This is a genomic window from Chitinophaga sp. Cy-1792 (assembly GCF_011752935.1).
Taxonomy (GTDB): domain Bacteria; phylum Bacteroidota; class Bacteroidia; order Chitinophagales; family Chitinophagaceae; genus Chitinophaga.
This window is the reverse complement of the sequence record NZ_VWWO01000002.1, coordinates 1,268,770-1,326,440: the sequence shown is the minus strand read 5'-3', so window position 1 is coordinate 1,326,440 and position 57,671 is coordinate 1,268,770. Positions and strand designations below refer to the sequence as shown.

48 protein-coding genes are annotated in these 57,671 nt (G+C 44.7%); 20 read left to right on the top strand and 28 right to left on the bottom strand.

Annotated features, from left to right (window positions below):
- Positions 1–387: 387 nt before the first annotated feature.
- From F3J22_RS19510 to F3J22_RS19500, 3 genes are all read left to right on the top strand, one after another.
- On the top strand, positions 388–2,694 hold the full coding sequence (locus F3J22_RS19510) for an ATP-binding protein (protein WP_167019618.1): 2,307 nt from the start codon (positions 388–390) through the stop codon (positions 2,692–2,694).
- Between the two features lie 602 nt (positions 2,695–3,296).
- A complete protein-coding gene (locus F3J22_RS19505; RefSeq protein WP_167019617.1) occupies positions 3,297–3,854 on the top strand; it encodes a LemA family protein in 558 nt (185 codons plus the stop codon).
- A 140-nt stretch (positions 3,855–3,994) separates the two neighbouring features.
- Positions 3,995–4,852: a hypothetical protein gene (locus tag F3J22_RS19500; RefSeq protein WP_167019616.1), complete on the top strand. Its 858-nt coding sequence runs from the start codon at positions 3,995–3,997 to the stop codon at positions 4,850–4,852.
- Between the two features lie 495 nt (positions 4,853–5,347).
- On the opposite strand, the gene F3J22_RS19495 is transcribed toward F3J22_RS19500, so the two are convergent.
- Positions 5,348–6,001, bottom strand: coding sequence for a DUF4279 domain-containing protein (locus F3J22_RS19495; protein ID WP_167019615.1), 654 nt, complete (start codon positions 5,999–6,001; stop codon positions 5,348–5,350).
- Positions 6,002–6,289: 288 nt separating this feature from the next.
- Between F3J22_RS19495 and F3J22_RS19490 the strand changes: the two genes are divergently transcribed.
- Entirely contained in the window at positions 6,290–12,601 is a 6,312-nt protein-coding gene (locus tag F3J22_RS19490) for an MBG domain-containing protein (RefSeq protein WP_167019614.1), read from the top strand.
- Between the two features lie 152 nt (positions 12,602–12,753).
- Here F3J22_RS19490 and F3J22_RS19485 read toward each other — a convergent pair whose 3' ends face one another.
- Genes F3J22_RS19485 through F3J22_RS19470 form a run of 4 tightly spaced genes read right to left on the bottom strand, consistent with a single transcriptional unit; the run spans position 12,754 to position 15,569 of the window.
- Complete coding sequence (locus tag F3J22_RS19485; protein ID WP_167019613.1) at positions 12,754–13,536, bottom strand: hypothetical protein; 783 nt, start codon at positions 13,534–13,536, stop codon at positions 12,754–12,756.
- A complete protein-coding gene (locus tag F3J22_RS19480) occupies positions 13,536–13,916 on the bottom strand; it encodes a GntR family transcriptional regulator (protein WP_167019612.1) in 381 nt (126 codons plus the stop codon). The genes F3J22_RS19485 and F3J22_RS19480 overlap by 1 nt, the downstream gene beginning before the upstream one ends.
- Before the next feature lie 9 nt (positions 13,917–13,925).
- Entirely contained in the window at positions 13,926–14,720 is a 795-nt protein-coding gene (locus F3J22_RS19475) for a hypothetical protein (protein WP_167019611.1), read from the bottom strand.
- Between the two features lie 12 nt (positions 14,721–14,732).
- Positions 14,733–15,569: an ATP-binding cassette domain-containing protein gene (locus F3J22_RS19470; RefSeq protein ID WP_167019610.1), complete on the bottom strand. Its 837-nt coding sequence runs from the start codon at positions 15,567–15,569 to the stop codon at positions 14,733–14,735.
- A 115-nt stretch (positions 15,570–15,684) separates the two neighbouring features.
- On the opposite strand from F3J22_RS19470, the gene F3J22_RS19465 reads away from it, so the two are divergent.
- Both F3J22_RS19465 and F3J22_RS19460 read left to right on the top strand, forming a co-directional pair.
- Positions 15,685–16,557: a helix-turn-helix domain-containing protein gene (locus F3J22_RS19465; protein ID WP_167019609.1), complete on the top strand. Its 873-nt coding sequence runs from the start codon at positions 15,685–15,687 to the stop codon at positions 16,555–16,557.
- 60 nt (positions 16,558–16,617) lie between these two features.
- Positions 16,618–18,054: a nitrilase-related carbon-nitrogen hydrolase gene (locus F3J22_RS19460; protein WP_167019608.1), complete on the top strand. Its 1,437-nt coding sequence runs from the start codon at positions 16,618–16,620 to the stop codon at positions 18,052–18,054.
- A 268-nt stretch (positions 18,055–18,322) separates the two neighbouring features.
- On the opposite strand, the gene F3J22_RS19455 is transcribed toward F3J22_RS19460, so the two are convergent.
- From F3J22_RS19455 to F3J22_RS19430, 6 genes are all read right to left on the bottom strand, one after another.
- Positions 18,323–19,207 carry a helix-turn-helix transcriptional regulator gene (locus F3J22_RS19455; protein WP_167019607.1) on the bottom strand — a complete coding sequence of 295 codons (885 nt, stop codon included), beginning with the start codon at positions 19,205–19,207 and terminating at the stop codon, positions 18,323–18,325.
- A gap of 450 nt (positions 19,208–19,657) precedes the next feature.
- Positions 19,658–20,995 carry a hypothetical protein gene (locus tag F3J22_RS19450; protein ID WP_167019606.1) on the bottom strand — a complete coding sequence of 446 codons (1,338 nt, stop codon included), beginning with the start codon at positions 20,993–20,995 and terminating at the stop codon, positions 19,658–19,660.
- Between the two features lie 19 nt (positions 20,996–21,014).
- Complete coding sequence (locus F3J22_RS19445) at positions 21,015–21,845, bottom strand: hypothetical protein (protein WP_167019605.1); 831 nt, start codon at positions 21,843–21,845, stop codon at positions 21,015–21,017.
- 77 nt (positions 21,846–21,922) lie between these two features.
- Complete coding sequence (locus F3J22_RS19440) at positions 21,923–22,453, bottom strand: hypothetical protein (protein WP_167019604.1); 531 nt, start codon at positions 22,451–22,453, stop codon at positions 21,923–21,925.
- A gap of 150 nt (positions 22,454–22,603) precedes the next feature.
- The gene (locus tag F3J22_RS19435) at positions 22,604–25,522 is read right to left on the bottom strand and encodes a hypothetical protein (RefSeq protein WP_167019603.1); all 2,919 of its coding nucleotides are present in this window, start codon (positions 25,520–25,522) and stop codon (positions 22,604–22,606) included.
- 221 nt (positions 25,523–25,743) lie between these two features.
- A complete protein-coding gene (locus F3J22_RS19430; protein WP_167019602.1) occupies positions 25,744–26,589 on the bottom strand; it encodes a helix-turn-helix domain-containing protein in 846 nt (281 codons plus the stop codon).
- A gap of 615 nt (positions 26,590–27,204) precedes the next feature.
- Here F3J22_RS19430 and F3J22_RS19425 point away from each other — a divergent pair.
- Together F3J22_RS19425 and F3J22_RS19420 are read left to right on the top strand one after the other, a co-directional pair.
- Entirely contained in the window at positions 27,205–27,423 is a 219-nt protein-coding gene (locus tag F3J22_RS19425; protein WP_205195427.1) for a hypothetical protein, read from the top strand.
- Positions 27,424–27,494: 71 nt separating this feature from the next.
- A complete protein-coding gene (locus F3J22_RS19420; RefSeq protein ID WP_167019601.1) occupies positions 27,495–27,992 on the top strand; it encodes an ester cyclase in 498 nt (165 codons plus the stop codon).
- Positions 27,993–28,083: 91 nt separating this feature from the next.
- Here F3J22_RS19420 and F3J22_RS19415 read toward each other — a convergent pair whose 3' ends face one another.
- From F3J22_RS19415 to F3J22_RS19375, 9 genes are all read right to left on the bottom strand, one after another.
- Complete coding sequence (locus tag F3J22_RS19415) at positions 28,084–29,103, bottom strand: phosphotransferase (protein WP_167019600.1); 1,020 nt, start codon at positions 29,101–29,103, stop codon at positions 28,084–28,086.
- An 87-nt stretch (positions 29,104–29,190) separates the two neighbouring features.
- Positions 29,191–29,742 carry a hypothetical protein gene (locus F3J22_RS19410; RefSeq protein ID WP_167019599.1) on the bottom strand — a complete coding sequence of 184 codons (552 nt, stop codon included), beginning with the start codon at positions 29,740–29,742 and terminating at the stop codon, positions 29,191–29,193.
- 89 nt (positions 29,743–29,831) lie between these two features.
- On the bottom strand, positions 29,832–31,361 hold the full coding sequence (locus F3J22_RS19405) for a sulfatase (protein ID WP_167019598.1): 1,530 nt from the start codon (positions 31,359–31,361) through the stop codon (positions 29,832–29,834).
- A 27-nt stretch (positions 31,362–31,388) separates the two neighbouring features.
- Entirely contained in the window at positions 31,389–31,772 is a 384-nt protein-coding gene (locus tag F3J22_RS19400) for a BACON domain-containing protein (RefSeq protein WP_167019597.1), read from the bottom strand.
- A 24-nt stretch (positions 31,773–31,796) separates the two neighbouring features.
- A complete protein-coding gene (locus tag F3J22_RS19395) occupies positions 31,797–33,638 on the bottom strand; it encodes a RagB/SusD family nutrient uptake outer membrane protein (protein ID WP_167019596.1) in 1,842 nt (613 codons plus the stop codon).
- 17 nt (positions 33,639–33,655) lie between these two features.
- Positions 33,656–37,192 carry a TonB-dependent receptor gene (locus F3J22_RS19390; protein WP_167019595.1) on the bottom strand — a complete coding sequence of 1,179 codons (3,537 nt, stop codon included), beginning with the start codon at positions 37,190–37,192 and terminating at the stop codon, positions 33,656–33,658.
- A gap of 109 nt (positions 37,193–37,301) precedes the next feature.
- Complete coding sequence (locus F3J22_RS19385) at positions 37,302–38,480, bottom strand: FecR family protein (RefSeq protein WP_167019594.1); 1,179 nt, start codon at positions 38,478–38,480, stop codon at positions 37,302–37,304.
- A 62-nt stretch (positions 38,481–38,542) separates the two neighbouring features.
- Positions 38,543–39,142 carry an RNA polymerase sigma factor gene (locus F3J22_RS19380; protein ID WP_167019593.1) on the bottom strand — a complete coding sequence of 200 codons (600 nt, stop codon included), beginning with the start codon at positions 39,140–39,142 and terminating at the stop codon, positions 38,543–38,545.
- A 95-nt stretch (positions 39,143–39,237) separates the two neighbouring features.
- The gene (locus F3J22_RS19375) at positions 39,238–39,780 is read right to left on the bottom strand and encodes a hypothetical protein (RefSeq protein ID WP_167019592.1); all 543 of its coding nucleotides are present in this window, start codon (positions 39,778–39,780) and stop codon (positions 39,238–39,240) included.
- Positions 39,781–39,942: 162 nt separating this feature from the next.
- Here F3J22_RS19375 and F3J22_RS19370 point away from each other — a divergent pair, with 162 nt between their 5' ends.
- The 3 genes from F3J22_RS19370 to F3J22_RS19360 all read left to right on the top strand — a co-directional run bounded on the left by F3J22_RS19370 (position 39,943) and on the right by F3J22_RS19360 (position 42,856).
- On the top strand, positions 39,943–40,377 hold the full coding sequence (locus F3J22_RS19370; protein WP_167019591.1) for a hypothetical protein: 435 nt from the start codon (positions 39,943–39,945) through the stop codon (positions 40,375–40,377).
- A gap of 248 nt (positions 40,378–40,625) precedes the next feature.
- Entirely contained in the window at positions 40,626–41,075 is a 450-nt protein-coding gene (locus F3J22_RS19365) for a KTSC domain-containing protein (RefSeq protein WP_167019590.1), read from the top strand.
- Positions 41,076–41,203: 128 nt separating this feature from the next.
- Entirely contained in the window at positions 41,204–42,856 is a 1,653-nt protein-coding gene (locus F3J22_RS19360; RefSeq protein ID WP_167019589.1) for a DNA mismatch repair protein MutS, read from the top strand.
- A 68-nt stretch (positions 42,857–42,924) separates the two neighbouring features.
- On the opposite strand, the gene F3J22_RS19355 is transcribed toward F3J22_RS19360, so the two are convergent.
- Positions 42,925–43,629: a membrane or secreted protein gene (locus tag F3J22_RS19355; RefSeq protein WP_167019588.1), complete on the bottom strand. Its 705-nt coding sequence runs from the start codon at positions 43,627–43,629 to the stop codon at positions 42,925–42,927.
- 172 nt (positions 43,630–43,801) lie between these two features.
- Between F3J22_RS19355 and F3J22_RS19350 the strand changes: the two genes are divergently transcribed.
- The 3 genes from F3J22_RS19350 to F3J22_RS19340 are packed head-to-tail and all read left to right on the top strand — an operon-like array spanning position 43,802 to position 45,106.
- Entirely contained in the window at positions 43,802–44,200 is a 399-nt protein-coding gene (locus F3J22_RS19350) for a hypothetical protein (RefSeq protein WP_167019587.1), read from the top strand.
- Positions 44,201–44,231: 31 nt separating this feature from the next.
- Positions 44,232–44,648, top strand: a complete 417-nt coding sequence (locus F3J22_RS19345; protein WP_167019586.1) for a hypothetical protein — start codon at positions 44,232–44,234, stop codon at positions 44,646–44,648.
- A gap of 29 nt (positions 44,649–44,677) precedes the next feature.
- Positions 44,678–45,106: a hypothetical protein gene (locus tag F3J22_RS19340; protein ID WP_167019585.1), complete on the top strand. Its 429-nt coding sequence runs from the start codon at positions 44,678–44,680 to the stop codon at positions 45,104–45,106.
- 9 nt (positions 45,107–45,115) lie between these two features.
- Here the strand turns inward: F3J22_RS19340 and F3J22_RS19335 are convergent, their stop codons facing one another.
- Both F3J22_RS19335 and F3J22_RS19330 read right to left on the bottom strand, forming a co-directional pair.
- Entirely contained in the window at positions 45,116–45,487 is a 372-nt protein-coding gene (locus F3J22_RS19335; RefSeq protein WP_167019584.1) for a helix-turn-helix domain-containing protein, read from the bottom strand.
- A gap of 122 nt (positions 45,488–45,609) precedes the next feature.
- The gene (locus F3J22_RS19330; RefSeq protein ID WP_167019583.1) at positions 45,610–46,002 is read right to left on the bottom strand and encodes a DoxX family protein; all 393 of its coding nucleotides are present in this window, start codon (positions 46,000–46,002) and stop codon (positions 45,610–45,612) included.
- 87 nt (positions 46,003–46,089) lie between these two features.
- Between F3J22_RS19330 and F3J22_RS19325 the strand changes: the two genes are divergently transcribed.
- From F3J22_RS19325 to F3J22_RS19315, 3 genes are all read left to right on the top strand, one after another.
- Entirely contained in the window at positions 46,090–46,941 is an 852-nt protein-coding gene (locus F3J22_RS19325) for an AraC family transcriptional regulator (protein WP_167019582.1), read from the top strand.
- Between the two features lie 52 nt (positions 46,942–46,993).
- Positions 46,994–47,791: a helix-turn-helix domain-containing protein gene (locus F3J22_RS19320; RefSeq protein ID WP_205195425.1), complete on the top strand. Its 798-nt coding sequence runs from the start codon at positions 46,994–46,996 to the stop codon at positions 47,789–47,791.
- A 90-nt stretch (positions 47,792–47,881) separates the two neighbouring features.
- Entirely contained in the window at positions 47,882–49,414 is a 1,533-nt protein-coding gene (locus F3J22_RS19315) for an FAD-dependent monooxygenase (RefSeq protein ID WP_167019581.1), read from the top strand.
- A 48-nt stretch (positions 49,415–49,462) separates the two neighbouring features.
- Here the strand turns inward: F3J22_RS19315 and F3J22_RS19310 are convergent, their stop codons facing one another.
- From F3J22_RS19310 to F3J22_RS19300, 3 genes are all read right to left on the bottom strand, one after another.
- Positions 49,463–50,356 (bottom strand): arginase family protein, encoded by an 894-nt coding sequence (locus F3J22_RS19310; RefSeq protein WP_167019580.1) that lies wholly within the window; start codon positions 50,354–50,356, stop codon positions 49,463–49,465.
- Between the two features lie 147 nt (positions 50,357–50,503).
- Positions 50,504–51,241 carry an SDR family oxidoreductase gene (locus tag F3J22_RS19305; protein ID WP_167019579.1) on the bottom strand — a complete coding sequence of 246 codons (738 nt, stop codon included), beginning with the start codon at positions 51,239–51,241 and terminating at the stop codon, positions 50,504–50,506.
- 66 nt (positions 51,242–51,307) lie between these two features.
- On the bottom strand, positions 51,308–52,195 hold the full coding sequence (locus F3J22_RS19300; protein WP_167019578.1) for a helix-turn-helix domain-containing protein: 888 nt from the start codon (positions 52,193–52,195) through the stop codon (positions 51,308–51,310).
- A gap of 263 nt (positions 52,196–52,458) precedes the next feature.
- On the opposite strand from F3J22_RS19300, the gene F3J22_RS19295 reads away from it, so the two are divergent.
- Entirely contained in the window at positions 52,459–52,731 is a 273-nt protein-coding gene (locus F3J22_RS19295; protein WP_167019577.1) for a hypothetical protein, read from the top strand.
- 94 nt (positions 52,732–52,825) lie between these two features.
- Here F3J22_RS19295 and F3J22_RS19290 read toward each other — a convergent pair whose 3' ends face one another.
- Entirely contained in the window at positions 52,826–53,401 is a 576-nt protein-coding gene (locus F3J22_RS19290) for a hypothetical protein (protein ID WP_167019576.1), read from the bottom strand.
- Between the two features lie 171 nt (positions 53,402–53,572).
- Between F3J22_RS19290 and F3J22_RS19285 the strand changes: the two genes are divergently transcribed.
- Both F3J22_RS19285 and ppsA read left to right on the top strand, forming a co-directional pair.
- A complete protein-coding gene (locus tag F3J22_RS19285; RefSeq protein ID WP_167019575.1) occupies positions 53,573–54,028 on the top strand; it encodes a MarR family winged helix-turn-helix transcriptional regulator in 456 nt (151 codons plus the stop codon).
- An 18-nt stretch (positions 54,029–54,046) separates the two neighbouring features.
- Positions 54,047–56,656, top strand: a complete 2,610-nt coding sequence (ppsA, locus tag F3J22_RS19280) for a phosphoenolpyruvate synthase (RefSeq protein WP_167019574.1) — start codon at positions 54,047–54,049, stop codon at positions 56,654–56,656.
- Positions 56,657–56,699: 43 nt separating this feature from the next.
- Here the strand turns inward: ppsA and F3J22_RS19275 are convergent, their stop codons facing one another.
- A complete protein-coding gene (locus F3J22_RS19275) occupies positions 56,700–57,665 on the bottom strand; it encodes a D-2-hydroxyacid dehydrogenase family protein (RefSeq protein ID WP_167019573.1) in 966 nt (321 codons plus the stop codon).
- Positions 57,666–57,671 lie beyond the last annotated feature (6 nt).

Genomic DNA, 57,671 nt, shown 5'->3' with positions numbered 1-57,671 from the left:
TGATATAGTCCCAGCGGGATCACTGGAAACCTGTCTCTACTCTGTAGAGACAGGTTTTTTGTTTTTACGCTATTACTTCCTCTATCATGTTTGCGTTTAGGCGCAAAGTTTACGTTCCTTTAATTCGGAACCCACGACCGCACTATCTTTTTTTCACTTTTGATCTTCCACTTAATGGCCCGCACTTCTACAGGTACACAAACAGTACGCCACCGCAGGTTACTGGAGTATTAAAGGCACTGAGCAGCGATTAATATATGCCTATTGGTATAAACAGGTGCTACATCATTACACTTATTGGGGTGTCTCAAAAAAAGTTTTGACCAGGTATCGTTTTTATGGCGCCGATGTGTATCTTGCGCCACCTTTTTAATCCCAAAACTGAACATGAAATTGCGCCACTATTCCCTATTATTCTGTCTGATTATTTTTCAAACCGGATTTGCCCAACAACAACAAGTCAAACAAACAATTGACAGCCTTTTATTGGCAGATAGCCAGTCCGGAACGGAGGACAAAAACCAATTGGAACGCTACGTCAGGCTCTATAAGAGCTATGGCAAGCTGGGTGAAACGGAAAAAGTAGAAGCCTATGTTGCCAAAGCCATGAAACTGGCTGAAAAACTGAAGCTGCAATCCGCTATTGTTAGTGCCTATTATTCTCTGGGCTTCTATTATCAAAGACATGGAAGCTATATTCAGGCAGAGGAAATCTATAATAAAGGAATCAAGAAGGCCCTGGAAGTTGGAGAGAAACAATTGTATGCAGATATTTATTACAACCTCGGCGCCATGTATGCCAGTTGGTCCGACTATGATAAGGCGCTAAGCGCTAATATGAAAGCGGTTGCCGGTTATAATGAGCTGGGAAACAAGCTGGATGCGGCAGGTTGCTATGTTAACATCGCTGCTGCATATAATAGCCTGGAACAGTATAAGATGGCTATTAGTTATGTAGAACTGGCCATGAAGGTATTTGAACAATCTGAAGGGAATGAATATGGTTTAGCCCTTTGTAATGCCTATCTGGGTAACAATTATTTCCTGGCTGATGAAAAGGATTTAGGGATAGGTAAGACCGAAAAGTTAAAGATGGCCCTTAAATTCATGGATGTCGCATTAAGTTTGGCTAATCCATTGGATGATTATTCGCTTTTGGGGACCATTTACCATACTCGTGCTCAGATTCTGAGTGTAAATGGAACCACAGAGCAAGCAATGGAAGCCTTCCATAAGGCTATGGAATACAATGGGCATCTATATAATAAAAATGAGTATGCGCAGGATATTCTGGCCCTGGCCGACTTCTATATCGAACGGGCACAATATCGGGAGGTGCCCCCTTTGCTCACGGAGGCCCTGAAAATTGGGCAGGAGAACCATTTTCCGGCCCTGCAAAGAGATGCCTATCTCGCATTAAGCAAGTCAGCAGAAAAACAACAACAATTCACAAAAGCACTGGAGTATTTTAAAACCTATATTCAATTTCGGGATCAGATTTTTAATGAAGAAAAGGAACGGGAAATTACCCGTAAACGCCTGAAATTGGATTTTTTGGTCAAAGAAAATGATTATAAGAACCAGCAGCATGAAATGAGTCTGGCCCTTCAAAAAAGGACCCTGGAGGCAAGAGAAAGAAAGCAACAGCTGGAATTGAAGGAAAAGGAAATACGAATCGAAAAGCTGGCCTTCCTGCAAAAACAGTCGCTTCTGGAAAAGGAAAAATTGCAGAAGGAGAATGAACTGGAACGGCAACGCCTAAACGCTAATCTAGACAGAAAGTATCGGGATGAGAAGATTCTAAAGGAAGAAACCAAGACACGGCTCAATCGGAACCTCGCTATTTTTTTGGGATTATTGGTATTAGCCATATCGGGTGCGGCCCTGATGGTTTACCGCGCACATCGGAAAACACGGCAATTGAATCGCCTGGTATCATCGCAAAAAGTGGAGCTGGAAGAGCTGGGGAAAGTCAAGGATCGCATTTTAGGGATGGTAAGTCATGACATGCGTGCCCCGGTAAATTCTCTAATATCTTTTACCAAACTATTGGAACTTGGAAATCTCGGAGAAGAAAAACTCAAAGCTTACACATTCAGTTTGGGCCAGACCCTGGGCCATACCTCATCCATGATGGAAAACCTTTTAAATTGGGCGTATAGCCAAATGCAAGGGTTTAAACCAGAAATAAAAGTACTGGATATCAGCAGCCTGGTACAGGAGTTATTGGGTGCTGCTGAAGGAGATACATCTCATAAAAACCTCCGCCTCTCTTTCTCTCAGGACCGCCATGCTCAGGTTATCGGTGATTTGAATATGCTTACTTTAATTATTAGAAATCTGTTGAATAATGCCATAAAATTTACCCCCGAAGGAGGGAGTATCAATATCAAAATTGAACACCACTTGCATCAGGTCCGGCTGTATATAGCAGATACAGGTGTTGGTCTGGATAAGGTACAGCTGCAACGGTTCAACAGCCCCAGCATCATTGAGCTGGGCCGTAGTACGGCAGGTACAAACAGGGAGAAAGGCACAGGCCTTGGACTTACATTGTGCAAAACATTTTCAGCAATGATGAATGCTCAGCTGACAGCTACGCCCAATGATAATAATGGGACCATTTTTATCCTTTCAATGCCATGTAATGTTTCTTCCACTAAGGAATTGAAGGAGTTTGCCTGCAATGTCTGAATACCTGATTTTTTAGCAATTCTTTGGAGCGTTCTGTTATTGATTAACTGGAGTAATTCGTCCCGGTAAGAGGGACTGAGTGGGATGTCTATGCCGCTTCCCATTATGATACAGCATTTTTACAGATCGCTTCAACTTCAAAGTATCGATTTTGTGGAGATACATATCCGGCAGATCCCTTTCCATGATATTATCCTCTATAACCTGGCTATTATACTTCATCTTAATTATCATTAAATATGTAGACTAAAGCCAATTTGTAGCTTAGGAATTAAGTACACAATTGTTTATGGGGAGACAGAATACCCTCCTGCCTGCAGTAAGGCTATCCGATCAGCAGTCATCGATAATTTCCTCTACTGATAGCCATATTTGATAGATTATTCGCCAGACCTTATATACTGACAGTATTTCGAATAATTTTTTTGCCCACATTTGAGGCCGTAAAACAATTGTAATGTCATTGGACCTCAGAAAGTGTATTCGGGAACAAAGTTGTCAATGTCAATATTGATAGAAAATTCATTCTTTGTCTATCCTGTAAAACCTATGCTGTTTCCTATACCTAACTAAGAAATTACCTAATAAGAAGGAGTTGAAATATGGATATTCCATTGATTGCAGTTGGTCTCGTAGCAATGCCTGCAATATATTTCTGTAATAAGCTTGTTCGAAGAAAAAACGAAGTGGACAATGCAACAGGAAGCATGAATGCTGCTTTACAAGACCGTTACGATTTAATCCCAGAGATCGTAGATACCCTAAAAACGCATATGTATTATGAGTGCGATGTACTGATCAAATTAACAAGAATACATGCGAGAGCACTTTCCTTTAATACGTCGTATGTGAAAAAACTGGAACTCAACAGTGAAATTACCAACGTATTGAAGCAAGTCATGGGAGAGGTGGATAATTACCCCCAACTAAGGTCCGGCAATAGTTTCCTGCAATTGCAAAGGAAGTGGATGGTGGTAGAGGCAACGCTGGCCAGTTGCGGAAATCTTTATAACCATGCAGTGTTGGAGTACAATAATGCCATTAACGGTTTCCCGGAAAATATGTTTGCCGACTTGCTTGGATATAAGACAAAGACCATCTTTGAAGTTCCGCAACAAGGGTTCATCACCCTAAAGCCGCAACAACTTTTCTATAATTAACAACGAATCTTAAGGGATGATTTACCTGTGAAAAACCATGCGGTTCTTTATGCAAGAGCGAATTGTTCCATACCTATAAACCTAATACCCTCCATTCCCTGACCTTGGAATGGCTCATTTATAATAATTACTAAATACTTATGAAAAAAAGAATGATGCTAAAAATGGCTGCGGGAGCAGCGATCCTTGCGGTTGTAATAACCAGCTGTGGCAAGAATAATGATAATACCCCCTTTGTTCAGCAATATCTGCCACAGACGGTAATAGATAACGACAATGGAAGAGTGCAGGATAGCTTTGTATTTAAGAACAACATAATTCAGAGTGTATATACAAACCAGGCAGCGGATGGCTCCTATGGTTATCGGTACAGCTTTGTTTATGGTACTGATGGTAAGTGCAAGAAAGTAGAGTATGTGAATATTAAAAACAATCAGGTGGAATACATTGATAGTGTAGCATACGGTACTGATAAAATTACCATGATTTCAAAATCAGCGGATAATCCCAATTCAAATACGAACGTTTATGCCATGAAGAATAACCAGGCCATGTTCGAGGGGAGCAAAGACTCAGTTACCAATGGCAATACTAAATATGTAGAATATACGGAATTTACATTCTCTGGCGGAAACCTGACTACCAGAAATTCGGTGTATGGCTATCGTAATCTGGATGGTAGTAATAAGAATTCGTACATAAATACCTATAATTATTTCTACGACAATAAGCCGAATGGATTCCAGTATGCATTTGAGAAGAATCCGTTCCTGTATTTTTATATGGTAACTTATGATGGGTTCCTGGACGTTCCACTGGGCGTGGGTAATTACACTAAATATACCTATAACGATTTTTCAAATGGTAACACCAGCAGCAATACCTATCAGGCGACCAATACCTATAGTACTGAAACAGGCTTCCTGCTAACACAGAAACTCACCGATGGAGATGGAGATCAGTGGAATTTGAAATTTAACTTCAGAAAAGCAGACTAATAAAGCTTGCCATAAATGCCCGATTGTTATATAATTCGATAGGGCTTTTGATTCACTACTGACAACAAGAAGCCGTCTCAAAACAAGAGACGGCTTCTTTTTTGTCATCATCATCGGGGATATCCTCATTGCAGCAGACTTCTATATTATATTCATTGTTTTTAAGGAAGTACTTTTTCATCAGCCACGATTGAAGTAGCCGCAGCACAGCAGGTGATCTCCACCGGCCCCTATGCCAGCGTAAGGCATCCTACGGATAGCGAGGCACTGTTATGTTGTACGGCACGCCAATAGGACTTGGTTCCTCTTGGGGACTACTGGCCTTCACTCCTATCGCCATAGTGATAATATGGCGGCTGCTTGCTGAAGAGAAGTTCCTGGCTATAAACCTACCTGGGTATACTGCAAACTGCACCAAGGTACATTACAGGCTACTGCCCGGAGTTTTCTAATTGCCCAGGACTATAAAATATACACATTGGGGCATTTTGACTATTACTTATAAAATTTACCCTCTGCATATAAATCGAAATTAATTTCGAGATTTAAATCACTGATGCGCGTTATATTCTTTCTATCAATCATTGGCCCACCAAGCATTGTATTGCCATTATGAAAAATTATTATCGTCTGTATATATCCATTTGCATGATGTGCTAAGTCGATAATACCTTTTTTATCCTGTTCCAAAAAATCCAAGAGTTGTTCCAGCTTATTCTTAAACTCATCAGGAGTCCCGTTAATAAGAAATTCGATGCAACTGAACTTATAGGTAAGTTCCCCAAACTTTCTTTTATCCCCTTTATTCCACCCATTAGTCGGTGTTAAAGTTGTCATGGCACAAAGTTCGTTGTAATCAAGGACCTCTGAAGTCGCTCTGAAATAAATGGAATATCTGGGCTCAATTTCTATCCAACTTACTGCAATTGCTGGTTTTGTATCGAGATATATGGCCAGGTAAAATTTTTGGCCTACAATAGAAAAGTATACTATTGCACGACCCTTTTCCTCATCAATTTTTACGTTTTCAACTTTGGGCTTATTATCTTTATAGACCACTTCATGTATTTCCAGGAACTGTTTTGTGACACCCCAATGCTGGTTTTCGATTTCTTCTATCGCTGTTTGAATAAGGTCATTTACTACCATAGTCTTTATTAGGCTGATTTTTGATGCTTAATATAAGCATTAATGAGATAGAAGTACAGATAAGCTTTTTCTTTTGTCAGTCGTGGCATTCGTGAAAAACCATCTCTCAACGATAAAAAATTATGATTATCAACATATTACATTAAATATGTTTTTCTGTCATCAATCATCATACTATCAGATATAACGCTAAAATGCCTGATTTCCGGCCATCTTCTTTCATATAGTAAATTGGGATATTTTTATAACTTTGCTGCATTATTCCCTTTACACTAGCCGACAGTATTCATGAATTCAGTTATATCCCTACTATCAGTAAGAACTATTTATCATTTATCTGGCCACCTCAAGTCACGATTCACTACATTTCCTTTACTCAGTATTTTCTGTTGGTGGATTTTAAGCACCACTAACCTTTACGCACAAACGCCGGATGCCAATGGGGTATTGTATGTAAAAAAAGGCGGTGCAGGCAACGCTTCCGGCAACAGCTGGGGCAATGCCATTGCCGAGCTGGACACGGCGTTGACACATGCTAAAAGGCTGAATAACAGTAGCGCCGGCACTGTAAAGCAGATCTGGGTAGCCGCCGGTACTTATTACCCTTCTCAACAGGTAGATGGAGGCACAGCAAATAGCCGGAGAATAACATTTTCTTTATTGCCAGATGTACAGATCTATGGTCATTTTGGTGGAACGGAAACGAGTCTCACCGGCAGAAGCAGTGATGCATCATCCAACATTACCACCCTAAGCGGTGACATAGGCACGCCAGGCACAAAAACCGATAACGCCTTTCACGTAGTAACAGGATATGGCAACTTAGGCTCGGCGCTGATAGATGGCCTCACCATTACGGATGGTTATGCGAATGACTATAGCGATCAAACCCAGGCCAATAATTTTACTATTTATGCGCAATATGGCGGGGGCCTCTATCTTACAAATCAGGCTGGCATTCCCGTAACCAATGTCACATTTATCAATAACTATGCTAGCGGATATGGCGGGGCTGTTTTCATGTACATAAACAGCAATCCCACTTTTACTAACGTTACCTTCAGCAATAACAGTGCAAATGCCGGAGGTGCACTATGCGCTTTCAATGGCAGCGCCTGTTCCTATTCAAATACAAGTTTTACGGGCAACTCGGCATCAATTTATGGTGGTGCCATCTATTCAGTCAGTAATTCCACACAAACATTCAACAATGTTTCAATAACCGGTAACACTTCTGCCGGGTATGGTGGCGCCATCTATGTTGCAGCAGGCAGCAATATCATCGCTAACTACCTGGCCGTACGAGGTAACACTGCAACAGCCGGTGGCGGCGCCATTTATCAGAGCCAATCTTCCGGCTTTTATACCAACACCTTGTTTTCAGGAAATTACTCCAATAGCGGAGGAGGTGCTTTGTTTTGTTTCACCACAAGTTTTAAACTGGTGAATACGACTATTGCCGGCAACACTGCCACGAACGGTAGTGGCGGCGCTATTTTCAATTCACAATCCACGGGTGTCATTTACAATACGGTTATCGGCGATAACAGTGGCGGTATTTATAACGACAACGGAGGTTCCTATACGGCGCAGTACAGCTTCCTGCAGGGTGTGGCAACAGATATCAGCTTACATAATCCGGATGGTACGGTCTCCCCGGGCTTTACCAATTCACTCGCTACCGGTACTGCTTTTACGGGCGGTGCTTATACAGTACAAGCCAGTAGCCCGTTGGTAAATGCGGGAAGTAATGCACTGTTTACAGGACTCAACGCTTCGACTGTTGATCTGAGCGGCGCTCCACGTGTATCCAATTTCAGCACAGGCGGCATTATTGATATAGGCGCCTATGAAAAAGCCCTGACAGCGCAAACAATTGCGGTAAGCAATATTTCCAAAACCTATGGTGACGCTGATGTTGAATTAACTTTTACCGCAAGCTCAGGTCTGCCGGTAAGCTATACTTCCGCCGACGCCAGTATAGTGAATGTATACCAGGACGCGTCGGACAACAACAAATGGAAAGCCCATATTAAAAAAGCCGGCAATGTTATTATTATTGCAAACCAGCTGGGTAATGCTACCTACGACCCCGTGACTACACCATTTAATATCAGTATTGCGAAAGCATCATTAGTAATAACCGCCAGAGACAGTACCAAGTATTTTGACGGTATTCCTTTCAGCGGTGGCAACGGCGTTAGCTATGCAGGTTTTGTAAATGGTGATGACTCCACTACTGCCTTAACCGGTACACTTTCTTATAGCGGAACGGCACAATCGGCCACCGGCGTAGGCATTTATAACCTGGTACCTAATGGCCTCATTGCAGATAATTATAGTATTACCTATGTAGCCGGCAAGCTGAATATCCAAATGATTACACTTACCAACGGTATCCTGTATGTTAAAAAAGGTAGTACCGGTAATGGTAGCAGCTGGGCCAATGCGACGGGAGAACTGGCAGACGCCTTGCGAACTGCCGCTATTTTAAACGGTACCACCAACGGTACTGTGCAACAAATATGGGTAGCTAAAGGCACTTATTTACCTAAGTATCCAGCCAGCCAGGCAACGACTGCACCGGCAGGCAACGACAGGAGTAATGCCTTTTTGCTGGTAAAAGATGTGAAAGTATTTGGCGGATTTGCCGGTACAGAATCAGATACTACCGGCAGGGATTTTACCACCAATACTACGGTGTTAAGTGGTAATTTAGGAGATCCCGCTACCAACAGCGATAATGCTTACCATGTAGTGATCGCCGCCGGCGACATGGGAGCAGCGGTCTTGAGCGGATTTACCATTGCTGACGGATACAGTAATTACAGCGGCAATGTATCGATCAATAATGTAAATGTGCCGCTGAACACAGGCGGTGGCCTGATAGCCAGAAGCGCCTCCCTGCTGGTTGAAGATGTGATCCTTTCTAATAATTATAATAGTTTTGGCGGAGCAGCAGCTTTTTATAGTAGTGCGACAGATCCTTCGGGAACGGTGGTACTCAGGCGTGTGAGTTGTTTGAACAATACCGCCGCTTCTGGTGGGGCTTTTTATGCTAGCTATGCGGATTTGACATTGGAAAATGTTATTTGCCGGAATAATAGTACGGCTAACACAGCCGGCGCATTCCTGATTGGTCAAAATGCTACTGTTTCCGCCCGCCACTCCTCCTTTAACGATAATAAAACATCAGGTATTGGTAGTGCTATACTGGTAAATGCAAACGGTGTGGCATCTTTCTATAACTGTGAATTTTTAAGAGATACTACACTTACCAATGGTGGGGCAATTTCTGCCAATACCAACGCTCAGGTAGTATGTGAGAAGGCAGTAGTAAAAGGATGTGTTGCTGTTCAATATGGAGCAGCTGCAACCCTTTATGCTGCTAACAGCGCTGCAATAACCTTCCTTAACTCACAATTGACCGGTAATTCTTCCGGTTCCGGAGGGACTATTAACGTAAACGGCGGTAGCTTCAACCTGGTTAATAGCACTCTAAGTGGCAATAACATGGCTGGCATTTACTGTAGCAACGGTAATACTGCTGTTTACAATAGTATCATTTACGGTAATAATACCGGCATCGCAGGTGCCTACACCAGCAAATACAGTACTATACAGGGAGCCTCTCCAAATGCTGGCAATTATATCACCAATACAGACCCGCTGTTTGTAAACAGTCCGGCATTCAATACGGCACCTTTCACAAATGGTGATTATAGCTTACAACCTGCCAGTCCTGCTGTGAATGCAGGCAGCGACAGTATTTACAATGTATATGATACAGCTACTTTAGATCTTGCCGGCAATTCCCGTAAGGCCAGTACGATTGACCAGGGTGCCTATGAGCTGCAACTACCGTTTAGCCAGACGATCACCAGCCTGACCGATACTGCCGTTAGTTATGGTACCGTGTTCACAAGAGCACTTGCTGCCAGTTCAGGATTACCGGTATCTTTAAGTTCTGCCGATAACAATATTGCGGAAGTATACCAGGATGCCGCAGATGGCAATCAGTGGAAAATCAGGGCTAAGAAAGCCGGGACGGTGAATATTACGATAAGCCAGGCCGGTAACGCCATTTATGCACCGGCTGCCGATATAGTGTTTGCGTTAACTGTTAACAAAGTTAACCTGGTAGTAAGCGCGAATAGTGCCACTAAAACCTATGATGGCCTGGCTTTTGCCGGTGGCAATGGTGTCACTTACCAGGGTTTCATAAACGGTGATGACTCCACCGCTGCCCTGACGGGTACACTGACTTACAGCGGCACCGCTCAGGGAGCAAAAGATGTAAATACGTATGTGATTACACCAGGTGGTCTTGCTGCAGTCAACTATACCATTGTGTATGGCGACGGCGCCTTAACTATCAATAAAGCTGGATTAACCATCACCGCGAAAGACAGTACCATGATCTATAATGGCTTGTCATTCAACGGTGGCAACGGGCTTTTGTACAGCGGCTTAGTAAATAATGAAGATTCAGCTAAAGCCTTAACCGGCACTGTTACCTATACCGGTAATTCTCAGGGAGCCAAAAACGTTAATAGTTATTTTATTATTCCCGGAGGCTTGTCTGCTGCGAACTATACGATTACTTATACCAGCGGCACTTTAACCATCAACAAGGCTGCCTTAACTGTCACCGCGAAAGACAGTACCAAAATTTATGATGGTGTAGCATACAGCGGCGGCAACGGCGTTACCTATTCAGGTTTTGTAAACAACGAAACCGTTACTACCCTTGCCGGCATCTTAACCTATAGTGGCACCTCACAGGGAGCCATCAATGCAAACAGCTATGTGATCACGCCAGGTGGATTATCAGCTGGCAACTATGCCATCACTTACGCAAATGGTAACTTAACCATCAGCAAAGCTGCTTTGACTGTTACAGCCAACAACGCTGCTAAGGTATATGATGGCGTAGCATACAGCGGTGGCAACGGTGTTACCTGGTTCGGATTTGTAAACAATGAAACTGCCGCTGCACTTGGTGGTACGGTCACCTACAGTGGTACTTCCCAGGGGGCCATCAATGCAAACAGTTATGTGATTACGCCGGGCGGATTATCATCTGGCAACTATGCCATCACTTACGCAAATGGCAACTTAACCATCAGCAAGGCTGCCTTGACTGTTACAGCCAACAACGCGTCTAAAGTATATGATGGTGTAGCATACAGCGGTGGCAACGGTGTTACCTGGTCCGGATTTGTAAACAATGAAACTGCCGCTGCTCTTGGTGGTACGGTTACCTACAGTGGCACTTCCCAGGGAGCCACCAATGTAAATAGTTATGTAATCACGCCCGGCGGACTATCATCAGGGAATTACAACATCAGTTACGCAAATGGCAACTTAACCATCAGCAAAGCGACATTGACTGTTACTGCCAACAACGCATCTAAAGTATATGATGGTATAGCATACAGCGGTGGCAACGGTGTTAGCTGGTCCGGATTTGTAAACAATGAAACTGCCGCTGCTCTTGGTGGTACTGTTACCTACAGTGGTACTTCCCAGGGAGCTACCAATGTAAATAGTTATGTCATCACGCCCGGCGGACTATCATCAGGGAATTACAACATCAGTTATGCAAATGGCAGCTTAACCATCAGTAAAGCTATCCTGACAGTCATCGCCGATGCGAAAACGAAAGTCTATGGTACAGGAGATCCTGCATATACCTATACTGTAACCGGCTATGGAAGCGGAGATAACCAGCAGATTTTCAGTGGTAGTCTGGGCAGAGTTACGGGTGAGGATGCCGGCGTGTACCCTATCAATCAAGGTACGTTGAATGCAGGAAACAACTATACCGTTTCATTTACAGGTAATAATCTCACCATTACCAAAGCGCCTCAAACCATTTCCTGGACACAGGATCTTACAATGGGTTGTAATGGAACGCCCGCTACAGTTACGTTAACCGCAGCTGCCACTAGTGGATTACCGGTAAGTTATTCCGTTGCCGATGCCAGTATTGCAACTGTGAACGGCACCACGCTTACCCCTGTAAGTCCGGGCAGCAGCGTTGTTACCGCAACGCAGGCAGGTGATGGGAATCACTTTGCCGCAACAGCTGTCACTAATACATTCAATAACCTGGTAGCGTCAATGGTTCGGCAGCATTGGGCCGACGTGCTGGTCTTTGATAATACAGGCAACAATTACAATAAATGGCAATGGTATAAAGACGGTACACCTATCAATGGCGCTACGAATGCTTATTATAGTGAATCAACCGCTTTGAAAGGCACCTACTATGTAATGGCTACCAGCAATAATGGCAATATCGTACAAAGTTGCCCACTTACCTTAACCGGTACCGGTGCGGTTTCAGATGGCATAAAAGCATATCCTAATCCTGCCGCAAAAGGAAGCACCGTTAAAGTAACCTGTAATTATACCAATGCCCAGTTACAAGGCGCCAGATTGCTGATTACTACTGTTACAGGTAATACCCTACAGCAAATTACATCGGTGCAATCAACCAACCAGGTCACAATGCCTTCACAAAGTGGTGTTTATGTAATCATCCTGATGATGAGCACTGGCCAGAAAGCCACCGTAAACGTGATCGTGCAGTAAGATTAAATAGTAACAACCCGGTAAAAGGCTCCGGGTTTCATAGAATAAAAATAGAAGCCCGTCTCTACACCATAGAGACGGGCTTCTATTTTTATTTAAATATCAGTTACACGCTTATTTATTTCCTTACTGACTGTCCCCCTCCTACACTACTACTTCCCCTGCAAACGCTGCTGTATCGCTCCGCCGGACAACACAATCGCCGATGAATCAGCAACCTGAAAATCAACCGAATCAATCTGTGCATGGCCTACATCAACAAAAGAATGGCCTGATACAATGGCAGACAGCTTCCTGATATGAAAGGCATCCCAACCCTTTTTATCAGCAGCTATTTCCATCTCACCCTGCCGTAATACGGTGCTACCCGATTTCTTCAAATCCGGGGACATTTCAAACACAATTCCCGTAGTGTCTGTCGCTTTTATGGAAATATCATCAAAATCAGCAATCATACTCTCCACTTCAAAATTCGAGTTTCCGCCAATCGATACTGCCAGCGTCTTTTGCTTCAGCTTCAATAGCTGCAGGTTCGTGTTGGTGGCATCTACTGATTTCAACTCAGGTGAAAAAATGCGAACGATACTTGTATTTTTTAGCTGCATCTTCTCATTTAAATCTGCATACCCGGCAGGAAAATCCAGGAAAAGTGTGTCATTACGCACTATCGTGGCAATCCGTTTATCATGATAACCGTTCCAGCGCTTAAACACTCTTACGGAGGATTTAGCACCAGGTTCGTATACAATATTCGAAACGTTTCCACCTGTTATCACAAGGTGACTAAAAGGTTGATCTGCTATCGTGCCATATAAAAAATACAATTCTCCCTTATCATTTTTTTCATATTCAGATTTAAACAGGGAGGCAGAAAGCAGGATACCACAGCATAACAGCAGCAGCAAACCAATAAGTATTTTTGACGTAAGTTTCATCACTCTTTGTTTAAAAAGTTATTTTTTACGAACTCCTCATACAGCGCATTTACTTGTTTCATGTCAATTTTAAGCAGGTAGAGATTGCGTAGCATTTCCGGTAACTCATTCTCCATAAATTGTTCCCGGCGAAACAGCAGGATATGTTCTTCTGCATCAGGTGCCACAAAAAAACCTATGCCACGTTTATTAATGATGATGTTACGCTGCTGCAGAAAATCATAGGCGCGCTGCACCGTATTGGGACTGATCTCAATTAAATCGCCCAGGTCACGGATACTAAGCACCTTTTCTTCCGGCTTCCACTTTTTCAGGAGAATCTGCTCACACATATACAGTGCGATCTGAAGATATAAAGCCGTCCTATCATTAAAAACCATCAAAATATTTTAAAATTCTTTTTCTTTTAATTTAAGCAGTGAAAGTCCCCAAAGTATGATGGGTAGTACATAACAGAAAATAATCCTGATACGGAATTCGCTTTCCGGTGGAAGATTCAGTGCGGCGCGGTCCTTACCTACCCATATCCATACTACAGAGAACGGAAACGCAATCTGCACATTTTTAATCAGCAGATTAATGACCAGCAAATTCAGCAAAAAGGCAGCAATAACCAAACTGCAAATTAGCAAGGCCGTTTTCACGAATGCTGCTTTATTAAAGAAGAGTGAGCCCAGCATCATCATACCGGAAAAATTGAAGAACATCATATAATTTCCGCGCGCAGTACTGCCCGTGTAGGAAAGCAGCTGTATGCTTTCATACTGCTCTTTATAGTAGGCCGAATGGGGATTCAGTGTATGATGGAATTGTGCTACAAAGGCCAGGTCCAGTAAACGGAAAAAAAACAGGAACAGGAAAAAATATAGGACACCTACTATCAACACCCCCGATAACCACTTTTCAAAAACAGAAGCAGGTAAGGTTAAGAAAGATGTACCCACTGCATTATTATTAAAGTTGCCAAAGACCACAGAAGCCACCAGCGTGCCCCCCAGTGAAAGCCCGGTCGTAAATGCCCCATTCTGTGCCACCGCAAGACCTTGCAGCAGCCGGGTCACAACGTAGAATATTAATGTAATAGTGAAACATAATAATACAGTACCGAAGACAGGTGCTGTTTTGTCGAGGAACATCTTGCGCATCAGCCATCCAAAACGGCGTGCGCTAAATACATCGTTCATACTATTATGAGGTTAATTTTTAAAAATTGCTTTTGCCATCACCGGATTTCCGGTGACCGCGTTAAACAGCTGCTCCAGGTCAATACGGCTTTCTCCCCCTCCGGTGTTGGCCATCACCACGGCACGGCCATACATATTCTCCTCTTCATATAAAACCTGCTCCTCCGCGTAAGACGCTTCCACTATTTTAAATGACAGCCTTTGCCCGATCTGGTCAACAGGTGCATTTAACAATAGTTCGCCATTATCTACAATGATCACCTGGTCTATCAGGTTCTCCAGGTCACGGGTCTGGTGGGTAGAGATAAAAATAAGGCGGTCCTCCTGCATCGTGGAAGAGATCAGCTTTCGGAAACGTTTCTTGGAAGGAATATCAAGCCCGTTAGTAGGTTCATCCATGATTAAGACGCTGGTGTTGCAGGCAAGCGCAAAGGCAATGATGAATTTCTTTTGCTGACCAAATGAAAGTTTGTTTAGTTTTTCCGCTGTTACTACGTCTAGTTTGTCCAGGTAGCTATCCAGCAGCTGCCGGTCAAAAGCGGGGTAAAAAGGGGCAAAAAGAGCAACATAGGCATTGATTGTCAGTGCCGGCACATGTACTTCTTCAGGTATGAAATAGATCGTTCGTAAAAAAGAAGGCTTCCGCCCGGATGGGTTAAAACCATTTACAGACACATTACCCGATGATGGATAAAGCAGCCCGGTCAGGTTTTTCAGCAGGGTCGATTTACCCGCCCCGTTTTTCCCAAGCAAGCCATAGATCTTGCCCGACTCTAAAGAAAGCTCCAGGTTCCGATACAGCAATGCACCTGGCTTATAGCCAAAACAGAAGTTTTCAAAGCGTATCATAGTGTATTAGATATGTTGTACACTAAAATTAAGATTTTTTATTATTCCAACAAATTTTACTTTTAAAAATAGATAGGCAGATGCTCCGCTGCCATCGCAGTAAATTGCAGGATTTTTGTACCTTGATATAGCCTCCCCGGAGAAATGCATTTTTATCGGTTATATGCTTCATTACCAGCAATATTATCCCTCCGCCCGACTGGCTGACTTAATTGAATGCTATTGGGTTTTACATGCACCAGACCGGTTCATGGATACACCAGATCGCCTGATACCCGGCGGCCGGGTGGAACTGATCTTTAATTTTGAGGATCCTGCTGATTGGTTAATAACACCCGATAACCCGAAGGGCACCCGGTTAAGCGGCCCGGTGATAATGGGACAACGTAACCAGGTTTTTTATGTAAAAAGCACTGGCAAAACAAACATGCTGGGACTGCGTTTCAAGCCCGGCGGACTGGCAGCATTTACCAACCTCCCGGTATCTGATTTATTGAATGTCCTTTTACCGGCTGAACTTATTTTAGGAACATCGGTAAAGGCCCTGGAGATGCAGTTAGCGGACTTCCCGAATGATAACCTTCGAATACAGGCATTAGACACCCTTTTAAGCGCCGCCTTAAGAAATACACCAACCGATCAGGTAGTACTGAATATGGCCATTAATATGCTCCGTAAAAGCCAGGACGATACATCTATCGATCATATCTGTCAGCAAACTGGCTGGTATTATAAAAAGCTGGAGCGGATCTTTCTGAAAAATATAGGCTATACACCGAAGTATTACCATAAAATCCTTCGGTTCAATAAAGCGGTCAGGTTTATGCAAACCAACAATACCCTGACTGCTGTCAGTCATGTATGCAATTACTTCGACCAGGCGCATTTTATCCGCGATTTCCGGCTGTTTACCGGCACCACTCCCACCCAGTTCAAAAAAGAAGATAATAAAATAGCGGATATCCTCATCAAACATCAGTCTGTCTAAAATATACAATGCTGCGCCGGAAAATCAGCATAACTTTGAATATAATATTAAACATATATCATGTCGGGCTTAAAACCGGTTCCCAAAGGATTATTAGCCGCAGGAGTGCTTTTTGCCGGCATTTGCTGGTATTTATCTTTTAGTTTATCAGCACATACCTGGTGGCCAATATGGTTGGCGCCCATCCCCATACTTTACTTTTCATTACGTCTTTCAGGAAGCTGGACATTCTTACTGGCTTTTGCAGGATACCTGATAGGAAGACTTAGCTGGGTGCCTTATTTACACAGTGTTTTACCTTTGCCGCTGGTATTCGTATTCACCCTTAGTTATCCTCTCATTTTCGCGTTACAGGTGATAGCCGTAAGAAAACTAATGCTTAAGTATTCCCATTGGGCCACCGTATTTGCATTTCCTGTTCTGGTGACAGCAGTCGAGTACCTCTCCTTCCTGACTTCTCCGGATGGCACATTCGGCAGTATCGCCTATACGCAAATTGATTTCTTACCTGTGGTGCAGGTAGCCGCACTCACGGGCATGCTGGGCATCTCTTTCCTGGTTACTTTCATCCCTGCCGCAATAGCCTTAATCATCTACCGGTATCAGCTAAAACAACCTATCCGCGGACTCTCCATTGTAACGATCGGCGTACTAATAACAACAATGGCCTGGGGTCTTATGCGCTTAAATCAAACAACAAATACCAATCCATTACACGTAGGGATGGTCGCAATAGATAAACAGGCTTATTACAAAGAAGCCGAAGACAAGGATTCGGCGCTGGCAAATCTTTACCTCCGGCATGTCGGAGAATTGGCAAATCAGGGAGCAGCAATGATAGTATTTCCTGAAAAGATGTTTACGGTAAACAATAACCGTCGCCAGTATTTTCTTCAACAGTTTAAGGATACTGCGATTGCTCATCATGTCAGCATGGTGGCATGCATAGCACAGCAAAATGGAAATTATTACGAAAACCGCGCCTGGGTAATAGGTCCGGATGGAACACTATTGGAAGATTATCAGAAAGTACATCTGTTTGCGGGAGAAGTACTGGATAGTATAAAACCAGGAAAAGAACCAGGGATTTTTATCAGGGATAACAAAACGGAAGGTGTAGCCATTTGTAAAGACCTGGACTTTCAGCAGTTTATCGGCAGGTATGGTAAAGCAGGTTGTAATGTGATATACGTACCTGCCTGGGACTTTGTGCGGGATGGATGGCTGCATAGCCGCATGGCAGTCATGAGAAGCGTGGAAGGTGGTTTCAGTATGATAAGAAATGCAAGGCTTGGCAGGCTGACAATCAATGATTATTGCGGCAGGGTGTTACAGGAAGCCAATTGCGATAACGGAGCTCCCACCATACTTACTGGAAATATTGACATACAACATCATCCTACGCTATATAACAAATGGGGCGACTGGTTCAGTATCTTATGCACCATCGCATCACTGGTGAGTATTGCACTTTTAGTAAAACCAAAGAGAAGATAACCCACTCCTTTCAAAAACGTGTGGAGTTGAAAACACAAAAGTAGACACTGCCTAAATGCAAAATCGGTTTCCATTAAGGAAACCGATTTTTGACTTGCGGAAAACAAACAAATACTACACTCTATCTAAAAAAACTGTGGGCTCTGTTTTTCAATAGCTAAAAGATGTAGATAAAAAAAGCGTTACAATGATGCAAAGTTGCATTGTTGTCAGCATATTTTGTTATGGAAAAACGAAATACTCTTGTATAATTACGAAACGTATAGCTTTAATGCTTTTCCGGAATTTTCAAACGCTTTCTGAATTCAACAGGAGTAACACCTGTTTCGTTTTTAAAGAACTTAACAAAGTTGGATACTTCTTTAAAGCCTAGCAGATCTGCCAGACTTTTAATTGGAATATCTCCTTCATAACAAAGGCGCCGCTTGATCTCCAGTATCAGTCTTTCCATCAGCCATTTCTTGGGCGTAGTATGTTCCCCTTTAACAAACGCATTTTCCAATGTGCGCTGGGTAACATTTAATTCCTGCGCGTAATATTTTATTGGCCATTGTTCCAGCAAATGTTCATTGACAAGATTTTTGAACCTGGTAACAAGATCATTATTACCGGGAGCTAAAATTGTACTGCCACGTCGGCCATGCTTTATTTCCGAAATCAGCAATACATTGGTAAGATAATTATGGAGCAACAGTTCCTGTATTTCTCCTTCATGTCTTTTTTGTTCCGCTATCATATAGTCGAACTGGCAGCATAATTCATTAAACCGGTCTCCGGTGTCGATATATGAAGGAGCCAACGGATCATTGTACAATGTGCTCTTATCAAGAAACTGACGATAAAAGTCTGTGCGTCCAAAAAAATCTTCTGTAAACATAAGCGCATAACCGTCATAATCTGCATGATGATCAAAGCTGTGCACTTGTCCTTTTGAAATAAAAACCATGCGTCCGGGTTTCACTTCAACATTCTTAAAATCTACCTGGTGAGTACCACTACCTTTTGTATAAAGGTGCATTACGTAAAAATTTACGCGGTGAGGGCGGTACAGCTTTTCTGGCACATGTCCCAGCAATTCTTTGATTGTCCTGATACTAAGCTGATGTTTTTTTTGCGGGGTACAGGTGTGCTGGAATATTTTTATACTTTTCATATACCTGTTTCTGGGGGAAATTAAATTCGTACATATCGTATGTTCTATGTTAAAACATTTACAACAATAAACATGTACTGTTAAACAAAACATAAATACCATCACATAACAAATCCGTTCAATACAGGAGCTATTCTGGCGGGGAATCTGACTCACAACCTGCTATAGTAGGGAGCAATACCAAAACAATGCCAGCAATAGTCCCGCACGGGACATATTTTACCTCCTTTTCATTTTTAACATTTAGGGAAATCTGAGATGACAAACACCATGGGCGGGGATTTTTCCAAATCACTGTATATTTTGGCGTGCATATACGGGTGGGGCTAATATACTACCCGTTGACTTTTCTTTTTAATCTCCTTGTCTGTAAAAACGCTAATGCATTATTTAAAATTTTCAATTTTAATTCGGCATCCTTACAACCACAATAAAACACTTATCCTGACATCAATAAGGGACTGCACTATAGATAAGCGTTACCGAATATTGTTCTTTTGGTTTGCTGATAAGTAGCCGGGTCTTGTCTGCCAGGATACTATATTTAAGACTTATATAAGTTGTTCCGTTAGGATTATACCGCTGAATAAGCAACTGATCACTTGTTGATACCTGTACAGTCCGTATAACACTCGAAGTCAGGTAAGGACCTACCGTGAGGTACCCCACCGGAAAACTACCCGATAGCGAAGTGAAGTTAGCATTAAGCGAACGTACCGTAAGATTGGCCGTGATATTACCTGTAAGTATAAGGTGACGGTACATCTCCGCGTATACCCCATTTTTGTAGTCATCCATCGTTTGGATGGACAGGTTCACGATCTTTCCGGCATCAAAAGCCATTACTTCATCAACCACTATCTCCAATTGTGCGGCGATCGTTTTCGTAATGGCAGGAGCAGCAGGTTCATCGGCTACCTGGATATTCAGGTTTGTTCGATAGGTCCCTGGTTCACTGAAGTATTTTTGAAGATCTTCTGCAGATATCGTAAAACGCTGCGCGAGGTCTGTCTGGTTGCCAACTGGTACCTCTTTATGGGCATACACTTGTTGCCCGGAGGTAGAGAGTGCAACAGGCCCAGTTGCTCCGGCCCCGTCTACCCGATAGTGGAGGCCACTAACAGCAGCCCTGGTATTTCCTTTTCCATTATTTCCTGTATAGCTGAAAAATGGCGCATCGGTACTCACCTTAACATTCAGGGGAACGGTATGCGTGATTCCCAACTGATCGAAGCCAGGAGAAACATATCCATTTATGTACTGCTGCGCCTCATTTATATGCAGCCTGATGACCGTAGGTTGCCGCTGTATAGCTATCACAGGGTCCACATTTACCTGTAGTGCAGTTGTAATTACCTTTGATGCAACTTTACCTTCACCATTGCTAATTCCACAATTAAGTTCTGCCCTGTATTTACCTGCCTTCCAGGCGTATCCGCTGAGATTTGCGATGTCAAAACGCACAAATACAGGATCATATTTCGCACCTGACGGATCAATGGAAGTCAGGCGAATCTCCTGCTGACGCTGGCTCAGGAATACGGTCCCCTGTTCGGTATTGTTATGAACCGGTGTGACGCGTACCTGGCTAAGCGGTATCTCTCCCGAAGCCCCTGTCAGCGTTGGCCCTTCTGAGCGCAGGATCAGTCTCGGAGCTGCACCCACTGCACCTATATCCGGGACTGTTACGCCTGCGTGTCCTGCGCTTAATTCGGTTGTACCAATGGAAATAGTAGCCTGCTGCCCCAGTACGGAAACGGGCAGAAAAACCGCTGTATTTAGCGCCATCAACAATATGTGTCTTATACTACCGGACATCAAAATTCTTTTCTGCGATTTTTAAACGGTATCCCGCACCTGCATCCAACATGCCGATGGCCAGATATTGTCCTTTAGGAAGGTTTTCAGGTAATGGAACCTGGATATACTGGTAGCCCAGTGGCATTATCGCTACCGGAGCTGCTTTTAACTTTATTTCTTCACCTGTATTCTTATTGGTCAGTTCTACCCTTAATTGCCCAGTCTTATTGATTTGTCCGGTATTATGATAGCCGATGACAAGCATGGAAACCTGCTGCCCTTCTGCCTTTTCAGAATAGTTCATACTGTCAAATTCGAGCTCTCCTTTTCTGGCTGAAGATGGATTGTAAAAAACCTGGATACCGAACTCATACCCTATTTTTATTCCGATACCCTTATTATCCGGTGTTTTACGCTCCGATGGATTCGTTTGCGTAAAGAAAAGCATACTGTTAGTGGCAATGCTATCACCGGAAGTTTGCGGAATATCCATGTATACTGTTATCACCTTTTTCTGGTGAGGTGCTACTGTAAAATTCGTCGCATCCAGACGTACCTGCCCGGCATTGCTGTGAGGCAGCGTTCCTGAAGGCTGATATAGCTTAGTGCCCATGGAATCACGTTTCCAGTCTTTTATACCGGCAATAAACTCAAAGTCTGTTTCGCCACTGTTACTGATCAGCACTGTCTCGCTCACTGTTTGTCCCGGGTCTCCCTGAAAGGTAATCCGTGCGGGTGAAATGGAAATCTGCTGAGCACTGGCGCTGCCGGCATCCGCAAGGATAATCATCGAAAAAAGTAGCGGAGTAGCCAGTCTGAAAAGATTTTTGCTATTCATTTACTTTACCAATAATGGTTTTACCAGTGAAAAAAGTAGGTTGGTAATTTTTAGATACCAACCTTTTCTATTACATATTATTCTGCAGAAACAGTATAGGTAAGTGTTACATTATACAGTTCCTTTGGTGCTTCAATCATCGTCTGGTTAGGTGTAATGATGTAGCTGAAGTCAAAATCCTCACCTATTGTTGCCTTACCACCAGTGAAAATCACCTGGTCAGTGGTTGTCGGGGTGATGCTGCTCTGAAAAGAACCAGCATTGGATTGTCTTGCTGCTACTGTCAGAATATTCAAAGGCAATGTTGCTGCAGATTGTGTGGAGTTAAAAGTGGGTGTTTCTGCACGCACTGTTATTTTATAGTCTTCGGTACTCACCACCTGCAACTGTTTGTCTTTCTCTTTGTCCTGTGCTTTTGTATAGTCTTCAGCATTTTGAAATTCAAAATTGGGGATGGAAGTTCCTCCTGTGCCAGGAAAAATACCCATCGTTTCCTTCAGGTCCACATTTACGATAACTTGCTGTGTCGCCTGCGCTTTGGCGGTACCACTTCCCAGTATCATCAGTCCGGCTGCGAATACAGCCATTGCCAAAATCTGCTTTTTCATTTTTATTTGTTTTTTTAATTCTTACTTGACTCTCGAACGATACAAAATTACATGTTATAACACCGTTCTTTTTGTACAGGGAATGACCATTCTTGTACAATTTATAAATAGCGGCATTCCGGTATCGTCTGCATAACTATATGATTACCATCAGAATTTCTTAATATCTACCTCTACACGCTTATTGGTGTATGGGAAGATGACAGAACCGGGAATATCTTTTTGTACCGCCACCTGCTGGCTGCCGCCTTCTACGACAATAGACAATCCTTCTGTATCAACAGAAACGCTATAACTGTTTTCCGGCAGGTAAAAATTGAAATTCCCTTTGTTGTCTGTGAATGTCTGGTAAACCTTTCCTGAAGCGTTTACTGCCCTGATGCGAATACCGCTCAGCGTTATCCCCGATTGGGAGCCTGCAATTGCTTGCAGCTGGCCGGAAAGTCTTCCCGACTTTACCAGTGGAATACGCATGGTACTATTACGGGCCAGAAAGATGGAATAGTCTCCGGACTGTGTCCAGCCTTCATCTGAAACAATGGCTGGTATATATGCCTTACCTGCAGGGGCATCAAAGGTTACCCTGCCATTTTTGTCGGTTACAGCGGCCAGGTCATCTATCTTTACCATTAGTCCGCTCACCAAAGGTTCTCCGGCATCCTGTTCTCCATTTCCATTCCTGTCTTCAAAATAAATCAGGGTTAGTCTTCTTTCGCCCGTATGCTGTATTTTCCCGAACCTTTTGGAAATTCCGATACTGATCCTGCGCGAGGTAAGGAGACTGGCCTGATCGCCGGTATATTGCGGCACAGATGGATTGAGACCGCTTTGCGGGTCATACATATTCAATTGGCTTAGTTTGTTTAAACCCAGGAATACGCTGGCAGTAAATGCCCAGTTATCCGGAAGCCAATAGTGTGCATCTACATTCAATACATAATTCTGACTGTTGTTGTAACCGTAGTTGTAATACCGTAATGCTGCATTAACCCCTAATTTATCTTTTATAGCATTGAACTGTGACCGCATCCCAACGGAAAAAACATTATAGACCGCACCAGTCTGGCTCACCAATACATCAGAGAGGTAGTAGGGATTATGCTGGTAAAAACCATCCACACCAAAATAGCTATAACTGTAATCCAGGTTGATACGCGTCGAATAAAACGGTGCCGCAGGATGGCCTGCTGTATGCTGATAAGTATAGCCCTGATCCATTATCAAACTGGCATGGTGCATCCCCGCAGAATAGGACGCGTTCAGTTTAGCCCTCGCAGACCCTGAATGCCAGATAGTTCCGGCAAGGCTATCACCAGGGAAATAATTCCGTGGTTCCAGCGACTGCCTGAAATAGTAAGGATTTACCCCCAGCTGCCAATGTGGAGCAGGACTAACCCTGAAACCAATTTCATAAATCTGGTTACCATACGAATTGGTACGCATCAGGTAGTCGTTGAACTGGCGCACGAGGTATTTGGGGCGATTATCCAATATACTTACCCTTCCGTTTACACTCATCTTTTCAGATAATCCATAAGAAACCATATTCTCTGATTGAAGCATACCCCTACGCATTCCACCATAGAAAGGAGATCCATAAAACTGGCGTGTATTCAGTAAAAGACCGGCATTTTTATAGGAATAGTCAGCGCCAAGTGCAAACCCATTATGCACCTCGCCATGGAAATTGCTATATCTTTCCGAACTGATACCACCTTCCACCTGCAATGCTCCATTTTTATCATTTAATAAAAATGCTTTTTTACCCGACAGTAAATTTGTTTTTACAGCATTCATCACGTTGTCGTTATACAGCGCAATGACCCTTGTCTTTTCATGAGAACGATCACCATCAAGATATTCAGCCGCAAAGGTATTACCACCAGTTCCGGGATTTATACGATCTGCATATAACAGGTAACTGTTCTTCAAGCCGTATACATTGAATCGCTGGTGATCATCCGGGAACCAGGAACCTTTGGCGCCAATACCGTTGACATTAAAATCAAGATCTTCATAAATGTTACCGGCTTTGATACCCAGCTTCCCGGTCTGGTAATCCACAAAGGAGTTGTACATCGTCACACTGTTTCCGCCATTGGTAAAGAATTCAGCATTCAGGTTATAAGCCAGGTGCTTTTTTTCCCCCAGTTCATAATTTCCGTTGCCTGCCAACTGTACAGACGAGTAAGTGTTTGCATTCAGGTAATTCACCGAAACAGTATTGGGGATAGTTGCACCATAGGCCCCCTTTTCAGGGCTGCCGAGGCTTCTGCGGTTGCTAAGAGACATGACCCGGATCGCTTTGCGGTCAAGTACTATTCCCTGTGCGTCCACAGCCCTGATGATAACAGAAAAATCTGCCGCATGACGTGTACCCCTTTTGTCTTTTATCAGGTAAGATCTCATCAGCTCTTCTCCCCCTTTAATAGAAACCGGACCTTTTTCTCCGCTGATTTCCAAACCTTCCGGTACCTGCTCAAAATCAAGCGAAAAGGTCTGGGATATGAGGCTATTGTTCAACAGCCGTAACGAAAGTTCCGTCTTTTGCTGCCCGACGGGGAGATAAACCTCCGCGGAGGGAGTTCCGATTACAATGCTTCTGGCAACTTCCAGTTTAGTAAAAAAAATGGCAGGACTACCTACTTGTGATCTCGTTTCCGTTTTTATAAAACTTACACTGAATTCCTGTAACTGTTCCTGAATAATATTGCTTTCTGCAAGAAATTTAACAGGAAACGTGCGGCTTTCTCCAGGCCCAATCGTAATATCTGCCGGTATTTTCAGCATACTCCTTTGTAATGCTTCGTTGAGCCGACCAGATAAATGAACCGTATCCTTTGTATGGTTGGTAATAACCAGTTTATTGGAAAAAGTTGTTCCTCTTTCTACCAATACGGTATCAGTAACAAACCGGTAATCAATTTGCTGTTGCTGTGCAGCAGCCCATTTCACCTGGGCCGACAACATGGTTAACAGCAACATGAAACGAGCAATGAATACCGCAACACCGTTTTTATGGCTCCATATACTTCCGTTTAACCTATACCAGCATTGCCGTGTATTCATTGTGCGTGATTTAATTGTTGTATTTCCCTGGCCGGGATTTTCTTTTCAACAATTAGTAACCACAAAAACACATACGCCCGCGAGTGGGCTGTTCAGGATTCTTAGTTGCGGGAAAGCCACCAGGAATTGCTGTGCAAAGTTACTGCCGGTGCAGGCTGAAGTTTTTGTACCGGCACAACAAAATTTTGGACAATTTATAAATCAGGTCGTAAAGGCCTTATTCAGGATGGGATATACATGTTCCTGAATGCCTTTGGTGTTTTGCCGGTTTGTAACTTGAAAAACCTTGAAAAATATGGCACATCAGAAAAATTAAGCTCATAGCACGTTTCCTTGATCGAAAGACCGCTGATGAGCAATCGTTTAGCCTCCAGGATTACACGGTCTTTAATGAGGTCTGTAGCCTTAACAAGGCAATATTTCTTACACAGGATATTGAGATAGTTAGCTGTAATGTTAAGCAGGCCTGCATAAAATGCGATGCCACGCTCCTCAAGAAAGTGCTTTTCTACCAGCGCCAGGTAATCCACAATGATTGGCTGTGCCTGGTATACCGTCAGGTCATCAAATACACGGGCACCGATTTCACTGGTCATCAGTGCTATCAGCCACAGTCTTGCTATAATAACATCCTTAAATGTATTCTCAGTAGCGAGTGCCTCTTTCTGCAATATGAATTCTTTATACAATGCTTCATATTCGGCATCTGTGAGGTCGAACACAGGGGTATTTTTATACACCGAAAAACTAAAACGAAAAGCGTTCATGATTTTATCAAATACCGCCTTATCGATCATCAATTGGTGGAGTTTGGTATCTTCTCCCAGTTTCCAGCTATGCAACTGATCAGGAAACACAATATGCAATTGCTTTGAACGCACCTTATGTTTGACAAAGTCAATAGTATGCTCACCGCTACCGGACTCAAAGAGTGCCAGTAACAAAAAATTGTGGCTATGCGGTTTAATAATTTCCTGATTACCTTCAAGGGGATAATACAATACCTCATGTTCTGCCTTTAGTTCAAGGCGGAATTCGTCCATTTTCCGTACGGGGTGATTTGCCATGTGCTATCGTTAGATGGATAAAATATCAGTTGGAAAAATGTAAATATGAACCCTAATAACCGTTGGACATTCATTAAAATGTGATGGGGATATTTTCAGATTCTGCCATACAAATTTAAAAAAAGCAGGAATGTTAACATATTATTACCTCATGAAGGATACGGGAGGCTCTGCCATGCAATTGCCCTACCTATCAGGTTTTCAGGGCAAAAAGTTCGGAATGGCGTAAATGAAAATTTCGTTTTTTTACTTCTTTTTTACCACTATTTAATGCATAAAGGCGTCAAACTGCTTTTTTACTATTACCAAATACAGGAACTTTGTGGCTCAGCTCCCTTAAACCTTTTCATCATCATGCCTAACTAAAGTATGAATGATCGTCAGGCATCATGATAACTTTTCTGGTTTAATGGAATTATGTAAATTTTAAATAGAACAACCTTGAACTCCCGGATATTGTGACCTATGAATAAATCCTGTCCGGTCGGATTATCAGTATCATTCAAATCTACTAAAAAGTAACCAGAACCGGGACAACTCCAATTGGCTTTTCGCAAACCGATAGACAAAACCAGTCCCCTTTTTTCACCATAATAAATCAAAATAGCATTTGAAATGAATGCGAAACAGGGCAATCACAAACCACTCCAGGAAATTTCAGGATCGTATTATGAAGGATTCGGCTGGGGTATAACAGAAATCGTGAAATTTATAGAAGCAGCCGGAATATTTACCATGTTGCTGACAACCAGAAAAGTGGTACATTTTACTCCGGAAAATGCAGAACGTTTCAGACGCTGGCTAAAGTACCACAACATAACCGATATTACCTGATCTGCCAGGGAAGAAGGATCCCGGCTATCAGGACAGTATACATCTTTCACTACAATTAAAACACAGCAACAATGGCTGACAAAAGAAAATCAATCATATACGGGCTAACATTATTAACAGGATCGTTTGTTACCGGATGTAATACAAACGAAAAGCCATCACCCGCTACCATCCAGACAGTTAATCAAACACCAACCGTTCAGGAAGAAAATAAGAAAGTGGTACTTGCATTTTATCAGCAAATGTTTGGCGACAAAGATACTGCTGCGGTAGACAAGTATATACTACCGGCTTATATACAACATAATCCTGGTGTTGCAGATGGCGCTGCGGCCTTTAAGAAAGCTGCCGCAGGCTGGTTTAAAGGGGCTGCCAAAACCAAAATCGATGTACAGCATATTGCCGCAGACGGCGACATCGTTTTCCTTCATATCAGGAATGTAAAACCAGATGGAAAGTTCAGATCCACCATTGACATCTTCCGGCTGGAAAACGGAAAGATTGCCGAACATTGGGATGTACAACAGGATGTTCCTGATCATGCTGCTAATTCCCATCCGATGTTCTAGTCAGACTTATAGAAATTTGTCTGCAGACATACTTATTCCAGGTATAAAGCGGCCGTGGGGCTGTCCCGATACGGATAGCCCCACGTTACGCTTATTTGTTATTCTCCAACAATAGCAGTGCCTCATCAAATCTTTCACTCCGCATTTGCAGCACCGCCTCATGCATCAATGCCTTGCCGTATAATAGCTGACCTTCGTAAGTGGCTAGCGACAATTTGCCCGACCCTATCAAAGGACCAATATCCTTCAGGAAAACACTTTCCATTTGCTGATCAACTTCATGACCTGCGGCCTTGTTTTGGCCTGCAAGCTGCAGCATCATCAATGAATAAATAATCCGGCTGATCTGGCGCATGACATAGAAACGGGCAGTCTGATAGGGAGTAACTACTCCAAAATAGGTTTCCAGGAAAACTGCTTCCTGCTCCGGGCTATAGATAAAGAAGTTTGCCACACCCGCAAGGTCGATATACCTGTCGTTGAGAAAGGCGGTATCAAAATCGATGATCCAGATGTTTGCTCCGTCGCAAAGAATATTGGAAGGGTTTAAATCGTTGTGGCTGAAAACCTTATCTGCATCCTGCCATGGATAGGCTCTTTTTGCCTTTTCGTATAACGCCAGGCATTCGTCTGGTATTGGGCCGGTCAACATTTTATTTTGGCGAAAGCCTTCCACTATCTGATCAATGGTAACTTTCATATCGTCGCCGGGAACCGTATAGGGAATAGCATGAATTTTCTTTACTGCTTCAGCGAGCTTTTCAGCCAGCGTGGTACCACCAAAGATATGTCTGACAGGCTTACTGTCTACAAACCCACTGATAATGATACCTTCTTCCGGATTGATGTAATGCAGGGAGGGCGCTATACCCGCCTTTGCTGCAAGGGCAATTCTTTCAAAGGATACCTCGGTAGTATGATTTCCCGGAATGGCAAGTTTCATGACATATGGCCGGTCATCCACCATGATCTTATATACAGCGGCCGCAGACAATCCTCCTGTAAGCAGGACCGATTCACTTACCACGGCACTGCCAAAAGCTTTTTCCAGCGCCGCATTGACCGCAGTTGCACGATCGGCAGGAAATAAGGCAGTATGATTTAATGACATAGTAGCTTTGTTTACACAATATTACCATCAGGCCGTCATTTTGCAAAACATCTTCGCATATATCTGCAAACACTGTTATCTACCTGGTCATACTGACGCCCGGTAACGCTCCGGCTGGAAATCCCTGACCGGTGTTGCTACTGTACTCTGGTCTCCATAAGAAGATACATTAATGTAAACCAACGGCTGCTCATCCCTGCTAAATACCAGGTATGATTTCGGATGCTTCTGGACGCCAGCTATTACGATGTAGGCGCCGTCAAAGTCTTCCCACTTGTATAGTATATCCGATGCGATCACGCCTGTTTTATCAAATATCAATGATCGCTGACGGGCAAAAAATGCCAGCAAAAATGCAATTACAAAAACGATCCCGGCTCCGATTGGAATGGGATAGTGCCCTTTTAACAAACCAAGTACTCCAAAAAACAGGGAAATCAGCATTAACCCATACCAGGGTAATTTAGACTCCGTCAATACGACCTGTCCAAGCTCATTCTTTTTTGCTGCATTATAATAGGCATGTTTCCAGGCGGGTTTCATTTCAAATCTGTCACCGAAAGGACCGGAAAGCTCTACATTAAACTTCTTCCTGACGGTTTGATACAAGTTACTTTCTTCCATAGGTACTGAATGCATAACGGGCACAAATTATGAAATAATCCCTGCAAACAGACAGCCTCCGGAAGTAGGATTCCGGAGGCTGTTTCATATATACTTTACCGTTATTATGGTTCCACTTTCATCAACGCTGCTGCCTCTTCATCTTCATACTTTTTTATCAGGGAAGATAATTGCTTTTTCAGCTGCGCAGTGATAGCCTCATAGCCTTTTTTGCCATATATATTATTCAACTCGGACTTATCATGTTCCAGATCGAATAGCTCCCATGCCTCTACGCGTTTGTAATAACGTATCAGTTTATAGCGCTTCGTTCTGATGCCGAATTGCGGCGATACCGAATGTTCTCCATTTTCATAATAGTGGTAATACATGGCATCCCGGCCTTTTTTCTCAGTGCCTTTCAGCAAGGGCAGGAACGACTCTCCCTGCATATCTGCAGGAATTTTAACGCCGGCAGCATCCAAAACGGTAGGTGCAATATCCAGGTTCATCACAAAATCCTGGCTAACGTTACCAGGCTTCAATACACCCGGAAAGCGCATCACCATTGGTGTTCTGAAGGACTCTTCATACATCCAGCGTTTATCAAACCAGCCATGCTCTCCCATATAGAACCCCTGATCCGACAAATAGATCACGATGGTATTTTGTGTCAGCTGGTGTTTATCAAGATAATCCAATGTACGGCCGATATTACGGTCCAACGATGCCGCCGTACTCAGGTAGTCGCGCATATAACGCTGGTACTTCCATTCTGTGAGGGCATTGCCACTAAGATGCTGTGCATCCAGGTCGGCATGAATCGCCTTGTAATAATTATCAAAACATGCGCGCTGGGCCGGATTCATGCGATTGATATTACCGTCTTTATCTGCTGCCTGATCAGAATCGAACATCTTCAGATCATACCCCATGATCATGGTTTTGGCGATAGACATATCCTGTATGGCTGCGGCTTTCCTGGTGTTATAGTCATCGTAGAAGGTGGCCGGCAACGGGAATTTAATACGGTCATACATTCCCATATCGCAGGTATCGGGCAACCATACACGATGGGTGGCCTTATGTCCGATAACCAGGCAGAATGGTTTGGAGGTATCACGTTGGTTGAGCCAGTCTTCGGCCAGGTCCTCAATGATATTGGTAGCATATCCTGAGATACGCGTTTTGGAGCTGTCCATCCGGATAAAATCAGGATTATAGTATTGGCCCTGCCCCGGTAAGATCTCCCAGAAAGTAAATCCCTGTGGTTTTGTTTCCAGATGCCATTTACCTATCCAGGCTGTCTGATAGCCACTTTTTGTGAGTTCTTTAATAAATGAATTCTGCGACCCGTCAAAACGGGAATGTTCATTATCCGTAAAGCCGTTCTTATTGGAATATTTCCCGGTTAATATCACCGCTCTGCTGGGCCCACAGATGGAATTGGTGACATAAGCCCGGTCAAACCGGGTACCTTCATTCGCAATTCTGTCGATGCCCGGTGTCTTTATCAGCTTATTCCCATACGCACTGATGGCCTGATAGGCGTGGTCATCAGAAACGATAATGATTACATTCGGTCTCTTCTGTGCTACAGCTGTCGCGGATATCGTCAGCGCAAATAAAACGCCCATCCAGTTTTGTAGTCTCATCGTTAGTGTTTTATCAACTTAAAAAAATTAATTAGACTGATTAAGGGTGATATCTACCTTGGGTAAATTATAACTTGGGTTGAGGGTAATCACGACCTGACGCGGCGCTCCGGTGGTATTGGCTGCAATGGTTACCGGCAGCAGGAAATTTCCTGCGCCATATGTCTGCGTTACCGTGCACCAGGAAGTTCCTGCACCCGGAATTGTTACCCACCAGCCATCAGTGCCGGCGGTGATAACAACGGTATCCTTCCCTCCTGCGGCTGTAAAAGTGCCACCGTTTTTGATGCTGGCTGTAAATGCCGATGGTGCCGGCTTTACCGGCTGGTTATCTTTCCTGCAGGCAGTGGCCATGGACAACACACATAAGCCTGCGAGGATGATTTTCGTATATCTGTTCAAGTTACACATAATGATCTTTTTGACGTTAAGAAATTACCATCCCGGGTTTTGTACCCATTTAAAGCCTGTCAGCTGTAACTGGCGCTGCTGAATAGGCAGGAGATAATCCCTGCTGAGATTAAATCCAAAACCATTGGGAGCGGCCGCTTTGTATGGATCGATATATCGCAGGGCATCTCCGGGGTTTCCAGACAGGTAAAGATTTACCTTTTTGCCTGCTGGCGGCGTATCGTAGATCAACAGGGAACTACCATAAAATCCGGCAGCAGTATTTTGCTGAACAAGGTCGCTACCGGTAAACAATGCGCCAAGCGGCCTTTTGCCTTTTACCAATACATCGGCAGCAGCCCAGCGCATAATATCATCCAGGCGATATCCCTCACATGCCAGCTCTACGCGCCGTTCTCTTCTTACGGCCTGTAACAGCGGACTTAAATCATGAAATGGATAATTGGGGTCACTGTTAAATTCTGTCGCAGCATTCATAACGGGCATGCCTGCACGATCGCGGAGAGGTTTCAGTACGGCTGCAATGGCACCGGCATCGTCCCCCAGTTCTGCCGCAGCCTCTGCATAGTTCAGCAGTACTTCTGCATACCTGAAAGCAATGGCGGGCGTCTGATCCTTAAAATCATCGGTATAGGCCACGGCATCGTTGTACGACAAAAATTTAGCCAGCGGGTAGCCGGTAGTATTCATATTAAAACTGGTGCCATTCAATGCGGGATAGGCAGGTGCAATGGTACCCGGCTTCATTTGCTGGACTTTTGGCACGACTACTGTCTGCGATAAACGCGGGTCCCTGATGGAAGGCAGCAGCTCCGTTCCATAAACTGCCTGTGCATTGGCCCTGGCAATGCCGGTAAAAGGAGTTCCGTTAATGGTAAGGTAGTCATCTACCAAAGAAAGACTAATACCCATATTTGCACCTCCGGTAGAAACATATTTGGCCACGCTGTTACCAATAAGATCGCTGACATTATATCTTCGCCATAACATCACTTCACTGTTGGCAGATAAATCAGCAGTAATGAATAAATTCTGATAGTCGCTCAGCGGCTTTCCGGTATTATATATTTTCCAGCGGCCACTGGTGATCACCGCATTGGCAGCAGCTTTTGCCTGTTGGAAATAATCACGGATTTTTTCGTCTGTAATACCGGGCGTAAAGAACGCATCGTTTTTCGCTTTGTGGTACTTTTGCCAGGTAGCCTCATATAATGCAATCCTGGATTTCAACGCCAGTGCCACATCTCTATGTATGCGCATGGTACTGCTGGTGGACTGTACCGGCAATAGCGCGGCGGCCTGGTCCAGATCTGCCAGTACAGAATCTATCACGAGTGTACGCGGATCACGGGGCACTTCCATCTTACTGGCATCAGCAGGCAATACTTTATTTACCCAGGTCAGATCACCATAGTTTTTCACCATGTTGAAATAAGTAATTGCACGGAAAAATTTAGCTTCTCCCAGGTAGTTGTTGATTAAAGCCTGGTCGCCCTGGGCATTGGTATAATGCTCCAGGAAATAGTTGACACTGCGGATAGTGGTATAGCCGGATATGACTGCACCATTAGGTGACAAAGCGCCGCTCATCCTGGCATCCGGGGTATTGCCAAAGCCCATATTATCAGTACCAAAGCCATCATTAAAAGCAATACCGGGGCCATTTACTCCTGTCGGCTGCGCAGGCAGCGAGGAGGCATAAAACTGGTCTACGTATAGTCGTAATTCATTGGTGGATGCCAGCGGATGGTCTGTACTCAATGTATCCAGCGGTGATTTATTCAGAAAATCCTTGTTGCAACCAATCGAGGTGAATACAGCAAAAACCGCCGCCAGCTGCAGATATCTATATGTTGAAATAGTCATTGTTGGAAATTTGAAAATTAGAAAATGACATTCATACCGGCAGAATAAACCTGTGTTAACGGGTATGACTTCCCTGTGCCAACTGCTGAGATATTCAGCGTTTCAGGGTCAAACATCTTACTGAGCTTCGTAAATGTCAACAGGTTTTCGCCAGACATAAACACAGATACTTTTGAAAGATGTGCTTTGCTGATCAGCCTTGCCGGCAGGGAATAATTCAACGTCACGTTCTTCAGTCGCAGGTAGGCTGCATTTTGCAGGTACCTGTCTGACACCTGTTGACTTTTATACTGAAATGGGCCGACTGCACCGCCGGTATTCGTATATGGCGCAGGGTAATAGGCGTTTGGGTTCTCTGGTGTCCAATAGTCGAGGTGCTGCTTAAAGACCGTCACCTGAGCATAGGAACTGTAACCCCAGAAATATACATCGTTGGAAGTTGGCGCGTAGTCCCGTTTAGCGATGCCCTGTACTACAAATGACAATGTCAGGCCCTTCCAGTCTATAGTACCGGTAAACGCATAGGCATACCTAGGACTGGCGTTACCGATAATGGTCATATCGCCCATACTATCGAGGCGATTGGCGCCGTTGTTGATTTTTTTATCGCCATTCAGATCTATATACCTTACATCTCCCGGCTTCCATGGCTGCGTGCTGATAAACGAATGGTCCATAGCATTAAATGCAGCAGCTTCCTCATCATTCTGAATTAAGCCGGAAGCGCGGTAACCCCATATTTCACCCAGCTGCTTGCCGTTATAGAAAGTGACGGAAGGATTGAATCCTGTCGGGTTCTGGTATTTGGTCACCACAGATTTATTGTCAGACAACACAGCACCTACGCTGAATTTCACATCACTACTGATATTTCCTTTATAGTTGAGTGTCAGCTCCCATCCTGAGGTACGCAGATTGGCGTTATTGCTGGAAGGAACGGCAGCGCCAAACATATCAGCGATATCGAAGCTGGGCCCTAACATATCTTTGGTATCGCGCTGATATACCTCAAAGGTGCCCGAGAGCCGGCTTTGCAGCAGGTCGAAATCAATACCAAGATTTTTCACCTGTACCTTTTCCCAGGTTACGCCCGGGTTATAGGCTGCCGGCGCATAGATATTGGCTTCCCGGCCATTCTGGAAATACCATTGCGGCCCTGCACCATTAATGCCTACGTTGGAGATACCCATCGTTTGAATGTAAGAATACATACCGGCGCCGGATTGATTACCCAGCAATCCATAAGAAGCACGTATTTTAAGGTTATCAAACACTTTATGCAGCCCCTCCATGAAATCTTCCTTCACGATATTATAACCCACAGACCCTGATGGAAAGAAGCCCCAGCGGCTGGATGGTGCAAAACGGGAAGATCCGTCGTACCGGCCATTAAATTCTACCAGGTATTTCTCTTTATAATTATAATTTATACGACCAAAAAATCCGCGCGTAGACCAATGATACCGGCTTTCAGAAGTGGTTGCCGGCACACCTGATAAATTGATACCCGGTGTATTAAAACTGATCAGCGGCGTTGCAGCAGAACTCAGGCTGGTGAAATCATATGCCTCCTGCTGGAAACCCGCCAGGAAATTGAATTCATGATCACGGGATGGAGTATACCGGTAAGAGGTATAAATATTGGGGGAGAGATAAAGATTTGTCGCAAGTCCCCGCGCATAACTGCCGCCAATAGGAATACCAAATTCAGAGCGGTTGACATATCGCTGCGTACCGTCGATGCCATATTGAACTCCTGGCAACAGTAATGTTGTATTATCCGTATTTCCCCTGTTAATATTCAGATCAGCGGTTATCTTCCAGTTTTTGATGGGCTCCAGTTCTATACCTGGCTGTACGATCAGCGTAAAGATCTTGTTGGAGTAGGATGAGCCAGACTGCAGATAAGGCACGAGAGAAAGCTCGTTATAATGTCCATTCAGGTCATAGGGAGAAACATTGGGTCTGAACCGTGCGAGATCGTGAAAGTAATTCTGCTCGAAAGTCCCGCCCGGTGAAAACGGCGCGGTATATTTATCAGCAGTGACCTTACTGTTCAGCTTCAGTTTGAACCAGTCTGTCACCTGTGAGGTAATAGTACTGTTCAGGTTGTACCTGTTATAGTTGATATCTGCAAAACGTAATACTCCACCTTCGCCATAGTAACCACCGGAAACAAAATACTGGGTAGTTTTATTACCGCCACTAACGCTCAGGTTGTGCTGCTGGCGGAAAGAAGAGGGTTTATAATTAAAGGCAAACCAATCCGTACTGGCGACACCGTTAGGTGTATTTTCGAAATTGAGCAGGTAGTTGTCCTTCGCTTCCGGCCATGGGTTTACATTAGCGTTGGGATTTTCTACAAATGCTTTCAGCTGTGCCAGCTTGGCGTCTGAATATTGCAGGGCCACGCCAGCGTTGGCGCAGGCAGCGTTGAAGTAAACCGCAAAGTCATATGCATTGGCCATTTCAGGCAGATTTACCGGTCTTGTCAGGCCAAAGTTGTTGGAATAGCTGATTACGGTTTTATCGGCCTTTCCTTTTTTGGTAGTCACCAGTATAACGCCATAAGGTGCACGGGCGCCGTAGATCGCTGATGCGGCAGCATCTTTCAGCACAGAAATCGATTCTATATCATTCGGGTTAACGGAGCCCAGGTCCATAGGGATACCATCTACCAATACCAGTGGCCCATCGCCGCCGGCGAGGTTGCCGGCCCCCCTTACATTCAGGTTATAGCTCTGACCCGGTTTGGTACTGGAGCCTACGGAAACATTCAATCCCGGTACCAGTCCTTCCAGGCTCTGTGTTGCATTCAGCACAGGCCTGCGGTCCAGGTCACTGCCTTTGATGGATGACACGGCGCCGGTCAGGTTAACTTTCTTCTGTGTGCCGTATCCCACTACCACCACCTCTCCTGCCGAAACGATGTCCAGGTCAAGGGAAATGGAGATTACGCTATTATCGGCAAGGGTGATGCTTTTCTTTTTGTACCCGAGAATAGAAAATAACAGCACATCACCACGGTCAGCAGCAATGCTGAATTCTCCTTTTTCGTTGGTAATAGTGCCTTTGGAGGTGCCACTAACGCTAACGGTTACACCCACCAGTGGCAACCCTTTCTCATCTTTCACTATCCCTTTCCGGATAACAGGTGTCTGCTGGTCGATGCCCGGCAATTTATTGTCTGTGGCTTGTTTTGCCCTGATAACAATATTTTTATCAGATACGGTATAGGACAAAGGGAGATCTTTAAAGCAGATGGCCAGCACCTGCTCCAGTCGCATATTATCTACATTGATATCGACTTTTCCTGCATTGTCCAGCAGCCAGTCTTTATAGAAAACCTGGTAGCCTGTCTGTTCATGAATCTTTAGAAAAAGCTTCTGAAGGGAAATTTTTTTCTCATGCAATGTTACTGTCTGGCCATAGCTGTAGGCACTTACCTGAAGGCAACTGGCTATTAACAAGCCTGCGGTTAGTTTCATGGCAATAAAAGTGTTAAACACACGCCTTCTCCAGGGGATGGAGCGCGTGACATCCTGTAATTTCATAACTTTGATTTGTAGGAATGAAAAATTGACGATACTAAGCGTTATAAACTCAGGCCTGCGTTACAACAGGAAGTGCTGAATCCACTTCCTGTTTTTTATGGCCCGTAGTTTACAATACGGTGATGGTTTTATTTTCTATTTTGAATTTAAGTCCATTGGCTTCCATGATTTTCAATACCTGTGTAACGTTACTATCGCGGCCGACAATCCCCGAAAATGTTTCTCCGGCATGGGTATCGTTATATACTACTTCTACGTCGTACCAGCGGCTGATTTGCTGCATGACGGTGCGTATATCCTCATGATTGAAGATAAATACGCCATTGATCCATGACATGACCTGGTCAGGATCTACACTGCTATTGACTACGATTTGTTCAGGGGCTCCGATAACGGCCTGCTGGCCGGGATGGAGGAGTTTGGAGGCTTTGCCGCTTACTATTTTAATGCGGCCTTCCAGCAAGGTAGTGCTGGCAGCTTCGTCGTCATAGGCATGTACGTTGAAATGCGTTCCCAATACCTGTATCTCGCTTTCCCCTTTCGAAGAAAGGACTTTTACAATAAAAGGTTTGGCGGGATTGGAGGCCACTTCGAAATATGCCTCCCCTTTTACTTCCACCTTTCTTTCCGTTGCGGAAAAGTTTGCCGGGAAACGTATCGCTGAAGCGGCGTTCAGCCAAACCTTCGTACCATCAGACAATACTAACTGGTAATGATTACCTCTGGGCGTAACCACCTGGTTGATAATTTCTTTCTGAGCGGCAGTTGTACCCTGTTCATAGGCCACTGCTCCGTTGGATTTAATAATACTGGCCCCGTTTTGCCGTGCTACTACACCGTTGGCGGCACTATCAAGCGCAATGGTGTTGCCATCAGCAAGCGTCAGCATGGCCCCGTACTGTGCAGGCCTGATACTGGCCGATTTTGGCCGGATATTGCCGGCAAGCATCGCATGCTTACCCGACTGGCGTATAAGTAACCCGGTGGTGATGACGGTGCCCAGCAATACTGCTGCCGCTGCATAGCGGAACCAGCTTCGCTGGTATAGCCGGACAGGTGGAAATAGCGTAGTAAGGGTATTTTCGTGCATACCGTCCGCCATATCCAGCATGGATGCGGGCACTGCGGCTGGCTCTCCTGCCTGCAGGTATTCACGGATACGGGATTTTAAATCTTCTTCCATATCCCCTTCCTGGAAACAGGTCAGCAGCTGCTGTACTTCTTCCGGGCTGCATTCATTTTTAAGGTATTTTTCGAATAGATCTTTGGTTGATACTGGCGACTTCACACGCGTATTTTCAAGCTAATACGTCTGAATAGAATAAAATCCCTGCTCTGTCGCAAAAAAAGTTAAGAAAAAAATCGCCAGATCCAGATAAAGAGAAAAATATAGGTAGATCTGATAGCGCGTAAGCGTTGCTGGATATATTTATTGGCCTTCTGAATATGATCACTGACAGTAGAGCTGCTTATATTTAATTCCTGCCCGATTTCCTGATATGATTTTCCTGCCAGTTTTTGGAGCTGGTATACACGACGGCGTATTGGTGGTAATTCTTCCATGACATTATGCAGCAACTGCCTTTCTTCCTTGCCAATGATATCTTCTTCCACGTGGCGGTAATCCGAAGTGGCAGCGGCCACCAGCTTTGTTTGCAGCTTCCTGTCGCGGGCTATTTTCCGAAAATAGTCATATACTACGTTTTCGGTTATACGAAATATATAAGATTTGAAAGATAAATTTTTGTCGATGGACGCACGGTTTGTCCATACCCTGATAAATACCTCCTGTAAAACTTCACCCGCAACTTCTTCTATCTTTACTAATTTGAAGATATACCCCAGCAAGCGTTCTCTGTAAAGTGCATATATCTTCTCAAAAGCAGCCTGCTGGCCGGCCTGGAGCAGGGCCACCAATGCCTTCTCGTCTAGTTGGTTGATATCTGTCAATGCATGCTGATTTACTGGGAGCAGCTGGTAATTTAAGGAAGAAATGATAAAAGTGCAAACACAATCGTTTGCGTAAAATAAAAACAGGCTTATCTCTACAACAAATCTTTATAACGCTCCGGTTGAAAATCCCTGACACCTGAAGCTATTTTACACATGTCGCCAAAACCTGAAACATTAATATAGGCTGCCGGCTGACCATTTTTTATCATCACCAGATTTGTCTCCCGGCTTCTATCATGCAGCATTACAGCCATATAGACGCCATCATAATCGCTCCATCTGTACTGTACATCCGCGATAGCGAAACCTTCGCTGTCAAATACAAGTGTTTTTGCAGGAACAAATCTCCAGCTTACCAGTAATGCGGTCAGTAATACTACAGCGGCGAAGGTAGCCGGATAAAACTTTGCGATAAGAGATACGACTACTGCCAGGGAAAGCAACGCCAGAATGATATACAATCCTACCATTATTTCCTTAAATACTACCTGTCCGTTTGCATTCTTTTTAGCGGCATTATAATAAGCATATTTCCAGGCAGGCTTCATGGTGAATCGTGCGGGAGTCAGACCATAGTGGCTGGCAATAAACACATTCCTGATTGTTTTATATAATTCACTTTCTTCTATAGGCATAGATGGCATAATAGTCGCAATGTAGGAAAATTCTGTTGCTTGTTATTTTTATATAGATGTAATAGCTATTTTTAATAAGTGCTCATTGACCTTGACAATTTGCACCAATGGCCTTTGTAGTAACCCTTAACTAAAAGTTCCCTAAAATCTTATTCCTTACTTATGTACAAATCACTTTGGATATTCACGCTGACATTAATTTCCTGCGGCATGACCGAAAAAGAGGCCAGGAATAATTGCAGACTGTCCCACATCGGCACTTATGTATTTGATAGCGCACATACCGACCTGTCGTTACTGGAAGATGATCCACTACGTATATCCGGACTAGTTATCGTATTTAAATCGGATTCAACTTTCTGCACCAACATGCGCACCCAGCTGCTGGACGATACCTGCGGCCACTGGGATGCCGGCACCTGCGGTTTTGAAGGCATCGGTGAATTAACTTTTGCAAACAGTCCGCATATGATTCAATTTTCTCCCTGTCGTCAGAACGATTCGGGCTTCACGATAATTGGCCCTAACAGGAAAAAGCCGGAACCCTTCTATGTCCGGTTCAGGAAGGTACTATCACCTTCTATTCCTGTAAAATAAGAAGGGTTCTACTTAGGCATCTCACAGACATAAACAATATTATATATTTAAATATAATAATACAACAAACAAAAGCAGGCACTAAAGTAGCTTCAAAAGCAAACATATGGCCCCGGATGATTTATCACATTTCATTTAACATCTGACATTTCAATTACATTAAAAAGCCGTAATTTTGCAGCCGATTTCAATAAATGGTAGTCTGCTCATAATGATCAGCCTGTTTATTTTTCTGAACACCATACATTATGAGTAAAATAGTTGACTACAGAAGACTGCTGAATGTTGCCAAAACCGCAGATCTGAAAGAATTAAAATCTTCCTACAGAAATTTAATGAAGGAATGGCATCCTGATAAATTCGAAGGACTGGAAGAAGAAAAAAAGCTCGAAGCAGAAGCTAAAAGTAAAGAGCTGATCGAGGCATACCATTTCCTGGTAAGCATCGCGCCTGAAACCATTGAGGCAGCGCTGCCGGAATATACCGCCACTATCGCAGCCAGCATGATCCATGACTTCAGCTACACAAAAACCACCCTGCAAATCCAGTTTCAGGACGGCAGCTGCTACGAATACCTCGATGTTCCAAAAGCATTGTACGTGAAGCTGATCAACTCCGATACCCCGGGAAGATTCTGCCGCAGGCACATCTATCACGAGTTTGTGTACCGTAAGGTAAGTAAAGCAGTAGAAGCTTAGTTTTTACTCAATATATTTCAGACGGAATGGCCCAACAGCCATTCCGTTTTTTTATGCCCTTACTTATTTAATTCCGGACATTAAACAATTCCGGTATATTTGCCCATCTTAATACCCCTGACGGACTTATGCCATACTTCCTGATTTTCCTGTTCTTTGCACTCGGTGCAGTGTTGCTCTATACCAATCAATTCAGGCGCTCTAAAAGCAAGCAGTTGCTCCGTATACGCCAGCAATGGGGAAAACCAAAGGAAGGCCCTTTCCATTTCAGCAGGATCAGGAGTTTCCTGGATGTAAATTCTGGCAATGATTTCCAGGTATTGTCTGACCAGACAAAAGCAGATATCGATTTTGATGAAGTATTCTGCTTTGCAGACCGTACGCTCACACCGGTGGGGCAGCAATACCTTTACGATCTGATGAGCAAACCCGGCAACGATGCCGCCAGACTGCAACTGCTGGAACAACAGGTATCTTTCTTTACAAATAACACGACAGAACGGGAAACAGCACAGGTATTACTGACGGCACTGCAAAACAATGATGCCGCCTATATCTCTTCTCTGCTGGAAGATGACATTCCTTCCCGGCCATCCTGGTACAATATGGTGAAGGTTTCACTCGCTGCCATGCTATTGATGCTGGTCCTGTCGCCGTTCTATCCGTTTTTACTGATAGGTCTTCCAATTCCTTTGTTCTTTAACGTATTCCTGCATTACTGGAATAAAAACAACACCGCACGTTTCATCAGGTCTGTTCCACAACTCGCTGTTTTAATGGAACAGGCGCACAACTTATCCGGCCATCAGCTGCCATTTAACAATACTGCTGCCATAGAAAGTTTGCAACGAATGAAAACCTTCCGTCGCAAAAGCCTGTTTATCAATTTCGGCCATGGTGAAAGCGGCGACGACCTTACAAAGGTATTCGCCTATCTGCTGGAATACCTGAAAGCCTTTCTGCTGGTAGAATTTTTCGCCTTTTATGCACTGGTAGATGAACTTCGCAAAAGAAAACCGGATATCCTGGTACTCTTCAACTATATCGGCAGTATAGACACCTGTATCTCCATTGCTTCTCTCCGCGCCGGCGACACGCACTCCTGCACACCTGATTTCCTGCCTGTATCGCGTACCCTGGAAGCTACTAAGGTTTGCCACCCGCCGATACCAGGCTGTGTTCCTAATGACATTACCGTAAACGGCAAAAGTGTTTTAATAACCGGGTCCAATATGTCTGGTAAAACTACGTTCCTGCGCACCATTGCGTTGAATATCATACTGGCCCAAACGATCCATACCTGTTTTGCAACATCATTCCGTACACCTTTCTTCCGGCTGTTTTCCTCCATACGCATTGATGACAGCCTGCAGGATGGCAGGAGTTATTATTTCCAGGAAGTGGAAGTTATGCATTCCCTCATCCGGGAAGTAACCCCATCGGCACAAAATTTCTATATCCTGGACGAAGTCTTTAAAGGCACCAATACCGTTGAGCGCATCGCCGCTGCCAGCGCCATTCTCTCCTATCTCAACAAGTACAATAACATCGTATTCGTTTCCACACATGATATTGAATTGTCTGCCATGCTTTCCGCTGATTACGAGCTGTATCATTTCTCAGAAACAGTATCCGAAGGGCAGTTAAGCTTTGATCACAAACTGAAAACAGGGCAGCTGACCACGAGGAATGCGATTAAGTTGCTGGAAATCTCCGGTTACCCTAAAGAGATTATTGACCAGGCCACCGGTATCAGTAGTAAACTCAGGATACAATTGTAATAACGGTTATAAAAAGCGAAAGCACCTCAAAATGAGGTGCTTTCGCTTTTTATTGTAAACTGTGATTGTTATTGTCTTGTCCATTCTTCATGAATCGGAGCTCCCTGGGAGCTCTTACCACTATGGTCCCATTTGTTGGCGTTTACACTGCCTTTAAACTGCAGCGTGCTACCAACGCGGCTGTTATCCCTGGAAAAGTAGGCTAACTTCTCCGTATATACGCCGTTTTCAAACGTATAGGAACCACCGCCGGTACCAAAAAATTCTCCGGTGGCCGTATTGATTGCTACCCATTGAAACTGGCTGCCACTCAGTATTTTAATTGTTTTTCTGGCGCCAGCCTGCATGGCATTCATGGTGCCATTCACTTCACGGCCGGTAATCTGCCATAAGCCTGCCAGGGTACCGTTGCCATAGTCGACACGGCTCCAATTGGTTTTGTTTCCACCTATAGTGGTGCCAAAATGGTCTCCGTTAAAAGATACGTCAGCGTCTACACGCTTTCCAACGAGGGTACTATCGGTGGTATTGAATTCGATATGCAGCGCTGCAGAGGCGTCGCTGGTGCCTTCCCAGGTACCCCCAAGGGTAGACTTAACCCCCTGGGCATTATAGGTCGTAATAGTAAAATAACTTTCCGTTACCAGCAGCACAGCAGTATCACTGCCATTGGCGGCAGTCCAGGCCCCGATTACAGGAGACTGTGCAGACGCGGTAAATATCCCGGCAATGGAAAGTAACGCAGTGAGGCATAAGTTGAATAGTGTTTTCATGTTTTGATGGATTTACTTTAAAGTTAGGGCGTAGGAACCTGAAAAGCCAGTATTCAGGGTATTAAATTTTTGGTAACTTAGGGACGCTATACCTGTGTAGTAAAAAACTATTTTAAACAAAGAAACATCAGCAATGACTTTGCTCGACACCTAAATTAATATTACCTATTTAATGCAAATGATTTTTCCAATTATCATCGTTAAACCGGAAGAAGCTCCTATATATGTTTTTACAGAAAAAAAATTTGGATTGATCTCTAAAGGACATAAGGGATTTTACAACTCAGGAACCATTTACGATGCAGCCGGACATCAATACGTTATTAATGGCACGAACAAAGTCACGCCAGCCACATTCCTGGAATCGCTGAAATACTTCCAGCCAATGCAGAGAGTTGATGTAAATGCTACGTTTAGTCAGGAGGTTAGCCTATCGGCACTACAACATGAACTGGAAGTGCATGTTAGCAGACATGAGGCCTATTGGGTTATTAAAGACACGATCCCCGAACTGATTGATACCATAAACAGCGCCGGAAACTTCACAAAATTGATTAAATTGTTTTATTAATACCAGTGTACCTTAAACGCTAAGATTCTCCATGGAACATATCGAAAGAAATAAAGGCAGAGGGTTTGGACAACCGGTTTTAAAAAACCGGCAACTGACCGTCTATAGTGCTATATTCCATGCGTCTTACGCAACTTCGCTTGAAATCTTTCTTCAAACATTTGAACTGACAGCCGACGAATTAAGATCTGCTATCTCCTACTGCAAAAACAGGTCCTGTGATATCATGACAGACCAATCAGATCAATACTGTGATGGCTGTGTATTAAGAACAATACATGACGGCTGGACACCTCCCTCAAATGATTTTGTTGAAATTGATGGTATCTCCTACGCAAAGGATGATAGCCGGATATTCCCTGGCACACTCAAAGAACTTGACGATGAAGAATTTGGTATACTTGGATGGGTGAGAGCAGAAGAAACAGAAAAGAAATGGTTTAGTTAGTGACCGGATTAAATTTTAAAAGTATCAAAATGCCCGAAAACCGTTTCAGACTGACGCCCGAAGTTCCAGGAGGGCTTGGTCCAAATACAATCATAGACAAACCCGGTCACCCACCAATTATTAAACACTTACATTTTCAATTTGCAGATTGGCTGGGAGATGACCTGATAGAATCCTTTCCTTGCTTCCTGGTTACCGAAAGCATGTACCATCGCCTTCTAGACAACAATATCAGCGGTATTACAGCAAATAAAAATGTAGAATTTTCATTTTACGACATTTTTTATGACCTGAATCCTGATGGCAAATCCGTACCGGAATTCATATGGATCAATATTTCATCAGATGGGAATGACGATTTTTACATCGATAAAGAAAAATACCTGAACGTATCTCAAAAAGCGCTGCATGTCTTGAAAGAAGGTAATCTCCGGTATTGTAAGATAGCGGAATCATAGGATTAACTACTACCCTTTCACAAATTCCCCCTGCTCCACTACTACCTGATTTCCCCAGGCTGTAATGGCTTCCAGCACCGGCACAAAGGTTTTCCCGAAGGCAGTCAGGTCATACACCACTTTTATTGGCGGCTTCTTACCAAACACTTTCCTGGCCACTAAACCATCTTTCTCCAGCTGCTTCAACTGCAAACTCAGTGTCATTTCCGTAATATCAGGCATCTCTTTACGCAACTCATTATATCTTTTCTCCCCATCTTTAAGATGATAAAGGATAACCGCCTTCCATTTACCACCTACCAGGTTCATCGTCAGACTCACCGTACAAGGATAGGATTTGCCTTTAAGCTTTACGTGATCGCCTATACATTCTGTTCTCATGAAGCCTTGTTTTATTACCGGCAAATTTAACTAAAAATAAGCTTGTAACTATAATAATTATAGTATAAAGAAAAAAGCGCCTAAATATAATATTCACGCGCTTTTTAATAGCTTATATACCCTTATTTTTTGAGTAGATTATCCAGGGCATAGGTATTGGAAGAGATAAACTGCAACAGCACCGCAAAAAAGACAAGATGTACCAGCTGTCCGGTCAGAAAATCCCAGCCTTCAATCATAGTAGTACCAAATATTAAACTGAGCATAACAATACCACCTAACACGGCCGCCTGGCGGGTAAAGAGACCCGCAATCAGCAACAACCCCACCAGGAACTCAGCAATAGGGAGGGCATAACTGAAAGGCTTCACCAGGGCTGTCGGCAGCATTGACTTTTCAAATGTCCCCATCATCCAGCCACTGAATTTCTCCAGCTTGGGTAATCTTACCAAACCATGGCCAAACATACTGGCACCAATTCCAAGTCTTAATAACAAATAACTTATTGTGTTCATTTTCTTTCGTTTTATGATAAACAAAATTGGCCCGATCTCCGCAGTAAATGTTGTACAATCATTGGAATGATTTGTACTTTTGTGGGTATGGAAATTAGGAATCTGCATCAGCCTTATGAGCTGGACCTCCTGGAAACCAGTGAATATCAAGCCCGTGAACACCGGAAAACCTTTTTCGAGATGGTATTCGTGCTGGAAGGCGCCGGCACGCAGATCATCAACAAACACCGGCTACCCTACAGTAAGGATAAACTCTTCCTCATCTTCCCGCAAGACACACATGGATTTGAAATAACCGCTATGACCCGCTTCTTCTTTATCCGGTTCAATACCAGTTATCTCAAAACCCAAAGCAAGGAATGGATACAAAAACTGGAATTTATCTTCCACAACTATGATCATCTTCCCGGTTGCATTCTTGATAATATCACCGACAAACCACTGGTAAGAGCCCTGGTAGAGGCCCTTATCCGGGAACATGTCAATCAGCACCCACAGCAGCCAGACGTCATCAGACAACTCATCAATACCATCATCACCATTGCAGCAAGAAATATGTTAATGTTGGGCACCTGTCATGCAGGTACTCCCAAATCGAATACTGCACTGGAATTGCTGGCAGACGTACATCAGCACATATACGATCCGGAACAATTGAAAACAGAAAAAATCGCACAGCGATTCAACGTGTCACCGACGTATATCAGCGAATATTTCAAACAACATACCGGACGCAGTTTGCAGGACTATATCATCAGCTATAAAATTAAACTGATCGAAACAAGATTGCAGTTCACGGATATGAAGATGAATGAAATCGTTTATGAGTTTGGCTTTAGCGACGCCAGTCACCTGAACCGGCTGTTTAAAAAACATGCTGGCCTCAGCCCGACGGCATTCAAAAATAACTTTATCAAAAAACAAAATATCTCTGCATAGTATATGCGTTCAGGTTAGATGCCTGTATTTTTTTGATTACAACCCGGCTAATATGTTACTTTATCATACACACCAGGAATTTGATTCACCGGAGGAGCTGAAAGATACCATCCGCTGCTTCTGGTATGAGCGCAGGGATTATCCCGACGAGGCCACCAGCTATGAAATTCTGCCGGATGGCTATACGGAGATCATCTTTTATTTCGGCGACCTCTCCAATATCAATGACCAGGGTCAGCTGGAACAGCTGCCTTCCCCCTTCATCATGGGGCTGCTGAATCAGCCGGTATACCAGTCTGCGAAAAACCGCATCGACATCCTGGGCATTCGCTGCTACCCCTGGACGGTATTCGACATGCTGGGGGTACCCTCCATCAACAATGGCATACAACTGATCTCCCACCCTATCGAAACGTTGCAGGCACAACTACAGCAACTTATTAGCAATGAACAACCGGAAGCTGCCATCACTTTGCTACAGCAATATTTCCTGGAGCATATGTCGCAACTGGCCATAGACATGACGCTATTTAAAGCTGGCGCCGCCATGCGCTCCGGCAAAGGCACCCTGGCAGTCAGCGAAGTGGCCGCCGCTGCACATGCCAGCGTGCGCACCGTAGAAAGGAAATTCAAGCAATCGTCAGGACGCACGATTAAAGATGTTTCCGGGCTCATGCGCTTCGAACAGGTACGCAACCACCTGTGGCATTTCCCGGATGCCAACCTTGCCGGACTGGCCATAGAACTAGGCTATACAGACCAGGCCCACCTAAGCCGGGAATTCAGGCGTTATAGCGGTACCACACCCGCCGCTTTTGCCCGCAGGCATAAAAAGCAGCAAAACCCCTGAACCGCGAATTTGTCGCGTTTATACAATCCTATCTCCCACGTATGGCGGAATTTTGTGGCATCAATCATACATTAAGCTACAATAGAAACCATGCAAACCGCATCCCATCAACAACAGTACGATGTCATTATTTCCGGCGCCGGCCCCGTCGGGCTTTTCCTGGCCGGTGAACTGGCCCTTTACGGATGTGCTGTACTGATTTTAGAAAAGACAATCCCCCAGGATAATCCCCTGAAGAAAATACCTTTTGGCATCAGAGGCCTGTCCTCTCTCTCCATTGAAGCCCTGCACCGCCGTGGACTGCTCGAAGAGCTACAGCTTCACAAGCGCATGAAACAGCCGCATAGCGTGCCTAAAAACGGCCCTGCTCCGCAACGGCAGTCTGGCCACTTCGCCGGCATTCCGCTATTGCACAGCAATATCGATACTGCTCAGCTGAAATTCCGTCTACCCAGCTCCAATGAGCCTGCGCTGATGTCTGAAATGCAGGAACTGGAAACGGTATTCTCCGGCCGCGCAGCAGCATTGGGCGTCACGGTTCTATATGATCATCCTGTCACTGATTTCCGGCAAACGACAGACAGCGTTACTGTCTGGTCCGGCGAAGAAAGTTTCCATGCAAAATGGCTGGTAGGCTGCGATGGTAGCCGTAGTATAGTACGAAAGGCCGCTGGTTTTGAATTTGCAGGCACAGAGCCCGAATTTACCGGATACAATGCCCAGGTAGAACTTACCGGCGCAGAAAACCTGCGCCCAGGCCGCGTTATCACCCCTCAGGGATTGTATTTCCAATCCCAGCCCGGTTACCTGATGATGCAGGACTTTGACGGCGGCGCCTTCCATGCTTCCAAAACACCGCTGACAGCAGCGCGATTCCAGGAAGTGCTGCGTCGTATATCCGGTTGCGATATAACGGTAACGGCTATGCATAACGGCACCCTGTGGACAGACCGCGCACGACAGGCAACGGCCTATCGTAAGGGACGCATCCTGCTGGCAGGCGATGCTGCACATATACATTCTCCACTAGGTGGCCAGGGACTTAACCTGGGGCTCGGCGATGTCATGAACCTGGGCTGGAAACTCGCCGCTACCATACATAATACAGCGCCGGAAGGCCTGCTGGATACCTATTTCAGCGAACGTTTCCCGGTAGGTGAACAGGTACTGGACTGGTCACGGGCACAGGTAGCTGTCATGCACCCCAATCCGCATGCACGCGCCCTATACGCCGTTCTCCGCGATCTTATCAATACCCCCGATGGCGCTACCTATATGGCCAGCCGCATCTGGGGTGTATCTACACATTATGATCTCGGCGGTCACCATCCCATGACCGGCTACAACGTACCTAATTTCGAATTCGAAGACGGTACCACCATCGGCGAAATAATGCGCGACGGACGCGGCATACTGCTGGATTTCAGCAATAATGACCAGCTTAAATCTATTGCAACGGAATATGCGGCGCAACTGAAGTATGTGGCTGCCACGCCAAAAATAAGTCTGGGTGTAATGGCCCTGCTGGTACGCCCCGATGGCATTGTCGCATGGGCTACGGATAGCCAGGCGGATACCGGCGAATTACAGGCTGCTGCCAACCGCTGGTTTGTACGCAGCTAAATATTAACACCAGGTGTATGCATGATTCATGCGCCTGGTTTCACTTTTTTATTCACTGTCTACCTCATCATTCAACAGCGGCAATTGCCGCAGTATGTTCCTCAATTTGATGGCTACCCGCGGCATATGCTCTGCCACTGTTAACCCTACTACGTCATAGGCTGCCGCAATGTCGCGGATGATGCGTATTACTTCATTTATCTTCAGCCCTTCAGGGTCTGTACCAACGGCTGCAATTATTTCCTTGGGGTCTAGTACGTCCAGGTCAAAATGAATCAGGACTTTTGATTTGCCTGTTGCCTTCAGCCAGTCCAGTACCGGCGCACTGCTGCCGGCTACTGCTGCGGGAGCCAGCCCTTTAATGCCTAACTCCTCCTGACGCTCTTTGATACCTGGATGGTCCCAGCTTCTCAGGCCAACGATCAGTGTATGTTCCGGTTTAAAATGAGCCGGTAATAATCCTACGATGCTGTCATCTCCCAAACCCAGCAATGCCGATAATACCATGGCATGAAATCCGGTATAGGGATCTCCGGGCAGGTTAATATCCGGATGGGCATCTATCCATACAATCGCCACATCATCTGCATACTTTTTTCCCAGGTAAGAAAACGGCACTGCACTGACGGCACAATCACCACCCAGCGTCACAATACCGGACGGGTTTTCTTCCAGTAAAATTTCCAGTGCAGCCTTTATCTGTTTGATAATAACAGCCCTGGAGTTAATACCGTTCTCTGTTTTCCTGTCGCTGACATCCATTGATACCGGCACTTCAACTGTCCGCTGGCCATTATCCGGTGCCAGGAAGCTGAGCAGCTGTGCCCCCAGGAAGTAACCTGTGGCTGCATCGTCAGGGTCCAGTTCAGGCAGCAGCGAGTTTATCACACCGCCCTGCCATTGCGGATATACAAGTCGGAGGGTGTCGCTGGAGTGCTTCATACCATTAATTATTTTTTAGGTAGATGATGATCAGATGCATATGTTTTAACGTCCGTCAACCGCTGAATGTTTAGCATGGTGTAAAACGAAAAAGCGGAATACGCCTGGAGGCCGTATTCCGCTTTTTCGGGTAAAAATCATCACTTATTACCATGGACTGATACCACCTTCCGGTGCATTATCATCGCTGAAAAATTGGCCGGTAGGACCGTCCGCACCTAAGGTAGCCGCCTTCACTACCCTTGCTGCGGCGTCTTCCACCGTGCCGGTGCCGTGGTGGTTATTGAAATCTGTGGCGGTATAGCCCGGGTCTACTGCATTTACCTTGAAGGCAGTATCGCGCAGCTGATAAGCCAATACGATGGTATAGGCATTGAGGGCCGCTTTGGAGGAAACATAGGCCGTAGGCTTCACCTGGTAATATTTCCATGCAGGATCACTGTGTTTGGTCAGAGAGCCCAGGCCGGAGGTAACATTTACAATCCTTGGCTGTGGCGCTGCCTGCAACAGGTTCATAAATACCTGCGTCACTGCTACCACACCAAAAACATTGGTATTAAATACCTCTCTCAATACCTGCAAATCCATATCTGTCGGGGATTGCTGAAAGCCCCCCAGTATGCCGGCATTGTTGATCAGCACATCAAGAACGGTAATTTTCTTACCCAGCGTTTCACGGGCTGCTTTAATGGATGCGATGTCGTCTACGTCGATGGCCACTGCGGCTACATTTTCCAAACCTTCGCTTTGCAGCTGCTGAACAGCCTGCCGGCCCTTTTCAATATCTCTGGCCCCGAGATATACAAAATAGCCCTGCTGTAATAACTGCCTGGCTGTTTCAAAACCGATGCTTCTGTTTGCGCCTGTTATCAGTACTGTTTTCATATGATTTTATTTAACGGTACAAAGCTACATGCCGCAACGGGCATCGCAGGAACACATCCACCGGTATTAATGGTACATTTCACGGACGGAGCTGCGATATGCTGCCGGCGTCATCCCGGTTTCCCTTTTAAAGAAGCGGTTAAAATAGGATGCATCTGCGAAACCAAGGTCATAGGCGATTTCCTTGGACGACTGATGGGTATGAAAAAGCAAACGCCGGGCTTCCAGCGTAATACGCTCATGAATATGCTTGATAGCAGGCTTTCCGCTATGCGCCTTCACTACTTCACTCAGGTGCCCGGCAGATATATGCAGCTGTGCCGCATAATCACCTACCTCATGCATTTCCCTGTAATTTTCGTTTATCCGGGCCTGAAATCGCTTCAATAATAATTTATCAGGCGTAACAGCCTCATTATGGAACTGCTCGTTGTATAAACGGCTTAAATAGGTCAATAATACTGTCAGGTAAGCACTCAGCATACGGCGTTGCCACTCTCCGCCTTTATGATACTCTTCATTGATTTTCGTCAGCATGTCTTCCACGAATACAACATCTTCCGGCAGGAGCTTCAGCTCATGGCGACTGTAAGGATTTCGTATGATGGGCAGCTGACCAAGCCCTGCATTTTCCTGGAAAGAGAGAAATTCTTCTGTAAATGCAATACCGGTGCTGTTGATTTCATTGGAAGCCTCTTTTACAATTACCTGGTGCGGCCCGGTGAAATAAAGTGAATTATCGTACGTCTGATAAGGATTCAGGTCTATCCATTTGCGGGCGCCGCCTTTTCTGATGAAAGCTACCAGGTAGTGATTTTTACGGTGCGGCAGAAACAACTCTTTCCGCGGAATATGGCCTTTGAAATTATAAACTCTGAAATGCGGGCTACCGATGATATCATCCGGCTCCAGGTCAAATGCCGGAATCCGGGTATTTTGTTCTGTTATCTGCATGTGATCATTAACAACTGGAACTAAGTTAAATCATTTTTCGTAGTTAAATGATGAAGTCACTTAGCAACCAAAGTCTACTGTTACCACAAGTGTGGCATCTGTTCCACTGGATATAGAAGTCAGGAATCAATTACGACGCAATTTAGCCACAATCAGAGAGACAAACAAAAGACCACCGGAAAGGTATAATTTTAGTGGGGATGAAAGTGATGCATAGCCTGACTAGCTATGATCAGTATCATTCACTGTTAATCCAAAGTAAAATGGAAAATAATCCAGAACAACATTTCCCGGAAGAGGAAATTGTACAGCCAATGAGTATTCGGGTACCGGAAGTTCCGTCAGAAACTTTTCTTTGGGCGGCATTTGCATCCATTACTACCGCATTATTCCTTCAATGTCTGGGAAAGAAACATACCGGCCTTTTTGTGGGCCAGTTAGCTGCGCCATTACTATTGATGGGCATCTACAAAAAACTCAATAAACCAGCCAGTAATGAAATAAGCGGTGAAGAAGAGTCATACCTGAGCTATTAGTATTGAATTATCACTGGAATGAGAAGGTTTGACATCCGGTAAGTGTTACTGTTCAGGTAAACGCTTACCGGATTTTTTAAGGATATATATTTCACTACTTTATTTTATACACGATATAACCTTTGTTATCGGAGGTGTGCTGCACAAACAGGTTAGGATTAGAGGTATAGCCACTACCTGCCATTGCACGCCAGCTATTATAAGCCGAATCCAGGCTAATTTTTGCTGCATTGTCTGCAGGGATTAGTATTTGGCTGCCATACAGGATATTATCATTTTCTTTCCTTAACACTAATCCATTAGCCTCACCATACCAGGCAAAAGCGGCCAAAGTGAATGTATCCTTGCCAAGGTACTTTTCCTTGCGGATCGTTTTCTCGTATTCAAACCAGTAAGAAGGCGCATCCTGCATGCCATAGGGCGCTTCCACCACTTTCGCCTTCACTACATAAGTATAGCCAGGTTCGCGTTCCGGAAACTTTTGAAGATAAGTACCGTAGGAAATTTTCCGATCCCCATTCAGGGAAATTTTCTGATCGGAGCCAGAGGTGTAATGGTCCACAAATAATTCAAACTGCTGACCGCCTTTAGGATTACTGGGGTCGACTTTTTCTTTGGAACAGGCCAACAGTAAGAGTGCCGATAATGCTACGTAACTTAAAGTTTTCATGGCGAATTTTGGTTGTTAATGGAATTTGTAGCTAAACGGCTGGCTGGGGTTAATAGTTACAATACTTAGAAACAAAAAAGCAATACAAGCTGGTGGCTATTTTTCATTTTCTCTGATCTGTCTGATTTTTATTATCTTAGCAACTAAGATATTTAGTTAATAAAATAAATAATGGAATCACCAGCCACCAGAGAAATACGGAAACTCAGCCAGGCATACGCCTACACCTCGCTACAGCTACATGAAGCCGTTGCCAGCAAAGCCGGCCTGTCGGGCACCGACCATAAATACCTGGGCTTCCTCCTGGAAAGAGGCCAGATGACAGCAGGGGAAATCGCCACCATTACCGGACTCACCACCGGAGCCGTAACCGGACTAATAGACCGGCTGGAAAAAAAGAAACTGGTGAAAAGGAAATTCGCCGAAGATGACCGCCGAAAAGTGATCATCGTACCCGACAACAAAAGGATCATGGCCCTCCTCGAACCACTGTACAGAGACTTCAGGAGTCATACCATAGCTTTACTGTCCACCTTCTCCGAAAAAGAACAACAGGTGCTGTCAGCCTATTTCTCCCAGGCCATCGCACTCATGAATAAAACCACCGAAAAACTCAACAGTAAATAATCATAAAGCAGGACAGCCATGAACAACATCAGCAGGTACACACGCAACCTCCGGGATTTAAACCAGTCCATGACCGCACTGGCAGGCGGCAAAGGCGCCAACCTGGGCGAACTTTGCCACATCAGCGGCATCAACGTACCACCAGGTTTTTGCATCACTACGGATGCCTGGCACACGATGATGGACAACAATAAAAACCTTCCAGCATTGCTGGAACAGCTGTCGCAACTCACTGCTGCCGACACCAAAGCCATCGCTGACGCCAGCGCCGCCATCCGCTTTGCCATTGAGCATACGCCCATCCCGCAGGAAATTGTAGCCGCCATTGAACAACAGTTACAGGCATTCAATAACGACACGGCCTTTGCGGTACGCTCCAGCGCCACCGCCGAAGACCTTCCATCCGCCTCGTTTGCAGGACAACAGGACACTTATCTCAATATATCCGGTACAACAAATCTGTTCCACTATATCAGCAAATGCTGGGCATCACTCTATACCGACCGCGCCATCATCTACCGCCTGCAAAATAATGTCGGTCATCGCCAAATCAGTATGGCCGTTATTGTTCAGCAGATGATACAGGTATTTACTTCAGGTATACTCTTTACCGCCGATCCGCTTAGCTCCAACAGAAAGGTCGTATCCATAGATGCCGGTTACGGACTGGGAGAAGCATTTGTTTCAGGCATTGCCACACCGGATAACTACCGTGTTAAAGATCGCACCATCATCAGCAAACAGATTGCCAGCAAAGAACGGGCTATCGCCCCTTATCCAGCGGCAGAAGGTGGCACCGGTGAAGTATCCATACCGCCCTCCCTCGCCACTACAGCCACTTTAACCGACGACAATATCCTCCTGCTGGAACAACTGGGCCGCAAAATAGAAGCACACTTCGGGCAGCCGCAGGATATCGAATGGTGCGCCGACAACAACCAGTTCTATATCGTTCAGAGCAGGCCTATTACCACGCTGTTCCCCATCCCCGCCACCAACGACCATGAGCCTCATGCCTTTATTTCCGTCGGACATAACCAGATGATGACCGATGCCATGAAGCCACTGGGATTATCCTTCTTCCTGATGACCACCGGCCGGCCTATGTACACCGCAGCAGGCAGACTCTTTGTTGATGTGGCAGCAGACCTGGCAGTACCTGCCCGTCGAAACGTTATCATTAATACTTTAGGCAGGTTTGATCCCCTGATTAAATCTGCGTTGCAGCAGGTCATGGAAAAGCCAGGATTCATCAAAGCACAGGACGGAGCAATAGCAGGAGGCAACACATCGGTGGTAGACTACCAGGCCCTGCACAATTATGAACCTGCGGTGGTAGATAAACTAATCAGTAACAGCCGGGACAGCATTAACAATTTAAAAGATAACATCCACGGATATACGGGAATTGAATTATTTGATTTTATCCTAGGAGATATAAAAGTAATGCGGGAAGATATGATGGACCAGGAGAGTCTGGGCGTGATACTCACCGGTATGAACGCTTCTTCCTGGATCAACGATAATATGTATGACTGGCTGGGCGAAAAAAATGTGGCCGATACCCTGGCACAGTCTGCCCCCAATAACATCACTTCCGAAATGGGCCTTGCCCTGCTGGATGTGGCCGACAGCATACGTCCCTACCCTGCTGTTATCAGCTATCTGCAACAGGTACGCGACGATAACTTCCTGGAGCAGCTGCCTGCATATGAAGGCGGCCAGGAAGTAAAAACTGCTGTTGAACATTTCCTGGAGCGCTTCGGTATGCGTGGCGTTGGCGAAATAGATATCACCCGCACCCGCTGGCTAGAAAAGCCCGCTACACTTATACCACTGCTGCTCAGCAATATCCGGAACTTTCCGGCAGGAGAAAGCACGCGTAAATTTGAACAGGGCAAACAGGAAGCACACAGCAAGGAAGCGGAAATACTGGAACGCCTGCAGCAATTACCAGATGGTGAAGAGAAAGTCAGGGAAACGAAACGGATGACAGCATTGGTGCGCACGCTGGTAGGTTACCGCGAATACCCTAAATATGCGATCGTCAACAGGTACTGGATCTACAAACAGGCCCTGTTGCAGGAAGCTGTTCTGTTGCAGGAACAAGGCGTAATACAGGATGTCAGCGATATCTATTATTTCTCTTTCCAGGAACTCCGCGAGGTAGTAGCTACCAGACAGGCAGATACCGCCCTAATAGCCGAGCGCAAGGCCGATTTCAAAAAATATGAAAAACTGACGCCTCCACGTGTCATGACCTCCGATGGAGAAATTATAACGGGAACGTACAAACGCGAAAATCTTCCTGCGAATGCCATTGTTGGTATGCCTGTTTCTGCCGGTATTGTTGAAGGTCGTGCACGCGTAATTTTACAGCTGGAAGACGCCAACCCGGAAGAAGGTGATATATTAATCACTACCTTCACGGACCCTAGCTGGACACCGGTTTTTGTAGGCATCAAAGGATTGATAACAGAAGTGGGTGGCCTGATGACACATGGAGCAGTTATTGCCCGTGAGTATGGCCTGCCGGCGATTGTAGGCGCGGAAAATGCCACAAAGCTGATTAAAGACGGACAACGGATACGCCTCAACGGAACAGAAGGATATATCGAACTATTATAAAAACAACAGGCTATGTTACACATAGTAGCATAGCCTGATTATATTAACCCAATACTTCCGGATTGGCAATGTTCGTTGGTTTGCCAGATGCATAATGCAGTATATTTTCAAAAGCTATGCTAAAATACAGTTCGTAACTGCTTTTCTCTACATAACCTATATGTGGCGTACACACAACATTCGGCATTTTCAGCAAAGGATAGTTGATATCGTAGATCGGTTCTTCTTCAAACACATCAATGGCGGCAAAGCCCGGATGTCCGGCCTGTAAGCTTTTCAGTAATGCACCCGGTGCTATCAGTCCTGCCCTGCTCGTATTTACGATAACAGCAGTGGGTTTCATCTGCATCAGGTCAGATTCGGTAACAATACCGGCGGTATCTTTATTCAGTTGCAGTTGCAAGCTAACTACATCGGCTGTACGAAAAAATTCCTCTTTGGTAGCTGCCCGCTCAAACCCATCCTGCACAGCACTTTGCCGGGATCCTTCGCTGCCCCATACCAGTACCTTTGCACCAAATGCATGGGCATATCCGGCAACCAGCTTACCTATCTTTCCATAACCCCATATACCGATAATCTTTCCATCAATGGTATTGCCAATATTTGTTTGCCAGCGGCCCAGTTTAAAATCTTCGATAACTTTGGGTATTTGCCGTACAGCATTCATGATAAGCGCCCAGGTCAGCTCTGCAGGCGCCACCGGCGAACTGATACCTTCTGCTACCGCCACATTATGTGCCGTACAGGCAGCAAGGTCCACGTGACCAGAACTCCTGCCCGTCTGGCTGATTAGCTTCAGGTCAGGTAGTCTGTCCAGCAAGGCTACGCCTACTTTCGTCCGGGCTCTTATCAGTACCAATACCTCTATACCTTGCAGCTTTGCTGCCAGTAATGCAGGATCCTTCTCTGTAGTAGTCAGTACCGTCACTTCGTGGCCGGCAAGTAATTTAAAACAGTCAAGGTCTTTCACAGCATTCTGATAATCATCTAATATAGCTATTCTCATCTTTGG

Excerpts from the sequence above, each read along its gene's own strand:
- F3J22_RS19510 (WP_167019618.1), top strand. The coding sequence starts at position 388 with ATGAAATTGCGCCACTATTCCCTATTATTCTGTCTGATTATTTTTCAA.
- F3J22_RS19505 (WP_167019617.1), top strand. The coding sequence starts at position 3,297 with ATGGATATTCCATTGATTGCAGTTGGTCTCGTAGCAATGCCTGCAATA.
- F3J22_RS19500 (WP_167019616.1), top strand. The coding sequence starts at position 3,995 with ATGAAAAAAAGAATGATGCTAAAAATGGCTGCGGGAGCAGCGATCCTT.
- F3J22_RS19495 (WP_167019615.1), bottom strand. The coding sequence starts at position 6,001 with ATGGTAGTAAATGACCTTATTCAAACAGCGATAGAAGAAATCGAAAAC.
- F3J22_RS19490 (WP_167019614.1), top strand. The coding sequence starts at position 6,290 with ATGAATTCAGTTATATCCCTACTATCAGTAAGAACTATTTATCATTTA.
- F3J22_RS19485 (WP_167019613.1), bottom strand. The coding sequence starts at position 13,536 with ATGAAACTTACGTCAAAAATACTTATTGGTTTGCTGCTGCTGTTATGC.
- F3J22_RS19480 (WP_167019612.1), bottom strand. The coding sequence starts at position 13,916 with ATGGTTTTTAATGATAGGACGGCTTTATATCTTCAGATCGCACTGTAT.
- F3J22_RS19475 (WP_167019611.1), bottom strand. The coding sequence starts at position 14,720 with ATGAACGATGTATTTAGCGCACGCCGTTTTGGATGGCTGATGCGCAAG.
- F3J22_RS19470 (WP_167019610.1), bottom strand. The coding sequence starts at position 15,569 with ATGATACGCTTTGAAAACTTCTGTTTTGGCTATAAGCCAGGTGCATTG.
- F3J22_RS19460 (WP_167019608.1), top strand. The coding sequence starts at position 16,618 with ATGTCGGGCTTAAAACCGGTTCCCAAAGGATTATTAGCCGCAGGAGTG.
- F3J22_RS19455 (WP_167019607.1), bottom strand. The coding sequence starts at position 19,207 with ATGAAAAGTATAAAAATATTCCAGCACACCTGTACCCCGCAAAAAAAA.
- F3J22_RS19450 (WP_167019606.1), bottom strand. The coding sequence starts at position 20,995 with ATGGCGCTAAATACAGCGGTTTTTCTGCCCGTTTCCGTACTGGGGCAG.
- F3J22_RS19445 (WP_167019605.1), bottom strand. The coding sequence starts at position 21,845 with ATGAATAGCAAAAATCTTTTCAGACTGGCTACTCCGCTACTTTTTTCG.
- F3J22_RS19440 (WP_167019604.1), bottom strand. The coding sequence starts at position 22,453 with ATGAAAAAGCAGATTTTGGCAATGGCTGTATTCGCAGCCGGACTGATG.
- F3J22_RS19435 (WP_167019603.1), bottom strand. The coding sequence starts at position 25,522 with ATGAATACACGGCAATGCTGGTATAGGTTAAACGGAAGTATATGGAGC.
- F3J22_RS19430 (WP_167019602.1), bottom strand. The coding sequence starts at position 26,589 with ATGGCAAATCACCCCGTACGGAAAATGGACGAATTCCGCCTTGAACTA.
- F3J22_RS19425 (WP_205195427.1), top strand. The coding sequence starts at position 27,205 with ATGAATGCGAAACAGGGCAATCACAAACCACTCCAGGAAATTTCAGGA.
- F3J22_RS19420 (WP_167019601.1), top strand. The coding sequence starts at position 27,495 with ATGGCTGACAAAAGAAAATCAATCATATACGGGCTAACATTATTAACA.
- F3J22_RS19415 (WP_167019600.1), bottom strand. The coding sequence starts at position 29,103 with ATGTCATTAAATCATACTGCCTTATTTCCTGCCGATCGTGCAACTGCG.
- F3J22_RS19410 (WP_167019599.1), bottom strand. The coding sequence starts at position 29,742 with ATGCATTCAGTACCTATGGAAGAAAGTAACTTGTATCAAACCGTCAGG.
- F3J22_RS19405 (WP_167019598.1), bottom strand. The coding sequence starts at position 31,361 with ATGAGACTACAAAACTGGATGGGCGTTTTATTTGCGCTGACGATATCC.
- F3J22_RS19400 (WP_167019597.1), bottom strand. The coding sequence starts at position 31,772 with ATGTGTAACTTGAACAGATATACGAAAATCATCCTCGCAGGCTTATGT.
- F3J22_RS19395 (WP_167019596.1), bottom strand. The coding sequence starts at position 33,638 with ATGACTATTTCAACATATAGATATCTGCAGCTGGCGGCGGTTTTTGCT.
- F3J22_RS19390 (WP_167019595.1), bottom strand. The coding sequence starts at position 37,192 with ATGAAATTACAGGATGTCACGCGCTCCATCCCCTGGAGAAGGCGTGTG.
- F3J22_RS19375 (WP_167019592.1), bottom strand. The coding sequence starts at position 39,780 with ATGCCTATAGAAGAAAGTGAATTATATAAAACAATCAGGAATGTGTTT.
- F3J22_RS19370 (WP_167019591.1), top strand. The coding sequence starts at position 39,943 with ATGTACAAATCACTTTGGATATTCACGCTGACATTAATTTCCTGCGGC.
- F3J22_RS19365 (WP_167019590.1), top strand. The coding sequence starts at position 40,626 with ATGAGTAAAATAGTTGACTACAGAAGACTGCTGAATGTTGCCAAAACC.
- F3J22_RS19360 (WP_167019589.1), top strand. The coding sequence starts at position 41,204 with ATGCCATACTTCCTGATTTTCCTGTTCTTTGCACTCGGTGCAGTGTTG.
- F3J22_RS19355 (WP_167019588.1), bottom strand. The coding sequence starts at position 43,629 with ATGAAAACACTATTCAACTTATGCCTCACTGCGTTACTTTCCATTGCC.
- F3J22_RS19350 (WP_167019587.1), top strand. The coding sequence starts at position 43,802 with ATGCAAATGATTTTTCCAATTATCATCGTTAAACCGGAAGAAGCTCCT.
- F3J22_RS19345 (WP_167019586.1), top strand. The coding sequence starts at position 44,232 with ATGGAACATATCGAAAGAAATAAAGGCAGAGGGTTTGGACAACCGGTT.
- F3J22_RS19340 (WP_167019585.1), top strand. The coding sequence starts at position 44,678 with ATGCCCGAAAACCGTTTCAGACTGACGCCCGAAGTTCCAGGAGGGCTT.
- F3J22_RS19335 (WP_167019584.1), bottom strand. The coding sequence starts at position 45,487 with ATGAGAACAGAATGTATAGGCGATCACGTAAAGCTTAAAGGCAAATCC.
- F3J22_RS19330 (WP_167019583.1), bottom strand. The coding sequence starts at position 46,002 with ATGAACACAATAAGTTATTTGTTATTAAGACTTGGAATTGGTGCCAGT.
- F3J22_RS19325 (WP_167019582.1), top strand. The coding sequence starts at position 46,090 with ATGGAAATTAGGAATCTGCATCAGCCTTATGAGCTGGACCTCCTGGAA.
- F3J22_RS19320 (WP_205195425.1), top strand. The coding sequence starts at position 46,994 with ATGTTACTTTATCATACACACCAGGAATTTGATTCACCGGAGGAGCTG.
- F3J22_RS19315 (WP_167019581.1), top strand. The coding sequence starts at position 47,882 with ATGCAAACCGCATCCCATCAACAACAGTACGATGTCATTATTTCCGGC.
- F3J22_RS19310 (WP_167019580.1), bottom strand. The coding sequence starts at position 50,356 with ATGAAGCACTCCAGCGACACCCTCCGACTTGTATATCCGCAATGGCAG.
- F3J22_RS19305 (WP_167019579.1), bottom strand. The coding sequence starts at position 51,241 with ATGAAAACAGTACTGATAACAGGCGCAAACAGAAGCATCGGTTTTGAA.
- F3J22_RS19300 (WP_167019578.1), bottom strand. The coding sequence starts at position 52,195 with ATGCAGATAACAGAACAAAATACCCGGATTCCGGCATTTGACCTGGAG.
- F3J22_RS19295 (WP_167019577.1), top strand. The coding sequence starts at position 52,459 with ATGGAAAATAATCCAGAACAACATTTCCCGGAAGAGGAAATTGTACAG.
- F3J22_RS19290 (WP_167019576.1), bottom strand. The coding sequence starts at position 53,401 with ATGAAAACTTTAAGTTACGTAGCATTATCGGCACTCTTACTGTTGGCC.
- F3J22_RS19285 (WP_167019575.1), top strand. The coding sequence starts at position 53,573 with ATGGAATCACCAGCCACCAGAGAAATACGGAAACTCAGCCAGGCATAC.
- ppsA (WP_167019574.1), top strand. The coding sequence starts at position 54,047 with ATGAACAACATCAGCAGGTACACACGCAACCTCCGGGATTTAAACCAG.
- F3J22_RS19275 (WP_167019573.1), bottom strand. The coding sequence starts at position 57,665 with ATGAGAATAGCTATATTAGATGATTATCAGAATGCTGTGAAAGACCTT.